Below are 57,671 nucleotides of genomic sequence, written 5' to 3'. Positions count from 1 at the left end.
TGGTGGTCGGCCGCTTGGTGGTGGTCGTCTCGTCGTCGGTGGTGGTCTTGGGCGCCTTCTTCGTCGTGGTGGTGCTGGAGGTCGTCTCACCACCACCGCCCCCCGGCGACGCCGAGTTGCCGCTGTCCTTGTTGAGCAGGAAGTACAGGCCGACGCCACCGCCGCCGAGCACGAGCACGGCGATCACCACGATGGCGATGATCTTGCCGCTGCCCTTCTTCGGCGGGCCGCCCGCGGGCTGGCCGTAGCCGCCGTAGGGCTGCTGCTGGCCGTACGGGTCCTGGCCGAACTGCTGCGGCTGCTGCTGCTGCTGCTGCCCGTAGTACGGCTGCTGCTGCTGGCCGTACGGGTCCTGCTGGGGCTGCTGGCCGTAGGGGTCCTGGCCGAACTGCTGGGGCTGCTGCGGCTGCTGCTGGGCGTACGGGTCGTGCTGGTAGGGCGGTTGCTGGCCGTAGGGGTCGGGCTGCTGCCCGTAGGGTCCCGGCTGCTGCGGTGGGTAGGTCATAAGTGGTCCCCGGCTCGTGCTGGCGAAATGGCGGTCTCAGGCTGTCTGCGGTCGGTCTGCGCGTTCTCGGTCGGTGCCCCGGTCAGGCCGCCTCCTCGCCGCAGAACCGCCACTCGCCGGTCTCCTTGACGATCTTGATCTTGATGCTGGCGTCCTTGCTCGTCCCGTCCTTGCTCAGCACCAGGTCGATGACCGCGGTCGCGGAGTTGCCCGACACCGTCGGCTCGCCCTTCGCGGTCGCGGTGATGTCGAACGGCGCCAGCTCCGACTCCAGCTTGGCCGTGTCGGTGCCGTACTTGTCCTTGTACGCGTCGCAGGCGCTCTCGGTGACCGACGAGAAGCTCTTCGACTCGTACGCCGCGAGGTAGTCGTCCACGACCTCCTGCGGACCGGAGGTGTCCGGCTCCGCCTTGGTCGTGGTGGTCGGCTCGTCGGTCGCCGACTTCTTGGTCGAGGTCTTGGGCGCGCTGGTGGTGGTGCCGCCACCGCCCCCTGCGTCGCTCTTGCCGCCCTTGGTCAGGAAGTACACCCCGACCCCGGCGCCGCCGAGCACCAGCACCGCGATGATGACGATCGCGACGATCTTGCCGGTGTTGTTCGGCTTGGGCGGCTGCCCGCCACCGCCGGGGAACCCGCCGAGCCCCTGGTAGCCGCCCTGCTGCGGGAACTGGCTGGTCTGCGGGTACTGCTGCCCCGGCTGCGGTGGCTGGTTCCCGTAGCCGCCGGGCTGCTGCGGCTGCTGGCCGTAGGGCCCTGGCTGCTGCGGAGGGTAGGTCATCGTCGTCCTGACTTCCGGGTGGACTGCGCTTGTCCGTTGGCTGCCGCGCCTCGCGGCCGACGCGGAGGTAGACGGTCGGGACCGCCGCCGCGTTCCACCGCCGACGGTATCCCGTGACGGCGCCACCATGGTATTGGCCACTCGGCGCCGGACCGGCCCGCCCCACCCCCGGCGCAGGCCACGATCGGGTGACGAACCGGGCACGGCTCAGCCGCGACCGATCCGGTCGACGCACCACGCGTCGGCGCGCTTGCGCAACTGCAACCGGATCTTGGTCTCCCGGCCGCCGATGGACGCGGTGAACTCGCCGACCGCGGTGTCGCCGTTCTCGGTGACGTTGGTGACCGAGGTGTCGGTGATCTGGACGTCGCGGTCCTCGTCGATCTCCTTCTGGGTGGTCTTGTCGTCCTCGTCGCACATGAGCTTGTTGAACGCCTCGGCGTCGCGGTCCTGCACCGCGGCGATGAACGCCTCGGTCGTGCCGCGCGGCGACCCGGTGCCGTCGCCGCTGAGCACCAGGATCAGCGTGACGACGACGCCGATCACCAGCAGGCCGCCACCGGCGAGCAGCAACGGCGTGGTGTTGCGCCGCCGCGGGCCGTAGGTCTGGCCGTACGGGTTCGGGTAGCCGCCCGGCTGCTGCGGGTAGCCACCCGCCGGGGGGACCTGGCCGTACGGCGCCTGCTGGTACTGCTCCTGCTGGAACTGGTGAGCCGGGTACTGCTGCCCGGGGTACGGCTGGCCCGGGTACGCCTGCCCGCCCGGGTACTGGGGGTGCCCCGCGGCGGGGTCCGCGCCGGGCTGACCGGGCGCGAACTGCCCGAATGGTGGGACGTTCGGCTGCTGCCCGGGAGGTTGCGCAGAGTGAGGACCCGGCTGCGGGTACTGGCCTGGCGCGGGCTGCGGCGGGTACGGGTCGTGCGCGGCGTACGGGGTCTCGCCCTGCGGCGGCTGCACCGGGTCGGGTTCCTGGCCGGGGAAGCTGCCCGAGGGCAGGAACTGGGTCTGCCCGGGGAACGCCGGTTGGTATCCGCCCTGGTCAGGCTGCTGGCCGGGCTCCTGCGGCTGTCCTTCGAACGGATCACGCGGCGGTTGGGTCATGGTCCCCGGGCTCTCGTGCGAGTGGAGTGTGCGGTTGGGAGTGATCGCCCCCGGGCGATCGTGCCGGTGATCGTGTCACGGCGCCGCACGCGGCCGGGCCGGACCCGCTGCCGAGGGCCCCGGGCGCCGGTCACCACCCGGGTCTGGTAACACCAGCCGTGCTGACGCGACACTCCGGTTCACACCCGCGCGGTCGGCCTAGCGCGTGGACGCACGGTGACGCCCGTCCGGTTCCCGCGAGTACCGGGATGGCGGACGGGGTGCGGCCAAGCGAGTGTCACGCGGGTGTGACACGCAAGTTCCGACATGTCGATGCTCTGTCCTTGTCGGTGATCGCCGGTACCGTAGGGGTACGAGTTCGGGAGGAGGTGCCGACATGCAGCACGATCGTCCCGGCAGTCGGCCAGAGAACGCCGACGGTGAGCACGGAGGCGTGGTGGACCCTGGGCGCGAGCGCCCCGAGGTGTCCGAAGCCGCGCAGATCCGCTTCCTCGAGGAGGAAGTCGCTCTGCTTCGCCGGAAACTGACGGAATCGCCACGGCATTCGCGGCTGCTCGAGCAGCGGCTCGCGGAGGCGACCGAGCGGGTGAACCAGCTCACCGAGCGGAACACCAAGCTGGTCGACACGTTGCGGGAGGCCAGGAGCCAGCTGCTAGCGCTGCGCGAAGAGGTCGACCGCCTCGCCCAACCGCCCAGCGGCTACGGCGTGTTCCTGGTAGGCCACGACGACGGCACTGTGGACGTGTTCACCGCGGGCCGCAGGATGCGGGTGTCGGTGTCGCCCGCGGTGGACGGTGCCGCTCTGCGGCGCGGGCAGTCGGTTCGGCTCAACGAGGCGCTCACGGTCGTCGAGGGCGGCGGCTTCGAGCGCACCGGTGAGGTGTCCACGTTGCGCGAGCTGCTCGTCGCCGACGGCGAGGAGGTGGCCACCAGGGCGCTGGTCGTCGGGCACGCCGACGAGGAGCGCGTGGTGTGGCTGGCCGACCCGCTGACCGAGGCGCCGCTCAAGCCGGGTGACTCGCTGCTGGTGGACGGCAAGTCCGGCTACGCCTACGAGCGGGTGCCCAAGGCCGAGGTGGAGGACCTGGTCCTGGAGGAGGTGCCCGACGTCGACTACACCGACATCGGTGGCCTGTTCCGGCAGATCGAGCAGATCCGCGACGCGGTGGAGCTGCCGTTCCTGCACAAGGACCTGTTCGCCGAGTACGAGCTGCGCCCGCCCAAGGGCGTGCTGCTCTACGGCCCGCCCGGCTGCGGCAAGACGCTGATCGCCAAGGCGGTGGCCAACTCCCTGGCCAAGAAGGTGGCCGCGGCGCGCGGGGACCACGCGCCCAAGGACGCCAAGTCGTACTTCCTCAACATCAAGGGTCCCGAGCTGCTCAACAAGTTCGTCGGCGAGACCGAGCGGCACATCCGGCTGATCTTCCAGCGGGCGCGCGAGAAGGCGTCCGAGGGCACCCCGGTGATCGTGTTCTTCGACGAGATGGACTCGATCTTCCGCACCCGCGGCAGCGGTGTCTCCTCCGATGTGGAGACCACCATCGTCCCGCAGTTGCTCAGCGAGATCGACGGTGTGGAGGGCCTGGAGAACGTCATCGTCATCGGGGCGTCCAACCGGGAGGACATGATCGACCCGGCCATCCTGCGACCGGGCAGGCTGGACGTGAAGATCAAGATCGAGCGGCCGGACGCGGAGGCGGCGCGCGACATCTTCTCCAAGTACCTCACCACCAACCTGCCCATCCACGCCGACGACCTCGCCGAGTTCGGCGGCGACAAGCGGGTGTGCATCGACGCGATGATCCAGCACACCGTGGAGCGGATGTACGAGGAGACCGAGGACAACCGCTTCCTGGAGGTCACCTACGCCAACGGGGACAAGGAAGTCCTGTACTTCCGCGACTTCAACTCCGGCGCGATGATCCAGAACATCGTGGACCGGGCGAAGAAGGCCGCCATCAAGTCCGTGTTGGAGACCCGCCAGGCCGGACTGCGGGTGCAGCACCTGCTCGACGCCATTGTGGACGAGTTCGCCGAGAACGAGGACCTGCCCAACACGACCAACCCCGACGACTGGGCGCGGATCTCGGGCAAGAAGGGCGAGCGCATCGTCTACATAAGGACACTGGTCACCGGCAAGAACCAGGAGTCCGGGCGGGCGATAGACACCGCGACGAACACGGGCCAGTACCTCTAGGCACTGGCGGTAGTCAGATCGGTCCCCGGTGGGCCCCGACCACGCGGTCGGGGCCCACCGCCGTGTACGGACCACCCCAGCCAAGACCATCGCACCCAGCGGTGACCGCGGCCCGACCACGGGGTGAACCGACGGCCACGGAGCCTCGACGAAGTCGGGGGCGGGGACCGGGGGAGGATCGGCACCGCGGCGGGGGAAGGGGCCCGACCACCCGATACGGTCGTGGTGATCACTCCCGTATCCCCCGGAAGGACGACCGTTGCCCCGGGTCCGCGCCCTGGCGCTCGTCGCCGCGCTCCCCATCGCCGCGCTCGCGGCCTGTTCGGACCGCCCGAACGACCTGTACACCTACTACGACGACCCCACCTCGGCCTCGGCGGTGACCGGCGAGGTCGCCGCGCCGCCACCGGTGTCCACCTCGGCCGCGCTCACCGAGACCAGCCGCGTGCGGGCGCCCGCCGAACTCGCCACCGGGGCGTTGATGCGCCAGTCCGACCTGGTCGCCGAGGAGGTCGTGGCCGATCAGGCGGGGGCGGCGCCGGTGACGACGCTCCCGGATTGCGGCATCGACCTGGGCGCGGGTACCGCCAAGCAGGCGACGTGGGCCTACCCGAGCGGCGCGAGGTTGCGCCAGGTCGTGGTGTTCAGCACCGGCACCGCTGACGCCGCCGACGTCGTCGCGGCCGCCCGCTCGGAGCTGACCTGCAAGACGTTCAAGGTCGCCGGGACCACCTTCCAGCTCGACAAGACCCTCACCCTCCCCGAGTTACCCGACACCGACGACCAGGTCGCCTGGTGCGCCACCACCCAGACCAAGTCGTCCTGCACCGTCGTGGTGGCCGCCGACCGCCTCCTCACCGCCATCACCGTCGAGGCGGGCACCCCCGCCCGCGCGAAAACCGCCATCGCCCGAGTAGCCCCCACCGCCGCCAAAGCCCTCACCCGCGGCGCCTGAACCACTCCTCGACCGCCAGTCGACCGTCGGGGATGAACGGCCACGACGGGTCCGCCAGCCGGGCGCGCAGGTCGTCGAGCGGCAGCCACCAGCCCTCGGCGACCTCCGACTCCTGCGGCACCACCTGGCCGTCCCAGCGGGCCTCGTAGGCCCACAGGTGTTCTCGCACCGGCGCCCGGCCAGGCAGGTCGAACTCGGCGGTCAGGCGGAAGAGCGGTGTCAGCGGCACCCCGGCGACGCCGAGTTCCTCGGCCAGTTCCCGCTCCGCGCACTCGTCCGGTGACTCCCCGGCGGCCACCACGCCGCCTGCCCAGCAGTCGTGCGTGCCGGGGAAGACGTCCTTGGTGTCGGTGCGGCGGTGCACGTACACGCGCTCACCGTCCCCGGAGCGCACCAGCACCGACGAACACGCGTGCCACAGCCCCTCGGCCCGCACCGCGGCCCTGGAGACCTCGCTGATGACCGACCCCGCCGCGTCGTAGTGCGCCACCATCTCCACGGGATTCACCGTAGCGGCGGTGTGGGGGCGGGCGGCGGGAGAAAGTGCTACCGCCCCCGTAGGCTGGACTCATGCGGCGGATCATGGGAACCGAGGTCGAGTACGGCATCGCGGTGCCGGGCGACGCGACGGCGAACCCGGTGTTGACATCGACCCAGGTCGTGCTGGCCTACGCCGCGGCGGCGGACATCCCGCGCGCGCGGCGGGCCAGGTGGGACTACGAGGTGGAGTCGCCGCTGCGCGATGCGCGGGGGTTCGACCTGGGGGTGCCCGGGATGGGGCCCGCCGATCCCGACGTGGAGGACCTGGGCGCGGCGAACGTCATCCTCACCAACGGGGCCCGCCTCTACGTCGACCACGCGCACCCGGAGTACTCCGCGCCCGAGGTCACCAACGCCAGGGACGCGGTCATCTGGGACAAGGCGGGGGAGCGGGTGATGGAGGAGGCCGCGCTGCGCGCCGCCACCGTGCCCGGCCAGCCCCGGTTGCAGCTCTACAAGAACAACATCGACAACAAGGGCGCCAGCTACGGCACCCACGAGAACTACCTGATGGCCCGCGGCACCCCGTTCGTGTCGGTCATCGGCGGTCTCACCCCGTTCTTCGCCTCCCGGCAGGTCGTCTGCGGGTCCGGTCGGGTCGGTGTCGGTGCCTCCGGCGACGGCGCGGGCTTCCAGCTCTCGCAGCGCGCCGACTACATCGAGGTCGAGGTCGGCCTGGAGACCACCCTCAAGCGCGGCATCATCAACACCCGCGACGAGCCGCACGCCGACGCCGACAAGTACCGGCGGCTGCACGTGATCATCGGCGACGCGAACCTGGCCGAGACGTCGACCTACCTCAAGGTCGGCACCACCGCGCTGGTGCTCGACCTGATCGAGGCGGGCATCCGGTTCGACCACCTCAAGCTCGCCGACCCGGTCCGCGCGGTGCACGTGCTCAGCCACGACCCGACGCTGAAGGCGACCGTCGAGCTGGCCAACGGCCGCAAGTTCACCGGCATCGACATCCAGCAGGCGTACCACGAGCTGGTCTCCGAGCACCTGGACCGGGTCGACCCGGACCGGGTCGGGCTCGACGTGCTGCGCACCTGGGGCGACATCCTCGACGCGCTGCGCCGCGACCCGATGGAGACCGCGGACCGGCTCGACTGGACCGCGAAGCTGCGGCTGCTGGAGGGCTTCCGGGCCCGCGACGGCCTGGCCTGGTCCTCGCCCCGGCTGCAACTGGTCGACCTGCAGTACTCCGACGTGCGGCTGGACAAGGGCCTCTACAACCGGCTGGTCGCCCGCGGCTCGATGAAGCGGCTGGTCACCGAGGAGGAGGTCCGCTCGGCCATCACCAGCCCGCCGCAGGACACCCGCGCCTACTTCCGCGGCCGCTGCCTGGAGCGCTACCCCAGCGCCATCGCGGCCGCCTCGTGGGATTCGGTGATCTTCGACCTCGGCCGCGAGTCGCTGGTGCGCATCCCCACCCTCGAACCGCTGCGCGGGACGAAAGCCCACGTGGGAGCGCTCCTGGACGCCGCGAACACCGCCGAGGAGCTGGTCGACGCGCTGACCGGGGCGGCCAAGCGCTGAGCCGGTCGATCATGCCTGCGGCGCGGCCCGCGACGAAAGCCGCTCCGGATCGGTAGTGTTCTCAGGTAGGGCCCCAGTTCCACACCGGGAGGCGACATGTCCCAGGAGCAGACGCAGCGCCAGGGCGGCGGAGACGGCGACGACGGCGTCGACGACACCACCGCGGCCGGGCAGGAGCGCCGGGAGAAGCTCGGCGACGACACCGACGCCATCCTCGACGAGATCGACGACGTCCTCGAGGAGAACGCCGAGGACTTCGTTCGCGCGTACGTGCAGAAGGGCGGCGAGTAGGGGCCCGGCAGGCCCCCGCCCGCTTCGAGTCCCGACCCGCGACAGGATTGAAAGAAGGCATGGAACACACCTCGTCCCGAGGGCAGCTGGGTGCCTCGCTCCCGGCCGCCTACCTGTCGGCAGGAACCTCGTCGTTCACCGATTTCCTGCGCTCGCAGGCCCCCGACCTGCTGCCGGGTGGCCGCGGCGGGCGCGACCAGCGGGGTGCCCCTGCCGCGGTGCCGGTGGACGCCGCCCCGCACGGCACCACGATCGTGGCGCTCACCTTCGCCGGTGGCGTGCTCATCGCGGGTGACCGGCGGGCGACGGCGGGCAACCTGATCGCGCAGCGGGACATCGAGAAGGTGTTCATCACCGACGACTACTCCTCGGTGGGCATCGCGGGCACCGCGGGCCTGGCCGTGGAGATGGTCCGGCTCTACACGGTGGAGCTGCGCCACTACGAGAAGATCGAGGGCGTCCAGCTCTCCCTCGACGGCAAGACCAACAAGCTGGCCAGCATGGTGCGCGGCAACCTCGACGTCGCGCTGGCGGGCCTGGCGGTGCTGCCGCTGTTCGTCGGCTACGACATCGACGCCGCCGACCCCGCGCGGGCAGGCCGGATCGTGTCCTACGACATCACCGGCGGCCGCTACGAGGAGCGCGCGGGCTTCCACGCCATCGGCTCCGGGTCGATGTTCGCCCGTTCCGCGCTCAAGAAGCTCTACCAGCCCGACGGCGACCGCGACGCGGCGCTGCGCGCGGCCGTGGAGGCGCTCTACGACGCCGCGGACGACGACTCGGCGACCGGTGGGCCCGACATGGCCCGCGGCATCTACCCGAGCATCGCCACCATCACCGCCGACGAGGGCGCGGTGCGGGTGACCGAGCAGGAGGCGGCGTCCGTCGCCGCCGCCGTGGTCGCCGAGCGCGCCGACCGGCCGCGCGGCTAGTCCCGTTGTCCCCTCGCCGACCAGCACCGAAGGAGCCCGCCCCGTGACGATGCCGTTGTACGCCTCGCCCGAGCAGCTGATGCGCGATCGCTCGGAGTACGCCCGCAAGGGCATCGCCCGGGGTCGCAGCGTCGTCGCGCTCAAGTACGCCGACGGGGTGCTGTTCGTCGCCGAGAACCCGTCGGCGACGCTGCACAAGGTCTCCGAGATCCACGACCGGATCGGCTTCGCCGCCGCCGGTCGCTACAGCGAGTACGAGAGCCTGCGCCGCGGCGGGATCCGGCACGTCGACCTGTGGGGCTACTCCTACGACCGCAGGGACGTCTCGGCCAGGCAGTTGGCCAACGTCTACGCGCAGACCCTCGGCACGATCTTCACCGAGCAGGTCAAGCCGATGGAGGTCGAGGTCTGCGTCGCCGAGGTCGGCGCGACCGCCGCGCAGGACCAGCTCTACCGGCTCACCTACGACGGCTCGATCGTCGACGAGCCGCAGTTCCTGGTCATGGGTGGGCAGACCGAGCCGATCGTGGCGTCGCTGAAGGAGAACTACACCGACGCGCTGCCGATCGCCGACGCGGTCAAGCTGGCGCTGCGGGCCTTCGGCGCCGGGTCGACCGCGGCCCCCAACGGCGCGGGTACCGAGGCAGGCCCCGGCATCGAGAAGCTGGAGGTCGCGGTGCTGGAGCGGCACCGCCCGCTGCGCGCGTTCCGCCGCGTCCAGGGCGCCGCGCTGACCGCGCTGCTGCCCGTGCCCGCCGCCCAGGCCGAGACCGAGTCCCCGGCCCAGCCCGTCGAGGACGTCGAGCTGCCGCCGGACGAGGGCACCGACGCCCAGTAGTCACCCCCGAGGTCCCCGTTCGGCCACCGGCCGGGCGGGGATCACCGGTGTGGCCGCTGGGAGCGCTCACCACCGGTGACCGGTGCCGCGCCCGCCGTCACCACCGGCGTCCGATATGCGCACGGATGCAGTACCGGGTGGTTCCACACGCCGCGTGATGAAAATGTGCCGTTATTCCCAGATGGCCGCAGGAAGTTTGCATAACGTCGGCGCAGCGGGCATAACTTTCGTGTGAGCGAGTTGGAACTCCGTCATCTGCGCGTCATCCGCGCGGTCGCCGACGCGGGCAGCCTGTCCAAGGCGGCGGTCCAGCTCGGGGTGTCCCAGCCCGCCCTCACCGCCCAGCTGCAACGGCTGGAGCGCCGGGTCGGCGGCCTGCTGTTCGCCCGCACCGGCACCGGCGTCGTCCCCACCGACCTGGGCAGCTACGTGCTGTCCTCGGCGCGGGCGCTGCTCAACGACGTCGACGAGCTGATGACCGGCATCCGGCAGCGCACCCAGGCCGCCACCCACACCGGCCAGGTCCGCGTCGGCGGCCCGCCCGGGCTGATCGTGCCGCTGTTCGCCACCGCCATCGCCAAGCGGCTCGGTGGCGCCGAGGCCACCATCGACATCGACATGCACCCGGCCGAGCTGGTCCGCAAGGTGCTCGACCACAAGGTCGACTTCGCCGTGCTGGAGGAGAACCCCGGGTTCCGCACCAGCCTGCCGCCCCGGCTGCTGAGCCGGATCATGTTCCGCGCCCCGCTGTTCCTGGCCATCGCCGCCGACCACCCGCTCGCCGACCACGACGAGATCCACCTGGCCGAGCTGGCCGGGGAGAGCTGGGTGATGCCGCCGGTCGCCGAGGGCACCGAGCAGCTCGCCTTCGCCAGGGTCTGCGCGCAGAGCGGCTTCACGCCCAACATCAAGCACCAGATGTCGGACTCGACCACCACCAGGGCACTGGTCCAGGCGGGCGCGGTCACCCTGGCCAAGCCGGTGGCCAGGGAGGGCAGCGGCATCGTCATCCGCCCCATCGTCGGCACCCCCATGCGCCAGGAGATCGTCCTGGTGTGGCACGAGGAGAGCGCCCTGGCCGGGGCCGCCGAGCAGGCCCCCAAGGCGCTGCTGGAGGCGTACTCGCGGCTCACCGACACCAACCCGCTGTTCGCGGCGTGGTGGGCCAGGTTCCGACCGGAGGACTGAGTCACTCCTTCCCGCGACCCACCCCCTCGTCCCCGCCCGGCATCGTTGCCGACATGGCGCGATCGCTCCCGCCGGGCACCGTGTCCGACCTGGTGAGCCGACTGCCGCCGAGACGCGGTCTACCGGTCAGGTGTCGTGGTGGGCGCGGTAGATGGCGAGGGCGTCGGGCTTGGCGCTGAACGCGAAGTCCTGGCCGAGCGGCCCCACCTCGCCGTCGGTGGCGATCCGCCGGTAGCCGTCGAGCAGCCGCACCCGCAGCGCGCGCAGGTCGTGCTGCCGGTAGACGTGGCTGGTGCCCAGCGTCCTGGTCAGCGTGCCGATCACGAACCTGGCCCGCGAGTACGGCAGGTCGGCCCGCAGGTAGCGCATGTCGAGCAGCCCGGTGTCCAGCTCGGGCCTGCTGGTCGGCGCGAACCCCTTCGGCGCGTAGCTGCCGTTGCCGACGAACAGCATCCACACCAGGTGCGGCTTGCCGTTGAGCTCCAACCGGATCGGCTGGGCCCGGCGCAGCGTCCTGATCAGCGCGATCGCCCCGGCGGGCCACTTGGGCCACTTGCGGGCCTCCAGCCGCTCCCGCAGCCGCACCATCTCCGGGTAGCCGCCCAGGCTGGCGGTGTTGACGAACCAGCGGTGCGCCTCGCCCTCGGTGCCGGAGATCTCCACGTAGCCCAGGTCGATCTCCACGCCGGTGCCGGTCGCCACCGACTCGACCGACTCCGCCGTCGACTCGACGCCCACGTCCCTGGCGAAGTGGTTGAGCGTCCCGGCCGGGATCAGCACCAGCGGCAGTTGGTACTCGGCGGCCACGGTCGCCACCGCCGCCACCGTGCCGTCACCGCCCGCCACGCCGACCGCCTTGATGTCGCCCGGTGAGCTGGTGAGCTCCTCGGAGAGCTGTTCGACCAGGTCGCGGCCCGGCTCCGGGTAGACGATCGTCGCCCGCGGCCAGGACACCTTGATCTCGTCGGTGGGGTCGGCCCCCGACACGCCCGAGTGCGGGTTGACCAACACCAACAACCCGTCGCCGTCCTCCAGCGCGGCCAGCCGGACGGACTCCGTCACGTGCGCGGGGCCCTCGTGCGTCTTGGGCCACCAGTGCCGGGTCGCGTACGCCGCGCCCACCCCGATGGCCGCCCCCGCGGCGATGTCGGTCGGCCAGTGCACGCCGGTGTGCATCCGCGAGTACGCGACCGCGGCGGCGACCGGCGCCAGAGCGATGGCCGCACCCGGGTGCTCCATGGCGACCGCGGCGGTGAACGCGACCGCCGACGCCGAGTGCCCCGACGGGAACGACGAACTGGTCGGGCGCTTGGTCAGCCGCCGGTGCTCCGGCAGCAACTCGGCCGCGGGCCGCCTGCGGGGGAACAGGTTCTTGCCGACCAGGTTCGCCGTCGCGCTGGCGATCCCGATCGCGGCGACCCCGCGCATCGCGCCGCGCCTGGTCGCCCCCTTGCGGGCGGCGAGCAGGGCGGCGACGGCGAACCACAGCCTGCCCTTGTTCGCCGACCGCGACAGCGCCTTGAGCGCGTCGTCGGCGCGGGTACGGGGCAGGTCACCGCTGCGCGTCATCAGCCGCAGGTCGACCCGGCCCACCTGTCGTCCGGTCCGCCGGACATGTCCGAACATGATCGTAGATTCAACCCGACCCCGGGGTCGGGCGCCGACTGGGACCACCGTCGTGGGCCCCCTGTGCACAACCGGTCACCGTGCGCTCGATAACAGAATGTGGACCACCCCGAACGGCGCACGGTCCGCGGCCGCGCGAGCGCCTAGGCTTAGGGGATGCAGCGGCGGATCTTCGGCATCGAGACCGAGTTCGGCGTGACCTGTACGTTCCACGGGCAGCGCAGGCTGTCGCCGGACGAGGTCGCGCGGTACCTGTTCCGGCGGGTGGTGTCGTGGGGGCGTTCCTCGAACGTGTTCCTGCGCAACGGTTCACGCCTCTACCTCGACGTCGGCTCACACCCGGAGTACGCGACCGCGGAGTGCGACGACCTCGTCCAGCTGGTCACCCACGACAAGGCCGGTGAGCGGATCCTGGAGGACCTGCTCGTCGACGCCGAGCGGCGGCTGGCCGACGAGGGCATCGGCGGCGACATCTTCCTGTTCAAGAACAACACCGACTCGGCGGGCAACTCCTACGGCTGCCACGAGAACTTCCTGGTCACCAGGGCCGGGGAGTTCTCCCGCATCGCCGACGTGCTGCTGCCGTTCCTGGTCACCCGGCAGCTGATCTGCGGGGCGGGCAAGGTGCTGCAGACCCCGCGCGGGGCGGTGTTCTGCCTCTCGCAGCGCGCCGAGCACATCTGGGAGGGCGTCTCCAGCGCCACCACCCGGTCCCGGCCGATCATCAACACCCGCGACGAGCCGCACGCCGACGCCGAGCGCTACCGGCGCCTGCACGTCATCGTCGGCGACTCGAACATGTCCGAGAGCACCACGCTGCTCAAGGTCGGCACCGCGAACCTGGTGCTGGAGATGATCGAGGACGGCGTCCAGTTCCGGGACTTCTCGCTGGACAACCCGATCAGGGCGATCCGCGAGATCAGCCACGACCTGACCGGCCGCAAGCCGGTGCGGCTCGCCGGTGGCCGCGAGGCGTCCGCGCTCGACATCCAGCGCGAGTACTACGCCAAGGCCGTCGAGCACGTCGCCCGCCGCTCGCCCGACCCGCTGGGCCAGCGCGTGGTGGACATGTGGGGCAAGGTCCTCGACGCGGTCGAGGCGCAGGACCTGACCAGGATCGACCGCGAGGTCGACTGGGCCATCAAGCACCGGCTGCTGGAGCGCTACCAGGCCAAGCACAACCTGGAGCTGTCCAGCCCGCGCATCGCCCAACTCGACCTCGCCTACCACGACATCCGCCGCGGCCGGGGCATCTTCGACCTGCTCCAGCGCAAGGACCTCGTCGCCAGGGTCACCGACGACGGCGAGATCGAGGCCGCCAAGGACACCCCGCCGCAGACCACCAGGGCCAAGCTGCGCGGCGACTTCATCGCCGCCGCCCAGGCCGCGGGCCGCGACTTCACCGTCGACTGGGTCCACCTCAAGCTCAACGACCAGGCCCAGCGCACCGTCCTGTGCAAGGACCCCTTCCGCGCCGTCGACGAGCGGGTGGAACGCCTGATCGCCTCGCTGTAACCCGCTTGCCGAGGGCGGGCCGCACCGGGAACATCCCCCGGCGTGGCCCGCCCTCGCGCTGTGCTGGGCAACCCGCCCGTCCTGCTGCGCAGGCTCACCCAGGCCGACGCGCCGGAGATGCCGCGGGTGGTCGCCGAGTCGGTCGAGCACCTGCGGCCGTGGATGGCCTGGGCGGCGGCGACTGGGGCGCCGCGAGGTGGCGCGGGTGTCGCTACCACGGGAACCGATCACCTCCGCCGAGCACGGCGTTGACATCCGCCTGCGGATGACCAGGGCCGAGTACCTGTCCCGCTGACCCGCACCCGCCTCTTCCCCTCCTGACCTGTGGCGATGGCTCTTGTCGAGAGCGGAGTCATCTATCCGATATCAACTATCAAGATATCCGATTATTGCGCCGCAAGGCCAGTGGTGGGTCGAGTAGCGGGTCCAGCAGGGGGTCGAGTGTGGGTCGAGAGGGGAAACAAGCGCCAGGACCCGGAGATGATCACGGAGGGTGAGGGGGTGTCTGCTCGGTGGGGTGGTCGGCGACTAGAACGGGTGTTCGGGTGTGGCGGGTGCCGCGGCGGGGAACTGGGGCGTTAAGGTGCGCGGGTGTCTGTCGCACGCGCCGAACGGCTGGTGAACCTGGTGCTGTGCCTGCTGTCCACCCGCCAGTACCTCAGTGCCGAGAAGATCCGGGGGATCGTGCCCGGGTACTCCGACGCGCCGAGCGACGAGGCGTTCTTCCGGACGTTCGAGCGGGACAAGACCGAGCTGCGGGAGCTGGGGATCCCGCTGGAGGTCGGGCGCAACCGGGTCGTCGACACCGTCGACGGGTACCGGATCGCCCGGCGGGACTACGAGCTCGGCGAGATCGACCTGGAGCCGGACGAGGCCGCCGCGGTCGCGCTCGCGGTGCGGCTGTGGGACTCGCCGGAGCTGACCGGTGCCGCGCACGGTGCCCTGTTGAAGCTGCGGGCGGCCGGGGTCGACGTGGACCAGGCGGCGCCGACGGTCGTCGAGTCCAAGGTCCGCACCACCGAGCCCGCCTTCGGTCCGCTGCTCGCCGCCGTCCAGGCCGGTCAGGCGGTGGCCTTCGACTACCGCCGCCCGTCGCCGGTCGAGCTGCGCGAGCGGGTCCTCGAACCGTGGGGCGTCGTGTCCTGGCGGGGCCGCTGGTACGTGGTCGGCCACGACCGCGACCGCAAGGCGCCGCGGTGCTTCCGGTTGTCGCGGATCGTCGGCGAGGTGCGCAAGCTCGGGAAGCCGGGCACGGTGCGCAGGCCGGACGACGTGAACCTGATGGCGTTCGTCGCCAACACCAGCGGTGAGCCCGCCCGCTCGTCCACCGCCTCGCTGTGGGTCGCCGATGGCCGGGCCGCCGGTCTGCGCCGCAGCGCCAGGGTCGTCGGGCAGCGCGAGGTCGACGGCATCGCCGGGGACGTCATCGAGATCGACCTGAACTACCCGGACACCGCCGCGGGCTGGATCGCGGGCTACGGGGCGGACGTGCTGGTGCTCGACCCCGAGGTGCTGGCCAAGTCGGTGCGGGAGCGGCTGCTGGCCGCGGCGGGGGGTGCGCTGTGAGCGCCGCGCAGGACCGCTTGCCCAGGCTGCTCGCGCTGGTGCCGTACCTGCTGGCCAGGCCGGGCATCCCGATCGACGAGGCGGCCGCCGACTTCGGGGTGTCGGCGAGGCAGCTGCGCAAGGACCTGGAACTGCTGTGGATGTGCGGGTTGCCCGGCTACGGCCCCGGTGACCTGATCGACATCTCGTTCGACGAGGACACCGTCACCGTCGCCTTCGACGCGGGCATGCGCAGGCCGCTGCGGCTGACCGGTGCCGAGGCCACCGCGCTGCTGGTGGCGCTGCGGGCACTGCTGGAGACCCCGGGGGTCGCCGACGCGGACGCCATCCGGCGCGCGGTCGCCAAGATCGAGTCGGCCGCGGGCCAGGCCCGCCCCGGCGGGGTCGCGGTCGGGCTGGGGGTGCGCGAGGCCGAGGGCACCGCCCGGGTGCGCGAGGTCGTGCAGTCGGCCCTGGTGGCCGGGCTGGCGCTGCGGATCAGCTACTACACCGCGTCCAAGGACGAGGTCACCGAGCGGACCGTCGACCCGATGCGGGTGTTGATCGTCGACGGGCGTGGATACCTGGAGGCGTGGTGCCGCCGCGCCGACGGGGTCCGGCTGTTCCGGTTGGACCGCGTCGACGAGGTGGTCGTGCTCGACGAGCGCGCCGCCCCGCCGCCCTACGCCGAGCCGACCGACACCTCCGAGGGCCTGTTCCGGGCCGCCCCAGACCAGCGCTCGGCCCGGCTGCTGCTGCGCCCGGACGCGCGCTGGGTGGCCGAGTACTACCCGGTGGAGGACGTCGAGGAGCTCGACGGCGGCCAGTTGCGGGTGCGGATGCGCTACGCCGACACGTCGTGGATCGTGCGGCTGCTGCTCGGCCAGGGCGGCGAGGTCGTGGTGGAGGAACCGGCCGAGTTGGCCCGTGCCGTGCGCGAGCAGGCCGCCGCGGCGGTGGCGCGGGTGGACCGTCATCTCGCGGCCACCTGAGCTCCGCCTCCCGCACGCCGAAAGGGTGTTCGATCCCCGACCGGGTGCGGGGTAGAGTTCGGCCGTGCCTTATCTGCCGAGTGCGGCGCTGCTCCTCATCGGGCTGGCGCTGCTGGGTCTGTACGTCCTGCGGGTGAGCCGCGGGATCGGCAGGACCAGAACCGTCCTCGCGGCAGCGAAGGCGACATTCGGAGACGAAACCGGACTGCTGCGCGCGCGGGTCGCCGGTCTGCGGGTCGCGGTAGCTGAACGGAAGCGCTCGCCTCGCGTAGCATGGGCGGGGCGAGGCGAGACTGGAGGACGGTCGTGAACCTGGGACCCTGGGAAATTCTGATCATCGCGGTGGTGGTCGTGCTGCTCTTCGGGGCGCGCAAGATGCCCGCGATGGCGCGGTCCCTCGGGCAGTCGATGCGCATCCTGAAGGCCGAGACCAAGGGCATGCGCGCCGACGACGAGGACGACAAGGCGGACAGGCCCGCTGCCCCCGCGCAGCAGGCCGCCGCGTTGCCCGCGGCCAAGCCCGAGCAGTCGCCTGAGCAGTTGCGCTCCGAGATCGATGAGCTGCAGCGCAAGCTGAACCAGCAGCAAGCGCAGAAGAACGCGGGCTGAGGGTACCGGTCCCCACGGTGGTGAGCGACGAGTCGCTCCGCCCGGATCCGAGCCGTCGCGAGAAGCGCAAGCAGCGCAGTCGCAGGCACAATCCCGACGGAACGATGTCCCTGAAGGATCACCTCTACGAGCTGCGCACCAGACTCGGTTGGGCTGTCCTGTTCATCCTGCTCGGTGGAGTCTTCGGCTTCATCTGGTTCGAGGTCGACTTCGGCGTGGTGCCGTCACTGAGCCGCGTCCTGATCGACCCGTACTGCGCGCTGCCCGAGACGGTGCGCCTGTCCCCGAACGGCACCTGCCAGCTGTTGCAGACCCAGCCGTTCGAGGCTTTCATGATCCAGTTCAAGGTCGGCATCGCCGCGGGCATGGTGCTGACCGCTCCGCTGTGGCTCTACCAGTTGTGGGCGTTCATCACCCCGGGGCTCTACGCGAAGGAGCGCCGGTTCGCCACGGTGTTCGTCTTCCTCGCGTCGATCCTGTTCGCCGCGGGTGGCGTGCTGGCGTTCCTGGTCATCCCGCAGGGTCTCAGCGTGCTGGTGTCCTTCGGTGGCGACGCGTTCATCACCGCGCTCAACGGCTCGGCCTACATCTCGTTCGTGCTGGTGATGCTGCTGATCTTCGGGGTGAGCTTCGAGGTCCCGCTGCTGATCATCATGCTGAACCGGGTCGGCGTGCTGCGCTACGAGAACCTGAGCAAGTGGCGGCGCGGCATCATCTTCGGTGTCTTCGTCTTCGCCGCGTTCGCCACCCCGGGCACCGACCCGATCTCGATGGTGGTGCTCGCGGCCGCGATGGCCGTGCTGGTCGAGTTGGCGATCCAGGTCTCCCGGATCCACGACCGCCGCAAGGCCCGCCGCGAGGCGTTGGAGGACCCGAACGCCGGCCTGTCCGACGACGAGGCGACGCCGCTGTCGTTCGACACCGGCCCGGTGCCGCCGTCGCCGCCGCCCGCGGAGCCGGTGGTCCAGTCCGGTCCGACGCCGCCTGCCGAACCGCGCAAGAGCGGTGGCTTCGACGACGTCACCTGATCGCTCGCCTACCATGCCCGGCACGCCCTCTGGGGATGCCGGGCATGGTCTTTTCGGGAGGTAGCACGGTGGTCAGGGCGGCGTTGGCGGTGCACCCCGGCTCGGGGCACGGTGCGGCGGCACGGGCGGTGGACGCGGTGGTGGCGCGGATCCGGCCCGTGGTCGACGACCTCGCGGTGGTCTGCGCGGACACCGTGGCGCAGTCGCGGGCGCTGATGGAGCGCGCCAAGGACTCGGGCCTGGACGTGGTGGTCGTCCTCGGCGGCGACGGCTCGGCGCACCAAGGCGTCCAGTTCTGCGCCGACAACGACGTGGCACTGGCGGTTGTCCCGGCAGGTACCGGCAACGACTTCGCGCGGGCGTTGGGCCTACCGGGCGAGCCGGTGCCCGCGGCCGAGGTGGTCGCGCAGGCGCTGGCCGAGGGGAGGCGGCGACGCATCGACCTCGGGCGGCTCGACGGCGGCCCGTGGTTCGCCAGCGTGCTGTGCGCCGGGTTCGACTCGGCGGTCAACGAACGGGTGAACCGGATGCGCTGGCCACCCGGCCGCCGCCGCTACGACCTGGCGATCGTCGCGGAACTGGCCGCGCTGCGGCACCGCCCGCTGGTGGTCGACACCGGCGACGAGCGGCTGGAACTGGTGGCCACCATGGTCGCGGTCGGCAACACCCCGTACTACGGCGGCGGCATCCCGGTCTGCCCCGCCGCCGCCCCGGCCGACGGCCTGCTGGAGATCACGGTCGTCGGCGAGGCGAGCCGGATCGATCTGCTGCGGATCCTGCCCACTCTGCGCACCGGCGACCACGTGCGCCACCCGTTCGTGCACACCCTCCGCGCCCGGCGAGTGGAACTGGGCCCACCCAACGATTGGATCGCCTACGCCGACGGCGAGCGCCTCGGCCCACTGCCCATCACCATCGACTGCGTACCCGGCGCCCTCACCGTCGTTTGCTGAGTCTCGTTCGTTCAGCCCGCCTCGCCGGATCTCGTCGCGGTCGAGCACGGCCCCGGGTGATCGCCAGGGAAGCCGCTCCGGCGGCAGGACCGGCCGGGAAGTTCGCGCGACGAGTGTCGGTCTGATGTGGCTGCGAAGCGGTTCAGCAACTGGGAAGTGCCACGGCGAGGCGAGCTGTGTTCGCCCACCCGAGGGGCGGGGTCACTGCGATGCCCGACGGGGTGTCGACGCCGCCGGATCGGAGACGTCCGACGATGACCTGCAATGCGAGGGGCGTTGCCCGGGTGACTGGTGTAGTCACTGTCGACGAGCCCGAGGGCTGCGCGAGTTGGGCCAGGCCGTAACGGGCGCAAACGGACCACGTGCTGGTCGAACTGCCCGCCCTGGTCGACCAGGTCATCTCGGACTCGGATCCGTCGGACGCGGGTCGCCGGACCGGACGAGGTCCGGTGCCGCGCGGGCCGGGAAGTTCGCGCGACGAGTGTCGGTCTGATGTGGAAGTCTTGGTGGTGTGTCCGCCAGTGCATCTCGCAGTCCGGCCGAGGCGTATGCCGCTTCCCGGCAGCGTTCGAGCAGTCCCAAGCTGGCGGGGTTCGCCGCCGAGCTGTCGTTCGACCTCGACCCGTTCCAGCAACGGGCGTGCGCGGCCTTGGAGGAGGGTCACGGCGTGCTGGTGTGCGCGCCGACCGGGGCGGGCAAGACGGTGGTCGGGGAGTTCGCCGTCCACCTCGCGCTCGGTGAGGGGCGCAAGTGCTTCTACACCACGCCGATCAAGGCGTTGTCCAACCAGAAGTTCGCCGACCTGACCGCCAGGTACGGGGCCAAGTCGGTCGGTCTGCTGACCGGCGACACCGCGGTCAACGGCGGCGCGCCGATCGTGGTGATGACGACCGAGGTGCTGCGCAACATGCTCTACGCGCGCTCGCCCGCCCTCGACGGCCTCGGGTACGTGGTGATGGACGAGGTGCACTACCTCGCCGACCGGTTCCGGGGCGCGGTGTGGGAAGAGGTGATCCTGCACCTGCCGGAGTGGGTGAACCTGGTGAGCCTGTCCGCCACGGTCAGCAACGCCGAGGAGTTCGGCGAGTGGCTGGTCGCGGTGCGCGGTGACACCTCCGTGGTGGTCGACGAGCACCGGCCGGTGCCGCTGTGGCAGCACATGCTGGTCGGCGGCAGGCTGCTGGACCTGTTCGTGGGGGAGGACCAGGACGGCGAGGCGCGGATCAACCCGCACCTGGTGCGCCGCACCGAGGAGGTCGGGCGGGTCCACGCGCCGTGGCACAACCCGAGGGCCAAGGGCGGTCGGGCGGCGGGGGCGCGCGGGCCGCGGTTCAAGCCGCCGTCGCGGGTCGAGGTGATCGAGCGGTTGGCCGCGGCGAGCCTGCTGCCCGCGATCGTGTTCGTGTTCAGCCGCGCCGGGTGCGAGGCGGCGGTGACCCAGTGCGTGCGGTCCGGCCTGCGGCTCAACACCGAGGACGAGGTCGCCGAGGTGCGCAGGATCGTCGACGCGAAGACCAAGGACCTGCCCGACGCCGACCTGGCGGTGCTGGGGTTCTGGGAGTGGAAGGAGGCGCTGGAGCGCGGTTTCGCCGGGCACCACGCCGGTCTGCTGCCCGCGTTCAAGGAGACCGTGGAGGAGCTGTTCGTCCGCGGCCTGGTCAAGGCGGTGTTCGCGACCGAGACGCTGGCGCTGGGCATCAACATGCCCGCCCGCACCGTGGTGCTGGAGCGGCTGGTCAAGTACAACGGCGAGGCGCACGTCGACCTGACCCCGGGGGAGTACACGCAGCTGACCGGCCGGGCCGGGCGGCGCGGCATCGACGTCGAGGGCCACGCGGTGGTGCTGTGGCAGCCGGGTGTCGACCCCAAGCAGGTCGCCGGGCTGGCCTCGACCAGGACCTACCCGCTGCGCTCGTCGTTCCGCCCCGGCTACAACATGGCGGTGAACCTGGTCGAGCGGCTGGGGGCGCGGCAGGCGCGGGAGATCCTGGAGCAGTCGTTCGCGCAGTTCCAGGCCGACCGGTCGGTGGTCGGGCTCTCCCGCAAGCTCGACCGCAACACCGAGGCGCTCGACGGGTACGCCGACTCGATGACCTGCCACCTGGGCGACTTCGCCGAGTACGCCGGGCTGCGGCGCGCGATCTCCGACCGGGAGAAGGCGCTGGCGCGGCAGAACACCGCCGCCCGCCGCGCCGAGGTGGCGCACTCGCTCGAACAGCTGCACCGCGGTGATGTGATCGCGGTCCCCGCCGGTCGGCGCTCCGGGCTGGCCGTGGTGATCGACCCCGGCCTGGACTCGATGGGCGAGCCGAGGCCGCTGGTGGTCACCGAGGACCGCTGGGCCGGTCGGCTCTCGGTGTCGGACTTCCCGGCGCCGGTGGCGGCGCTGGGTCGGGTTCGGCTGCCCAAGCAGGTCGACATCCGGTCGCCGAAGTCGCGCCGGGACCTGGCCACGACGGTGCGCTCGACCGGCATCGAGGCGCCGGACCGCGCGCGCAAGCGGTCCGGGGTGGACGACGACGCGGAACTGGCGGCGCTGCGGCGGGCGTTGCGCGCGCACCCGTGCCACGGCTGCCAGGACCGGGAGGCGCACGCGCGGTGGGCCGAGCGGTACCACCGGCTGCTGTCGGAGACCGAGCAGTTGCAGCGCAAGGTCGCCGCGACGACGCACTCGCTGGCGCGCGCGTTCGACCGCATCCGCGGGCTGCTGGCCGACCGCGGCTACCTCGCCCCGGGCGAGGACGGCGAGCAGGTGGTGACCGAGCACGGGCGTCGCCTCGCGCGGCTCTACAGCGAGTCGGACCTGCTGGCCGCCGAGTGCCTGCGCAACGGGGTGTGGACCGGGCTCGGGCCCGCCGAGTTGGCGGCGGTCGTGTCGTCGCTGGTCTACGAGGCGCGCCGGGACGGGCAGGTCGAGGCGCGGGTGCCCGGCGGCGCGGTGGCCGACGCGATGACGGCGACCGCGCGGCTGTGGGCGGAGCTGGAGGCCGACGAGCGCCACCACCGGCTGGACCGGACCAGGCAGCCGGACGCCGGGTTCGCCTGGACGGTGTACCGGTGGGTGCGCGGCGAGTCGCTGGAGAAGGTGATCACCGCGGCGGACTCGGCCGGGCAGGAGCTCTCCGCGGGTGACTTCGTGCGCTGGTGCAGGCAGGTGATCGACCTGCTCGACCAGATCAAGGAAGTGGTCGGCCGCGACGACCCGGTCGGCAAGGCCGCGGCGGAGGCGGTGCGGGGGATCCGGCGCGGGGTCATCGCCCTGGCGACGGCGTGAACCCGGGGTGGCGTTGTTGCCGGTTCACCACGTGGCCTGGGTGTGGCGGTGGCGGGTCACTGTGGTTTGATCGCGCGCAAGCGGCAAATCCAGCAGCGGCGCGGGCAGCGCCGACGGCCACACGATCTGGCGGAGGCGAGTGATGAGCAGCCCCTACGGGCCGTCCGGTGGGCAGGACCCGCAGCAGCAGTGGGGTCAGCAGCCTTACGGACAGCCCTCCGGTACCCCCTCGGGCGGGTTCCCCGCGCAGGGCTACCCGCAGCAGCAGCAACCGGGCTACCCCGGGTACGGCCAGCCGCAGCAGCAACCCCAGTACGACCCGAACCAGCAGCAGCCGCAGTACGGGGACCCGACCCAGCAGTACGGGTACGGCCAGCAGCAGCCGGGCTACCCCGGCGGCTACGGGCAGCCCGGGCAGCAGGGCCAGCAGTTCGGGCAGCAGCAGTACCAGCAGTACCCCGGTTCGCCGCCGCCTGCGAAGAAGGGCGGCGCCTGGATCTGGGTGCTGGTCGCGACGGTCGTGGTCATCGCGGGCGCGGTGGCGGTGCTCGGGTTCATCACCCCCGGGTGGTTCAACAAGCGGGTGTTCGACGTCAACGCGGTGCAGGACGGCGTGAAGTCGATCCTCACCGACAAGTACAGCATCGAGGGCGTCGAGTCGGTGAGCTGCCCGGCGCAGCAGGAAGTCAAGAAGGACAACCGCTTCACCTGCGAGGTCACCATCAGCGGGGAGAAGAAGACGGTCAACATCACCGTCCGCAACAGCACCAACGGCGAGTACGAGGTCGCCCCGCCCAGCGGCAACTAACCGGTCGCGTCCTGCCCCCGTCCCGGGGCAGGATCAGCGGGTGTCCGACATCGAGATCCGCACCCTGGCCGACACCGAGTGGCGCGCGTCGCTCGGGCTGTTCCGGGCCGCGCTGCACGCCGTCCCGCCCACCGACGAGCAGTGGGCGGTGGGCAGCCGCTCCTACGAACCCGGCCGCACCCTGGGCGCCTTCTGCGGCGACACCCTGGCGGGCACCGCGTTCGCCTGGTCGTCGGACCTGCTGGTCCCCGGCGGCGCGGTGGTGCCGATGGCCGCGGTCACCAGGGTCGGTGTGCGGTCGGACTTCCGCCGCCGTGGGGTGCTGAGTGAGCTGATGCGCAGGCAGTTGGCCGACATCGCCGACCGCGGTGAGGTCCTCGCGGCCCTGCGCCCGACCGAGCCGTTGATCTACGGGCGGTTCGGCTATGGGCAAGCCACCCGAGGTGCCAAGACGGTCGCGGTACCCGGGAATGCCTTGCTGCGCCCCGAAGTACCCTCCGGCGGCCGGGTCCGCCTGGTCACCCCCGCCGAGGCGCTCGCCGTCATGCCGGGGATCTACGAGCGGGTCGGCCGAAGTCGACCGGGCACGATGGCGCGGCCGTCGTACTGGTGGACCGTGGCCTACGAACGGGCTTTCGCCGCCGACGAGCACATCATCATCGCCGTCCACAGTGGACCTGATGGCGACGACGGCTACCTCATGTACCGCCCGACCCCCGGCGCGCTCCCCGGCACGAACGCCACCCTCGCCGTCGACGACTTCGTCGCCGCCACCCCGGACGCCGTGTACGGCCTGTGGCGCTTCCTGCTCTCGGTGGACCTGGTCGACGAGGTGACGGTGTGGACCCGTCCGACCGACGAGCCGATCGCCGAAGCCCTGACCGACCCGAGGGCGATCACCTCGGCCGAGCACCGCTCAGACCTGTGGCTGCGCCTGGTGGACGTGCCGAAAGCCTTGGCGGCCCGCGAGTACGGCCCCGCCACGGTCGTGCTGGAGGTCGAGGATTCCCTGCTCCCGGGCAACTCCGGCGCCTACCGCCTCACCCCGGACGGCGTGACCCGAACAACGGCCACGCCCGACCTGTCCCTGAGCGTCGACGTCCTGGCGATGCTCTACCTGGGCACCTGGCGGGCCAGCGCCCTCACCGCCATCGGCCGCATCCAAGAACTGACCCCCGGCGCGACAACCAAGGCGGACGCCCTGTTCGCCGTCCCCGAGGCATCGTGGTGCGGAACCTTCTTCTAGGCGGCCAGAACCTCAGACGCCGAGGGCCTTGAGCAGTCTGTCCACAGCGGACCCCAGGGCCCAGCGCTCCTGGAGCTCGCGGACCCGGTCCACGTCGACCGCGTGCGGTAGCTCAGGCGTGCCGGTGGCCTCGATGGTGACGTCGGTGGCGACGCGGACGACGAGGGGGGCTTTGGCGAGGTAGTCGGCGTCGTGGGTGAAGGCTTCGCGGACCTTGAGGGGGACGTCCTTGGAGCCCGCCGCGGCGGCGTCGACGAGTGCGGCAAGGGAGCCGAACTTGGTGATCAGCTTGGCCGCGGTCTTCTCGCCGATGCCGGTGATGCCGGGCAGCCCGTCGGAGGGGTCGCCGCGCAGGACGGCCATGTCGGCGTAGGCGAGGCCCTCGGCGGGCAGGCCGTAGCGGGCGGCGAGCTCCTGCGGTCCGACCTCCTCGGCCTTGGACCAGCCGCGGCCCACGTACACCACGCGCACCGGGGTGGGTTCGTCGCGGACGCACTGGAACAGGTCGCGGTCGCCGGTGATGATCTCCACCGGTGCCGCGGCCTCGCGGTGCGCCAGGGTGCCGATGACGTCGTCGGCCTCGTACCCGGCGGCCTGGGCGGTGGCGATGCCCAGCGCGTCGAGCAGGTCGATGATGATCGGCACCTGCGGGGTGAGCGTGTCCGGCACCTCCTCGGCGTTGACCGAGGGGTCCGCCACCCGCTGCGCCTTGTAGCTGGGGATGGCCTCGACCCGGAACGCGGGCCGCCAGTCGGCGTCCAGGCAGGCCACCAGCCGCGCCGGGTGCCGCTCGGTGACGATCTGGGCGATCATCCCGGCGAACCCGCGCACGGCGTTGACCGGGACACCGTCCGGCGAGGTCATCGACTCCGGCAGCGCGAAGAACGACCGGAAGTACAGGCTCGCCGAGTCCAGCAGCACGAGGGGTCCGCTCACGGGGCCAGCCTGCCACACCGGACCGCAGAGAGTCCTTTGCAAATTCTTCTCTGCGGTTGTAGCGTCGCGATCATGACTCCGAGACCGAGGTTCAACCGGGTCGGCGCGGACACGCTCAAGGTCATCGCCCACCCGCTGCGGATGCGGATGCTGGGCGTCCTGCGCGCGCACGGCCCCAACACCGCCACCGGGCTGGCCGCCTGGCTGGGGGAGAGCTCCGGCACCACCAGCTGGCACCTGCGCCAGCTCGCCGACGCCGGGTTCATCGAGCAGGACACCGAGCGAGGCAACCGCAGGGAGCGCTGGTGGCGCGCGTCGCAGGACGTCACCCAGGTCCAGTCGCACACCATGCCCGACGACCCGGAGACCCAGGACGCCTACAGCACCTTCCTCAGCGCCCTGATCGACCTGGGCCACGAACGCGCCGCCCGCTACATCCGCACCCGCCACCAGCTGCCGCAGGAGTGGCTGCACGTCTCCGAGCTGTCGGACTGGCGGCTGTCGATGACCCCGGACGAGCTGCGCGAGCTGGCGGTCGAGCTGAACGAGGTCGTCGAGCGCTACCGCAGGCCCCCGGCCGAGGGCGACGAGACCGTCACCGTCCAGATGCAGCTCTTCCCGACCAGCGAGTCCCCATGAGACGGCTGCCGCTGCTCGCCCTGCTGGCCGCCACCGCGTTCTCGGCCTGCGGTTCGATCATGACGGTGCTCGCGGTGCCCTGGTTCGTGCTGGCCACCACCGGCAGCGCCGCCAGGACCGGGCTCACCGCGGGCGCCGAGGTCGTCGGCGTCGTGATCGCGTCGCTGCTGGCCGGACCGGTGGTGGACCGCCTCGGTCGGCGCGTGGTGAGCGTGACCTCCGACGTGGTCGCCGCGGTGGTCGTGTCGACCATCCCGCTGCTGCACGCCACGGTCGGGCTGCCGTTCCCGGCGCTGCTCGCCCTCGCCGTGGCACTGGGGTTGGCGGCGGCACCGGGGCAGACGGCGCGCCAGTCCATGATGCCCGGGCTGATCGCGCTGACCGGCGTCGACACCGAACGCGCCGCGGGCGCCTACGACGGGGTGGCCAGGGGCGCGCGGATGCTCGGGGCGCCGCTGGCCGGGGTGCTCATCGCGGTGCTGGGGTCGCAGCCGGTGCTGCTGGTCGACGCGGGCACGTTCCTGGTCTCGGCCCTGCTGGTCCGCCTGTTCGTGCCCCACGTCAGCGCCGCGCCCGAGGAGGTGCCGGGGTCCTACCTGACGAGGATGCGCCGCGGCCTGGCCTACCTGCGCCACGACCGGCTGATGCTGGGCATCGTCGTGATGGTCTCGGCCACCAACCTCCTCGACGCCGCGTTCTTCTCGGTCCTGATGCCGGTCTACGCCAAGGACGTCCTGCACAGCAGCATCGCACTCGGCCTGATGACCGGAACCTTCAACGCCGCCGCCCTCACCGGCTCCCTCCTGTACGCCTGGGCAGGCCCCCACCTACCCCGGCGCCTGACCTACACCCTGGCCTTCCTGCTCAGCGGCGCCCCCCGGTTCGTGGTGCTCGCCCTCGGCGCCCCGCTGCCGGTGGTGCTCGCCCTGTGGGCAGTACTGGGACTGGGGGTCGGCGCCATCAACCCGATCCTCGGGGCGGTCGAGTACGAGCGGGTACCGGAGGCGGTCCTGCCGATGGTGTTCGGGGTGATGCACGCGGCCGCGTTCTGCGGAATGCCCCTGGGAGCCGCCCTGGCGGGCATCTCGGTCGAGGGCATCGGCTTGATCCCCACCCTGGCAGGCTGCGCGGCCCTGTACCTGGTGGCCACCACAACCCCAGCCCTGTTCCGCGTATGGCGCCAACTGGACCGACGCCCGGAGCAACCGGTCCCGGTAGCGGCCTGAGTCGGTCGAGGGGTGCTGTGACGCGTTGTCCGCGTCCGCGCGGTGCCCTGATCTGGCAGTCGTCACGGACTTGGCGGTGGTTCGTGTGGGCTGCCCGGGGCCAGTCCTGGTAGTTGCCTGGGTGGGGGCGGGGAGCCGACTAAGCTGCGGGGTATGTCGACCATCACCGCTTCCGCCGACCCCGATCTGCTGCGTGCCCGGCTCCAGCGCGCGCGCCACGCCGCCGCGGCGCAGGGTGCCGACGCGTTGGTCATCGCTCCGGGGTCGGATCTGCGGTACCTGATCGGGGGATCGGGATCCTCGTTCGAGCGGCTCACCGCGCTGGCCGTGCCCGCCGGTGACGGCGAGGCCGTGCTGGTGGTCCCGAAGCTGGAGGCTCCCGGGTACTCGGGTATCCCGCTCGACGCCCTGGGGGTGCGGCTGGCGACGTGGGTGGACGGGGAGGACCCGTACGCGCTGGTCGCGGGGGCGCTGGGGGCGCCGTCGGTGGTCGCGGTCGGGGACATGCTGCCCGCGCTGCACGCGTTGCCGTTGCGGGACGCGCTGCCGGGGGCCGCGCAGGTCCTGGCCGGTCCGGTGCTGCGCGAGCTGCGGATGCGCAAGGACGCCGCCGAGGTCGAGGCGCTGCGGGTGGCGGGCGCGGCGATCGACCGGGTGCACGCCAGGATCGGCGAGTGGTTGCGCGCGGGCCGCACCGAGGCCGAGGTCGGCGCCGACATCGCCGCCGCGATCGTCGCCGAGGGGCACGCCAAGGTCGAGTTCGTCATCGTCGGCTCCGGCCCCAACGGCGCCAGCCCGCACCACGGCCTGTCCGACCGGGTGATCACCACCGGCGACGTCGTCGTGATCGACATCGGCGGCTCGACGGCCGAGGGCTACAACTCCGACAGCACCCGCGTCTACGCCGTCGGCACCCCCCGCGACGCCGACGTCGCCGACACCTACGCGGTGCTCCTGGCCGCCCAGCGCGCCTCCGTCGAGGCCGTCCGCCCCGGCGTGACAGCGGAGTCCATCGACGCCGTCGGCCGCCAGGTCATCGCCGACGCCGGGTTCGGCGAGTACTTCATCCACCGCACCGGCCACGGCATCGGCCTGGACGTGCACGAACACCCGTACATCGTGGCCGGGAACGACCTGGTCCTGGAGCCGGGCATGGCCTTCAGCGTGGAGCCGGGCATCTACCTGCCCGACCGCTGGGGCGCCCGCATCGAGGACATCGTCGTGGTCACCGAGGACGGCGTGGAATCGGTCAACAACCAGCCGCACGAGCTCGTGGTGCTCCCCGGATGAGCGAACTGGAACCCATCGACAAGGCGATAGTCCGCGAACTGGCCCTCGACGGCCGCCGCAGCTTCACCGACCTCGCCGAACGCGTCGGCCTGAGCGTCTCCGCCGTCCACCAACGCGTCCGCCGCCTGGAACAACGCGAAGTGATCCGCGGCTACTCGGCCCGCCTGGATGCCCAAGCCATCGGGTTGCCGTTGACCGCCCTGATCTCCCTGACCCCCATCGACCCCGCGGCGCCCGACGACTACCCGCAGCGGCTGCAACACATCAGCGAGATCGAGTCGTGCTACTCGGTGGCGGGGGATGAGTCGTACGTCCTTTTGGTCCGGGTGGCCACGCCTATCGACCTGGAAGACCTACTCCGCAAGATCCGCGAATCCGCCAAGGTCTCCACCCGCACAACGGTGGTCCTGTCCACTCCCTACGAAGGCCGCTCACCCGCGCTTTGATGCCTCTTCCAGGGCGATGGCGTAGTTCCTGGTGACAGCTACTGTGGTCGGATGGTTAGGCCCGAGAACCCGCTCGCAGTCGACGGCCGCCTGTTTGTAGAGCGGGATGGCGTCGTCGAGTCGTCCGGCGGCGTTATACGCGTAGGCGAGGTTGTTGGCTGAGTTCAGGGTGTCGGGGTGGTCGTTGCCGAGGATTTGGCGGCGGTCGTTCAGTGTCTGTTCGTAGAGTGGGATGGCGTCGTCGAGTCGTCCGGCGTTATCGTATGCGCCAGCGAGGTTGTTGGCTGAGTTGAGGGTGTTGGGGTGGTCGTTGCCGAGGGTTCGGCGGCGGTCGTTCAGTGTCTGTTCGTAGAGTGGGATGGCTTCGTCGAGTCGTCCGGCGTTGTTGTATGCCGTGGCGAGGTTGTTGGCTGAGGTCAGGGTGTTGGGGTGGTCGTTGCCGAGGGTTCGGCGGCGGTCGGCGAGTGTTTGTTGGTGGAGAGTGATGGCTTCGTCGAGTCGTCCGGCGGTGTTGTACGCGTAGGCGAGGTTGTTGGCTGAGTTCAGGGTGTCGGGGTGGTCGTTGCCGAGGATTCGACGGCTGTCGGCCAGTGTCTGTTCGTAGAGTGGGATGGCGTCGTCGAGTCGTCCGGCGTTGTCGTATGCCGTGGCGAGGTTGTTGGCTGAGGTCAGGGTGCTGGGGTGGTCGTTGCCGAGGGTTCGGCGGTGGTCGGCGAGTGTCTGTTCGTGGAGCGGAATGGCTTCGTCCAACCGTCCGAATGCGTCCAGGGATATGGCCAGGTTGTCGGCCGAGATCAGGGTCTTGGGGTGATCCCCGCCCAGGTGAATCTTGTGGTGTCGATGGGTGGTGGCCGCGTGGGGGATCGTTGCTGGATTGGCTGTGGCGTGGAGAAAGTGGGTTGTCTGGTTAGCGAGTCCGAGAGCGGCCGCGCTGTGGCGGGTGAGGGCTGCGAGGTGGCGGGCGAGATCGGCGCCGATGGCGCGGAGTTCCCAGGATCGGTTCCTCGCGGGTAGGTGGGTTTCCAGAGCAGCGGTGACCTTGGTGGCGGTCTCGTCAAGCGAGGAAGACGCCTCGCGCAGGACGCGCTGGGATAGGCGGTGCATGAGGTAGGTGTTGCCGTCCTCGCCCGCGTAGTCGATAAGCGAGGCTCGGCGGAGTGCGGCCGCGGTGGTGAGGAAGTCGTCCCGGGTGGGGAGCAGGGTCTCCAGCAGTGTGCGGTGGACACCATCAGGGGCCAGCAGAGCGATGGCCTCCAGCAGGAGACGGGCATGAGGGTGATCGGCTTCCACACGCCCCACGCTGAGCAGGATGGTCTTGGTCAGCGCAGCGGGGTAGCCGTGGCCCTTGGCTGGAACCAGGTGGTCCAGCGTCGTCTCATCGAGGTGGCGCAAGTAGTCCGCATAGGAGCGCTCGTGGTCGCGGATTCGAGCGCCCGCCAAGGCAAGAGACAGGGGTAAGTAGCCAAGTTCCTCGGCGACAGCAGCGGCACCAGGCTCGTCGTCAAGCTGCGTCAGATCAGATAAGAAAGCGATCGCCGTGGTGGGGGAGAAGACGTCGACTGCCACGGGGGTGCCGATGTTGTGGGTGTCGGTGCTCGTGCTGGTGACGATCACCTGGAGCGACCCCGCCACCGGCAAGTGTTCGACAACGTCATCGGGATCGGTGACGTTGTCGAACACCAGCAGACCCGAGCCGGTGTAAGCGTTCAGGTGGGCGCGCAGCCGCCCCAGGACGCGGTCCGAGGGTTCGTCATCGGCGCCGCGCAAACCGAGCGCGTCTGCCAGGTCGAGCAGATCGCTGGCCATCGTGGCCGCGTTCTCCGCCGCGATCCACCCCACCAGCCACCCCTGCCCAGCCCGCTCCCGCGCGTACGCCGCAGCCAACTGGGTCTTCCCCACCCCGCGCTGCCCCGTCACCGCCACGACAACGGCCACCCCGGCCGCCGCGACTTCCCGCAGCGAGTCCAGCTTCACCGGCACCCGGAACCCCTGCGGCGACCGCGGCACCTTCCCGATGACGACCTGCCCGGCGACCTTCCCCAACGGCCCCGGCGCCGCATGCTGCACCACCGTGACCCGTCCCGAGTTGTCCCGGAACTGCAAGCTCTGCCCGCCGACGTCCCCAGCCCGGTTCACCAGAACCCCCTCCCCGGAGTCCGCACATCGTACGACGCGCGGCCGGGGAGGGATCAGTCCTTGTCCTTCTTCCGCAGCGTCGTGGTCACGTAGATGAGGCTCCCGGTCAGGACCGCGATGTCGTCGAGGTAGATCGGGTCGGGCAGCGCGTCGACCGGGAACACCGTGTACGCCAAGGAGAGCCAGTAGGCGACCTTGGTGGGCAGAGGAGTGTCGGGTTGGTTGACCTGCCGGTGCTTGCGGATCAGGCGATAAGCCAAGAACAGCGCCACCAACACCAGCACCACGACCACGACGATCGCGACCACGCCGAGTCCGGTCCACAAGGAGTCCACGTCCGGGAGGTACCCCCGACCCACCCCAAGATCACGGCCCGATCGTCGTCGCCGGGTGCAGGTCGCCGTCCGCCCCCGGCAGGCAGGCCGCCGCGCGCGAGTCGGTCACCAGGAACTCGCCGAAGCAGCGGCCCAGTTGGGCGTGTCCGGCGGCGTTGGGGTGGAACGACTCCTGCAACGCGTGCGAGGCGCGGTCGTCGTCGCCAAGGTCGTTCCAGCGGACCGACAGCCTGCTGAACCACTCCTGCGTGGCGTCGTCGCGGGAGCACGCTTCGCGGCCGACCCCCGCGCGGGACACGTCCAGCAGCCGGGCGCCGGACTCGCGGGCGGCCTGGCGGACCCCGTCGGTGATCTTGGGGACGGCCTCGGCGCGGACCCAGCGCAGGTCGGCCTCGCGGAACGGGCAGCCGTTGAGGTTGCGCAGGCCCTGGCGGACGTCCGGGCTGATCGGGGCGGCGTAGGACTGCAGGACCAGGTGGTAGTCGGTCGGCTGGTACCCGGCGTCGGTCATCACCGAGCGGATGTCGGCCAGCGCGCGGACCACCTTCGGCACCATCCGGTCCACCCGCTGCTGCCACTCGCCGCCCACCGAGTCCGAGCACGACTGCTTCGACTGGTCCAGCCACGCCTGCACGCAGCTGTCGAGCACGTGCGAGAACGACGGGTCGTCGTTGGCGCCGACCGCGACCTGGATCGCCACGACCCGCTTCTGCCTGGCCAGCGACCCGAGCCGAGCCGCCTGCGAGCCCTCGGTGTACTGCTCGGTGCTGCCGAGCCCGACCTGGGCGGACGGGGCGCCCGAACACGCCAGGTTGATCGTCTCGTCGATGCCGCGCAGTCCGGTGTGGTGGATCGAGGCGGCGCGGGAGCGGTGGCACCAGTCACCGTCGGTGCCGTCGGTGCCCGGTTCGTAGTCGCCCGCGGCCTCACCCGAGATGGTGGAGTCGCCCATCGCCACCAGCACCCGGGGCACCCCGGTCGGCGGCGACGGGGCAGGGGCCGGTCCGGGCAGGACGATCACCACCGCGCTCGCCAGCACGAGCACCAGCAGCAGGACAGCGGCATGCCATCGGTACCGTCGCATCATCTCGGCCCAGTCTAGGCGATGCCCCGGGAGTCTTGCTCGCGCTGCCAACCTCGACCGGCCGTCACGCACCCTCGGCGGTGATCACCAACCTCGCCGCCGAGGGCGGTAGGGCTCGCTGAGCGTCTGCGGACGTGAATGGCCGCTCCGCCAGCGATCACAGCGCGCGCAGCAACGCCTGCTTGGCCGTGGTGAACTCGTCCTCGGTGAGCACCCCGTCGCGGCGCAGGTCACCCAGTTCGCGCAGGCGCCGCAGCACCGTGTCCTGGTCGACCGGACTGTCGCGTGTGGACTCCACCGCGCGTGGGGACGCTGTCGCGCTTGTGGCCGTCGTCGGGTGCGGGAGCCTGGCCACAACCGCGGCGGCGAGCAGGGCCGACGCGGCGATGTCCTTTTTGAAACCCCACAGCCGGAAGCAGTTCGGGTCGTGCGACGCGGGTTGCGTGCTCGGTGGGCCCACCGGCCGCAGCCGCACCAGCTTGGGTGTCCACTCGATACCGAGCAGTTCGCCGACCGCCACCTCCCGCGCCCCGCCGGAACGCTTGGACGACTCGGCCGCCCAGCCCCATTCGAACCGGACGCGGTCCCCGTCGAACGAGGCGTCCCCGTCTTCCCCGGTGGTCGACAACGGCGCGCTCGGGGCCGCCAGCAGCCACTGCTCGGCCGGACCGTCGGGCACCCGGGCGACCAGCCGCGCGTCGCGGACCCCGTCGGCGAAGTACTCGGCGGACGCCGCCGCCCTCGGCTCGATGGTGAGCCGGAACGGGTCGGCCGCCTCGGGCAGCGCGCCACCGGTCACGTGGGTCAGCGGGTCGGCGCCCGCGCGGGGCCGCAGCCGCAGGTGCCCGCCCTTGCGGTCGGTCTCGAACCCGACCCCGGCGATCGCGGCCAGCGGCACCACCAGTTCGCCGACCGCCAGCCGCAGCGGGTGCGCCGACTTGGCCGGGACCACCCGCACCGAGTCGTAGTCGAACACCCAGGTGCCCTCCCGCCCGGTCACCTCGGTCATGCCCAGCACGTCGCGCTCCCCCCGGTCACCACGACACCGTACCGGGTTCAGGCGACCGCGATCCGCCCGTCCACCAAGGCCAACCCGCGATCGGCGATGTCGTGCACCGCGTCGTGGTGGGTGGCGACCAGCACCGCCGTGCCCTCCCCGGCGGTCCGGCGCAGCAGCCCGAGCACGGCGGCGACGCTGTCGTGGTCGAGGTGCGCGGTGGGCTCGTCGGCCAGCAAGACCCTGGGCCGCGCCGACACGGCCCTGGCCAGGGCGGCCCGCTGCTGCTGCCCGTAGGACACCTCGTGCGGGTACCGGTCGGCCAACCCGTCGATCCCCAGCTCCGCCAGCAGTTCCGCGACCCGGTCGCGCACCTCGGCGCGACGCCCGGACAACCGCAGCGGCAGCCCCACGTTCTCCGCCAACGTCAACTCCTGCGCCAACCCCAACGCCTGCGGCAGCACCCCGCAGTCCGCCCACGCCGGAACCGCCGCCAACGGCTGCCCGCACACCGCCACCGTGCCCGCGTCCGGCTTGTCGAACCCGCACAACACCGCGAACAACGCGCTCTTGCCCGACCCGGACCGCCCCGACACCGTGACGACCTCGGCCGAGGCGACGCTCAGGTCGACCCCGCGCAGCACCTCGATCCGACCGTCCGGGTGGTCGAACCCCCTCGTGAGCCCCCGCCCGACCAGCGCGCTCACGCGGCCACCCCGTCGACGCGGCCCTCGCGCAGGTGCACGACGCGGTCCCCGAGCGCCACGAGCTCGGGGTCGTGGGAGGCGGCGACCACGGCCACGCCGCGCTCGGTGAGACGGCGCAGGACGTCGAGCACCAGGGCGGCCGACGCGGCGTCGAGCTGGGACGTCGGCTCGTCGGCCAGGATGACGGCGGGGGAGCGGGCCAGCGCGCACCCGAAGGCGAGGCGTTGCTGCTGGCCACCGGACAGGGCGCTGACCCGCCAGTCGCCGGTGCCGGGGATGCCGAGCCAGTCGAGGATCTCGGGGTCCGCGTCCGCCAGACCGGCGGACTGCGCGGCGGCGGTCAGGTTCCCCGCCACGCTCAGGTGCCCGATCAGGTTGTCCGGCGGCGCCTGGAACACCACCGCGATCCGCTCCCGCCGCACCGCCCGCCGCGCCCGGTGCGACAACCGCCCGATGTCCCGCCCCTGCCAGGCCACCGACCCCGCCGTGTGCCGATCGATCAACCCCAACACCCGCAACACCGTCGACTTCCCCGACCCGGACGGCCCGGCCAACACGGTCATCCCCCGCGCCGCCACGTCGAACGTCACACCCCCGACCGCGCTGACCTGGCCCGCGGGGGTGCGGTAGCGGACGTGGGTGTCCCGCAGTTCGTAGAGCGGCACCTGGTCGTCGAAGATCGGTTCAGCCACGGGTCGACTCCCCACTCGGACGGTGACAGGCCGCGCTGGTCGGTTCAGCCACGGATCAGCTCCCCGACCCGGGCGGTGGTGACCGAGCGCACCGCCGACCAGCACACGAGCGCCACCACCACCGCGGCCACCAGCGTCGTCGTCGACACCAGTGGCACCAGGTTCGGGGCCGCCGCCACCGGGCGCAGCCACGGCGACGGGTCCAGCATCGGCGCCGACACGGCCGCGCAGACCGCACCGGCCGCGCTGCCCGCCGCGACCGAGATGCCCGCCAGTGACCCCAGTTCGGTGAGGTGGCTGGCGACCAGGGTGCGTTGCCGCAGGCCCATCCGGGTGGCCAGGGCCCCGGCCAGCGCGTTCTGCCTGCGCCGCACCTCCACCGCCAGGACCAGCGCGGCCGCGGCGACGATCGCCAGGACCATGCCCAGGGCGGTGACGAAGTCGAAGGTCCAGGTGACGGTCAGGAACGGCAGCCCGTCGAGCGCGAGGGCCTTGGACCGGGAGTGCAGGTGGTGGATCCCGGCCGCGTCGAGGTCGGCGACCAGGTCGGCGCTCGACCTGGCCGACCAGACCTGCCACACGTCGATCCGCGCCGGGTCCGGCAGCGACGCCAGCGACACCACGTACCCGCGGCCGGTGCCGATCAGCGGGAACGACGCGACCTGCCCGACCGGGCGCACCGTGCCCACCCTGGGCAGCTCGGCCGGGGCGTCCGGTGTGGACCCGACCCGCAGCGCGCGGACCCCGGAACCGGACAGTGTGGACAGCTGCGCGGCGACGTCGTCCGGGTCGCGGTCGCCGAGCCACGCCGAGCGGGTGAACGTCGCCGGGTCGACCGCCAGCACGATGCTCTGCCCGGTCTTGACCACGCCGACGACGGTGGCGTGCTGGGCCAGCGCGGGCGGCAGTCCGGCGATGGCGACCCGGCCGGGGATCTGCGCGGTCGACTCGGCGCCGACGAACAGCCCCGACTTGGTGTCCAGCGCCTCGCTCTGCGCGTCCGCCACCCCGACTCCCACGGTCAGCGTGCCGACCGCGAGCGTCCCCACGAGCAGGATCCCCACCGCGGAACCGGCGGCGGCCGACAGCCTGCGCAGTGCTAGGTGCACCGCTGGAGTCCGCCAGAGGTCAGCGCGGTGTGCGGCAGTTAGTGCCCACCGAGCCAGGCGGACGGTGACTAGAGCGACGGTCAGGACTACCAGCAACGGGAACGCCAACCCGACCGCGTCAGCGTTCTGCGGCAGCGGTTGTCCGAACTGGAGCTTCGTGGGCATGCTGTCCAGACGTGCCCACGCGAGGTAGGCCAACGCGGCAGTGATGAGCTCCCACGGCACGAACCGCCACACTCGTGACGCGCCGCGCGTACTACCTGACTGGAACTCCCGGTGCGTCCGCGTCGCAGTCACCGCGCCTACGACCAACAATGCGGCCACAAGGACCCCGGCCGCGACCAGAGCGGCGACACCGACTGTGCCGTCAGTCAGGGCTGTCGAGGGCGCGTACCAAGGTAGGGCCAACCGTGCCGCGAGCAGACCGGCGGCCGCGCCCAGAAGCAACGGCGCGGCCAACTCCAGCACCGCGCGCCAGCCGAGCACTACCGGTCCCGCGCCGCGTGCCCACAGCAGCCGCAGTTCGGCGTGCCTGCGCTGCACCCACTGCACGGTCACCGCGCCGACCCCGGCCAACCCGACCAGCAGGCTGATGACCGTCAACGGCAGCACCGCGCCCAGCACCGTCGACTCGGCAGAACGCGCGACCTCCACCGGCTTCGCGAAGTAGTTCGACGCGATCACCAGCCGCGCCTTGTCCCGCGCACGCAACTGCGTAGTCACACCGTCGACCACGGTCTTACCGCGTGCGACCAAGGCGGCGGCCTCGTCTGTGGTGGCGGGCGTCGGGGCAGGAAAGCGGACACTGACAGCGGCGGCGTTACCGCTCACGGGGCTCATAGAGGCGGTGAACGAGTCCAGAGTGGGGAACCAGACGACCGCGGCTGTGGCGCCCTCGGTGGCTAGAGGGTTCGGCATGATCCGCTGCTGCTCGGAGCACCAGTACGCGGGCACCGGGTCGCTGACGTCGGCGTAGATCGCGGTCACCGGCGGGAGCGTGCCGTCCAGCCCGCGGTCGCCGATCTTGATCCCGGCGTCCTGGGCGATGCTGCGCGGCACCCACAGCCCGTCCCGGCTCCCGCCCTCGACCACCCGCAGGTTGTCCATCGCGCCGTCGCGGTACCCGAACTGCGACCACGGGTGCGGCCCGTTGAAGTCCCACTGCCGCACCGGTGAGTACACCGCCCCGATGATGGTGTCGAACCCGGCCACCCGCCCCTGCTCCGCCGAGATCCGCAGGACGTCCCCGGCGTCGGCCACCGACACCCGGTTCCCATCCACCACCGGCGGCACCGTCTGCCCGCACAACCGCCCCGCCTGGTACGCGACCGCCGCCGACCCCGCCGAATCCGCGTGCAACACCGCCGCCGCCCCCACGAAGCTGAGCAACAACGCCGCCACGAAGGCAACCAACACCGTCAGCGGACTCGACACCGCCGCCCGCGGAGCCGCCCTCCAAGGCAACTGCATGGACCGGCACGCTACCGCCGCCCCCACCGCATCCCACCCACCGCGACCCATTCGAGATCCACCCCGGACGGTCCGTCTCCGCCCGGTCACGGAAACCACCACCGCGCCCCGCACGTGGTCGGGACCGACGATGGTCACCGGTCTTCGGCAAGACCTGGACCACGGTCCGCTAGCGCCGGAAGGGGAAAGCAGAAGGGGGCGGGTAGCCGCGTGGTCACCCGCCCCTACCTCGTCGCTCGACCGAGGAGCGGGCGGCTCACCCGGGCGAGTCGGTCATGCCTGCTGGCCCAGTCGGCAGAGGCGACACGACGGCGCGCCCGTGGCCCACGAGTCCTCGCCGTGATCGCCTGCCGTCGCCCCACGCATCGCGCGAGCCGATTGCCGTGCTCAGCAGACAACCTGGCGCAGGCACGGCAGTCGCGGCCGACCTGCGTGGGCCGAGGCGACGGTGGCCACGCGCAGGAGACGCGCTCGGCGAATCGGACGCGGTGACGCCCAGTCGTGCTGCCGCACCGAAGGTGGAACGCGAAAGGGGCGGGTAGCCGGGTGGCCACCCGCCCCCTTGCGTTGTCGTTCGGTCTAGAAGGGGCGCCTGCGGGGCGGCTCGGCGCGGTCGGTGATGCCGTCGGATGCCTTCTCGGGCGAGGGTGTAGGTGGGCGCCTGCGGTCCGGGCTGTGGCGTCTACGGGTGGTCACTTTCCCCGGCGGGCACCGGCCGCGGTCGCAGTGCGGTGAATGTGTTGCGCCGACCGGGCTATCAGGTCGGGGTCGGTTTCCATCCCAGTCAGGATTGGGTCACACCCGTCCGCCGACCTGCTGCCCCGCGCTCACGGTGGCGGGCGGCATCCCGAGACCGGCGGGCGGCACCGCTCACCTGCGCGAGTAGCCCCGACGCGGGGCCCGGCCAGTGGGTGTCGGGTGTTCCCGAATGGACCCCTACAACCGTCGTGGGGCGATTGTCGGCGGCTTTCGGACAGCGGGGCGGGTGCGCAAGACTCTGCCATCCCTGCGGGCAGGGAACTGCCGCAGCAGAACACCGACCCCAAGGAGAATGGGCGTGCTCATCCGCACCAGACGGGCGCTCGCGGCGGGACTGGCGGTCGCCGCCGTGGTGGGGGTGGCCGTGGCGGCCTCCCCCGCGCAGGCGTCGCCCGCCACCGCCGTCAGCCAGAACGCCACCAACGCCGACATCCTCGACCAGCTCAAGGCCGTGCCCGGTCTGACGGTCGTGTCGGAGTCGGCCACCCCGCCCGCGGGGTACCGGTTCTTCCTGTTGACGTTCAAGCAGCCGGTCGACCACCACAACCCGCGCGGGGCGACCTTCGAGCAGCGGTTCCAGTTGCTGCACAAGGACACCGCGCGGCCGGTCGTGCTGCACACCACCGGCTACAACATGCCGGTCACCGCGTTCCGCTCGGAGCCGACCCGGCTCGTCGACGGCAACCAGATCTCGGTGGAGCAGCGGTTCTTCACCCCGTCGCGGCCCGCGAACGCGGACTGGGACGACCTCAACATCTGGCAGGCCGCGACCGACCACCACCGCATCGTCAGCGCGCTCAAGCGCGTCTACGCAGCCAAGTGGATCTCCACCGGGGCCAGCAAGGGCGGTATGACCTCGATCTACCACCGCCGCTTCTACCCCGACGACGTCGACGGTGTCGTCGCCTACGTCGCCCCCAACGACGCGGTCAACGACTCCGACCGCGCCTACGACCGGTTCTTCCAGACCGTGGGCAACGACCCGGCCTGCCGCACGAAGCTCGAGGACGTGCAGAAGGAGGCCCTGAAGCGGCGCACCGCGCTGGTGGCGAAGTACCAGGGCGCCGCGACCGCCGCCGGGTGGACCTTCACCGGGGTGCTCGGGTCGATCGACAAGGCTTACGAGATGACCGTCCTGGACACCGTGTGGGCGTTCTGGCAGTACTCGACCCAGGCCGACTGCGCGACCGTCCCGGCCAAGACCGCGACCGATGACCAGCTCTACGCGTTCATCGACGCCACCGCCGGGTTCGCCTTCTACGCCGACCAGGGCATCACCCCGTACGCGCCGTACTTCTACCAGGCCGCCACCCAGCTCGGCTGGCCGCAGCCGAAGTTCGAGCACCTGCGCGGCCTGACCAAGTACCCGAACCTGTACCAGGCGAACTCCAGCCTCCCGCCGGACCTGCGCCGCCGCCACGACTCCCGGCCGATGCTCGACGTCGACCGCTGGGTCCGCACCCGCGGCTCGGAACTGCTGTTCGTCTACGGCGCCAACGACCCGTGGGGCGCCGAGCAGTTCGTCCCCAGCCGCCGCGACTCGCACCTCTACGTCGCCCCGGGCGCCAACCACGGCGCCAACATCGCCGCCCTGTCCCCGGCCGACCAGACCGCGGCCACCGCGACCCTGCGCCGCTGGGCCAACGTCACCGCCCCGGCCTTCGCCGAGAAGGCTTCCGACGGCATCACCGACCTCGACCGCGCCGAGCCGCCCCGCAGGCGCCCCTTCTAAACCGAACGACAACGAAGGGGCGGGTAGCCACACGGCTACCCGCCCCTTTTGCTTTCCCCAGCCCCCAGCCCCCAGCCCCCAGCGGCGGCTGACGACCAGGTGTCGCCGCGTCGGGGTCGCCGAGCGTCAGCTGTGCCCGGTCAAGGTCGCCGCGTCTGCACGCTGGTCGGGTGAGACGGCCTCTGTGGGCGCTCGATGTACCTCTGCGCGGCGCGTGGTCGGCAGTCGCGAGCCTGCCCGTCTCGGGTCGAGTGACCGCGAAAGGGGCGGGTGGCCACTTGGCTGCCCGCCCCTTCTGCATTCCCCGAACGGTGATCGTGCGAGCGGGATCCACCAGTGGGTCGTCAGTAGCCGCTGTGCGGGGGATCGGCGGTCGCCCAGGTGGCCCTCGCTCACTTGGGCGACCGCCGGGGGTTCAGCCCTCGTAGGTCGGGTGGTCCCGCCAGTGCTGTTGGCCGGTGGCGGGGAGGCTGCTGATCGGGTCGTAGTACGGGTAGCGGCGGCTGAGGATGGCGGCGGCGTCCTCGGTCTCGGAGCGTTCGGTGCCCGCGCGGTAGTTCTTGGTCCAGTAGGAGACACCCAGTTCGCGGTCGTACTCGGCGAGTTGGTGGACCCAGCGCTTGCCGACGTACGGGACGTCGCAGATGATGCGCGGGGTCGCGTAGCCGGGGAGGTAGCCCATGATCGCGTGCTGCAGTTCCTGCGCCTCCCACACCGAGACCCGCCAGTGCTCGGCGTTGGGGATCATGTCGCACATGTAGAAGTAGTACGGCAGCACGTTCGCCTCGCCCTGCAGCGCGAAGCACAGGTCCAGCAGCGCCTCCGGGGTCGCGTTGACGCCGCGCATCAGCACGCCCTGGTTGCGCACGTCGCGCACCCCGACCTCCAGCGCCGTCCGCGCCGCCTCGGCCACCAGCGGGGTCACCGACTGGGCGTGGTTGACGTGGGTGTGGATGGCCAGGTTCACCCCGCGCCGCGCGGCCGTGCGGGCGACCCGCTCCAGGCCCTCGACCACCGACGGCTGCAACCAGTGCTGCGGCAGCCCGGCCAGCGCCTTGGTCGCCAGCCGGATGTCGCGCACCGTCTCGATGTCGAGCAGCCGCATCAGGAACGACTCCAGCTGCTTCCACGGCACGTTCGCCACGTCGCCGCCGGAGACCACCACGTCGCGCACACCGGGGGTGCGGCGCAGGTAGTCGATCATCTGGTCCTGCCGGTCGACCGGCTTGAGGACCAGCTTGTGCTTGTCGACCTGCGGGGTGGAGTTGCCGACCAGGTCCATCCTGGTGCAGTGCCCGCAGTACTGGGGGCAGGTGGACAGCAGCTCGGCGAGCACCTTGGTCGGGTACCGGTGGGTCAGTCCCTCGACGACCCACATCTCCGCCTCGTGCAGCGAGTCGCGGGCCGAGTGCGGGTGGCTGGGCCACTCCGGGTCGCGGTCGGAGCGCACGGGCAGCATGTAGCGGCGGATCGGGTCGGCGAAGAACGCCTCGGTGAACTCGCCCGCCTCCGCCGTCGGCGCCATCGTGTTGAGCATCTGCGGCGGCAGCAGCATCGACATGGTCGCCAGCTGCTCCTGGTCGGCCAGCAGTTCGGCGTAGAACGACTCGGCGAGCAGGTCGCCGACGACCTTGCGCAGCTGCCGCTCGTTCTTGACGCAGTTCACCCGCTGCCACTGCGCGTCCCGCCACTGCGCCTCGGTGACCCCCGACCAGCCGGGGAAGCGCCGCCAGTCCGGTTCCACCAGCTCACGGCGGACGTACTCGTAGGGCTGGTGGGCGCCCTCCAGCACCGCGGCGGACACGGTCGTGTCCGCCTGCCGCAAGTCCCGCAACGCAGTCATATGTACTCCTAGCCGCTAGGGTGGCGTGAAGATATGCTGCCAGAGCGCTAGTGCTCCGTAAAATCTACAGCACTTTCGCCGCCATGACGTCACACGGAGGGCTCGGGGATGAACGCACAGGTCGCACGGGTCGGCTCGCCGTTCGGGCTGCACCGGGTGGTCGAGCCCGCCGGGGTGCTGCCCCAGCAGGCGCACCGGCTCGACGCCGACCCCGAGCCGTACGCCGACGAGGTGGTCATCGACGTCGACCGGCTCAACCTCGACGCGGCCTCCTACCGTCAGCTCCGCGAGCAGCACGGCACCGGTGACGCCGTCCGCGCCGCCGTACTGGGGATCGTCGCCGAGCGCGGCAAGATGCAGAACCCGGTCACCGGGTCCGGCGGCATGCTCCTAGGCACCGTCGCCGCTGTCGGCCCTGACTCACCGTTGGCGCTAGAGGTCGGCGACCGGGTCGCGACCCTCGTCTCGCTTACCCTGACCCCGCTGCGGATCACTGATGGCCTCGCCGACTGGGACGGGCTAAGCGAGCAGGTCCCGTGCCGGGGGACCGCGGTGCTGTTCGGCCGCTCTATCGCCGCCGTGCTGCCCAACGACCTGCCGGACGGGATAGCCCTGTCCGTGATGGACGTCTGCGGCGCCCCCGCGCTCACCGACCGCGTCGTCCGCGAGGCGGGCGTGGGCGCTTCCGTGCTGGTACTCGGCGGTGGCGGCAAGTCCGGGTCGCTGTCACTGGCCGCCGCCCGCCGCGCCGGGGCCACCCGCGTGGTCGCGCTCGTCCCGACGGTCGCCGAGGCGGACGCCGTGCGCGCGGCCGGGCTGGCCGACGAGGTCGTCATCGCCGACGCCCGCGACCCGCTCGCCGTGCACGCCGCGATCGGCACCCCGGTCGAGGTCACCGTGGTCTGCGTCGACGTGCCCGGCTGCGAGCACGGCGCGATCATGGCCACCGCCGACGGCGGCACGGTCGTGTTCTTCTCCATGGCCACCTCGTTCCCCGCGGCCGCGCTCGGCGCCGAGGGGCTCGCCGCGGACGTCCGGATGCTCGTCGGCAACGGGTACGTGCCCGGTCACGCCGCCTTCGCGCTCGACCTGCTGCGCGCCGAGCCCGGGGTGCGCGCGCTGTTCGCCGCCCGCGAGACTCAGTGACCGTGACGACTTCCAGCACCCTGTACACCGGGGGCCGCGTGCACTCCCCGGCCGACCCGTCCGCCACCGCGATCGCCGTGCGCGACGGCCTCGTCGTGTGGCTCGGCCAGGACTCGGTGGGTCGCGCGCTGCACGGTGACGGCGAAGTGGTCGACCTCGACGGTGCCTTCGTCGCGCCCGCGTTCGTCGACGCCCACGTGCACGCCACCTCCGCAGGGCTGCTGCGCGTCGGCCTCGACCTGACCGGCGCCAAGACCCTCGCCGAGTGCCTGGCCATGGTCGCCGCGCACGTCCGGGCGAGCGGGCACCCGCTGGTGTGGGGGCACGGCTGGGACGAGACCACCTGGCCGGAGAACCGCCCGCCGACCCGCGCCGAGGTCGACGAGGCCGCCGGGGCCGCCGCTGTCTACCTGTCCCGGGTGGACGTCCACTCCGCCTTGGTGTCGACCGCCCTGCTCGACCGCGCCCCCGGTGCCCGCGCCGCCGACGGCTACCACCCCGACGGCCCGCTGACCCGCGACGCCCACCACCGCGCCCGCCGCGCCGCCCAGGACGCGATCACCCCCGCGCAGCGCGACGAGGCCCAGTTGGAGTTCCTCCGGCACGCCGCCGCCCAGGGCATCGCCTGCGTCCACGAGTGCGCCGGACCCGACATCTCCGGGGCCGACGACCTAACCGCGTTGCTGGCCCGCGCGGGCGGTGACCTGCCGGAGGTCGTCGGTTACTGGGGCGAGATCGGGCCCGCGGACCTGGCCGTCCGGCACCGTGTCCGGGGCCTGGCGGGCGACCTGTTCGTCGATGGCGCGCTCGGGTCCCGTACGGCTGCGTTGTGTGCCTCTTACGCTGACGCTGACACCAGCGGCGCGCTCTACCTCGACGCCGCGGCCATCGCCGAGCACCTGGTGGTGTGCACCGAGGCCGGGATCCAGGCCGGGTTCCACGTCATCGGCGACGCCGCGACCGCCGAGGTGGTCGCCGGGTTCGCGCTGGCGGAGAAGCGGGTCGGCCTGCTCGAGCTGGCCGGGGCACGGCACCGGCTCGAACACCTGGAGATGGTCACCCCGGACCAGGCCAGGCAGTTGGGGCAGTGGGGTGTCGTCGCCTCCGTCCAACCCCAGTTCGACGCCGCGTGGGGCGGGCCGGACGGCATGTACGCCACGCGCCTCGGGGTGGAACGCGGCACGTCGCTCAACCCGTACTCGCTGCTCGCCGCCGCCGGTGTCGTCCTCGCCCTCGGCTCCGACGCCCCAGTCACCAGGGTCGACCCCTGGTCCACGGTTCGCGCCGCCGTCAACCACCGCACCGACGGCTCCGGCCTCTCACCCCGCGCCGCCTTCACCGCCCACACCCGCGGCGGCTGGCGAGCAGCAGGCGTCGACGACGGCCTCACCGGCACCCTCGTCCCCGGAGCCCCCGCCACCTTCGCCGTCTGGGACGCCCCGGAACTCGTGGTCGCCGTCCCTGACGACCGCGTCCGCCGGTGGTCGACCGACCCGCGCTCCCGAGTCCCCGGCCTCCCCCCGATGGACCCCGAGACTCCCGCCCCAACCTGCCTGCGCACCGTCCTGCGCGGCCACACGATCCATGACCACGAGGTGACCCCACATGCCACCTCCTGAGGCGGATCTCCGCTGGTCTGCCAGCCATCGTGGGCAACTTCCTCACTTGCGCCGCGACCTTCGTGCGGCCGTCGAGTGTGGTCGACGAGAGCCGATTGCCATCTGCCCGCGCGGCCACACGATCCACGGCGATGAGGTGACTCCACGTGCCACCCGCCCGCGGGGCCACGCGATCTACGACCACAAGGTGACCTCACATGCCACCTCTTGACGTGGATCTCCGCTGGTCCGCTGGCTACCGCGGGCCACTTCCTCACTTGCGCGGCGGTCCTCGCGCGGCCGTCGAGTGCAGTCGACGCCCGCCGATTACCACCTGTCCGCGCGGCCACACGATCCACGACCACGAGGTGACCCCACATGCCACCTCCTGACGCGGTGACCGGCTCGCGCACCGACTCCGACAACGACAGCACGACCCGCGAGGGGAGCCCACGTGCCGCTTCTTGACCTGGACCCGGCTGTGGTCGCGACCGCGCGCCAGTTGGCGGCGACGGCGGCCGCCCCAGTCGTGGAGATCGCTCGTTCGCACACCACGGTGTCCGTCGAGCGCGCCACCCTGCGGCTCGCGGGGATCACCGGCGCCGACAGCACGCACCGTGCGGGCGACGTGCCGTGGGTCAACCGGGTCGTCGACACCGTCGCTGAGCATTGCGGGCTGCAAGACGGCGTGTGCGGGCCGGTGTTCCACGCGCTCGCCGAGCACAACCTGGGCAGCCTGACCGAGCTCGCCGAGGCCACTGCCGCAGGCCAGGTCAGCTACCGGGTGCCGACCGGCAAGGACGCCACCCGCGCCGACAAGGCCGCCCGGGCCGCCGTCGCCAAGGGGCTGCGGACCGTCGACCGCAACCGCGCCCAGCGCGACAAGCTGGTCGCCAAGCTCGGTGATCCGCCGCGGCGCCCGTGGATCTACCTCATCGTGGCGACCGGGGACATCGACGAGGACGTGGTGCAGGCCGCCAACGCCGCCCGCGCGGGTGCCGACATCATCGCGGTGATCCGGTCCACCGGGCAGTCCCTGCTGGACTACGTGCCCGAGGGCGCCACCCACCACGGGTTCGCGGGCACCTACGCCACCCAGGAGAACTTCCGGATCATGCGGGCCGCCATGGACGAGGTGTCCAAGGAGGTCGGCCGGTACGTGCGGGTCACCAACTACGCCTCCGGCCTGTGCATGCCCGAGATCGCCGTCCTCGCGGGACTGCAGCGGCTGGACATGATGCTCAACGACTCCATGTACGGCATCCTCTTCCGCGACATCAACCCCATCCGCACCTTCGTCGATCAGCGGTTCTCCCGCCAGGTGCACGCCCGCGCGGGCATCATCATCAACACCGGCGAGGACAACTACCTCACCACCGCCGACGCCGTCGACGCCGCGCACACCGTCACCGTCTCGCAGCTGCTCAACGAGCACTTCGCGCACGAGGCGGGGCTCCCGGACGAACTGCTCGGCCTCGGCCACGCGTTCGAGATCAACCCCAAGGTCCCCGAGTCGTTCCGGCTGGAACTGGCGCACGCGCTGCTGGCCCGCGAGCTGTTCCCGGACGCCCCGCTCAAGTGGATGCCGCCGACCAAGCACATGACCGGCGACGTGTTCAACGGCTACCTGCTCGACGGGTTCTTCAACCTCGCGGGCGCGCTCACCGGCCAGTCGATCCTGCTGGTCGGGATGATGACCGAGGCCGTGGTCACCCCGTTCCTGTCCGACCGCGACCTCGCCCTGGCCAACGTCCGCTACGTGCTCGACGCCGCCGGGGGACTGGCCGAGGACTTCCGCCCCGCCCCGGACGGGCTGATCGTCAAACGCGCCCACCAGGTGCTCGGCGAGGCCGTCGACCTGCTCGCCAGGATCGTCGACGACGGGCTGCTCACCGCCATCGCCAGCGGAACCTTCGGCCTGATGAAGCGCCCGCCGGACCAGGGCAGGGGCGTCGCTGGCGTGGTCGCCAAGGCCGACGGCTACCGCAACCCGGCCACCGACCTGCTCGACGAGGGGGCGACCAAGTGACCACCACCCGGCCCGCACCAGCCGACGCCAGTGCCTCTGCCCCCGCGGCCGCTGACCCGGTGACCGCAGGCGCCGTGACCACTGACCCGGCGGCCACGAACACCACGGCCACCAACACCACGGCCACTGACCCGGCAGCCACCAACACCGCGGCCACCGACACCAAGCGCTACGTCCGCCCCTACGGCGACACCAGCGGCGACGGCATGCTGCAGACCTCGTTCACCCTGCCCGTCCCGCACGGCCCCCGCGCCGAGGGCGCCGCACTGCTGCTCGCGGCCAAGATGGGCATGGAACCGGCCATGGTCGTGCACTCCCACGCCATCGGCCCCGACTTCACCTTCTTCGTCGTCTACGGCTCGGTCAAGCACATCATCGACCTGACCGAGGTCGAGGTCGTCGAGCGCGAGTACCCGCTGCTGCCGCCCAGCGAGGTCAACACCGTGATCAAGCGGGCGCTGCGGCGCAAGATGGTCGTGGTCGGCGCCTGCATCGGCACCGACGCGCACACCGTGGGCATCGACGCGATCCTCAACATCAAGGGCTTCGCGGGCGAGAAGGGGCTGGAGTACTACCGGGAGCTGCGGGTGGTCAACCTCGGCGCCCAGGTCAGCGTGCCCGACCTGGTGAAGCGGGCGCGCGCGGAGAAGGCCGACGCGGTGCTGGTGTCGCAGGTCGTCACCCAGCGCGACGCGCACATCCTCAACACCCAGGAGATGTCGGCCGCGTTCCGGGAGGCCATGGGCGGGCGCCGCCCGCTGCTCATCGCTGGTGGACCCAGGTTCGACCCGCGGATGGCCGGTGACCTGGGCGTCGACCGCGTGTTCAGCCGCGGCACCACCCCGGGCGAGGTCGCCAGCTACCTCGTCCACGCCATCAACCAGCGCAAGGAGCAGCCCGCATGAGCCCCGAGCCCGGCCTGAGCGTCACCCACCGGCGCTACGTGCCGCACGCCCACGCCCACTACGGCGGCAGCCTCGTCGACGGCGCCTACTCCCTCGGCCTCTTCGGCGACGTCGCCACCGAGCTGTGCGTGCGGACCGACGGCGACGAGGGCCTGTTCGCCGGGTACGAGCAGGTCGAGTTCCTGGCGCCGCTGCGCGCGGGTGACGTGGTCGAGGCGACCGCGACCCTCGTGCGGGTCGGCACCCGGTCGCGGGGTGTGGAGTTCGAGGCGCGCGTGGTGTGCCGGGCCGCCCCGGAGCGCGGGCCATCGGCGGCCGACGTGCTGCAACCCCCTGTGGTCATCACCCGCGCAAGGGGCACGGTGGTGGTCCCACCAGCGGGGAACGAGTAGTCGCCCCGCTGCGCCGAGTAGGTGATGTTGCCCGTTGTTACTCCGTTCGGCGGACACCTCGCTTGCGCCGGTCGGCCCTTCGCTGATAACAACCGGAACCAGGTGTGAACAATGCTGTCGCCGGTGTTGACCTGGTCCCGGCGGCCGTCGACGACGGAGGACCATGCCGGAGGAGCTCGTCGAGGTGCGGCAGGTCCTCGACCACACGCCGGACCAGGTCTGGGAGGTCCTCGGCGACCCCGCGCTCTACCCGCGGTTCGTCCGCGAGATCGCCTGCGCCGAGCGCGAGTCGGCCCAGTCCGGCAAACCCCGCTACCGGGTGCGGTTCAGCGTCGCGGGCGGCGAACCGGTGCACGACCGGGTCGAGGTCCTGGTGAACCGGCCCGGTGAGCACCTGGTGCTGGTCGGACCGGGCTGGGCGGGCGGGCACCTGTCCATCCGGCTCGAACCCGCGGCGGGCCGGACCGTGGTCGAGGTCGTGCTGTCGCTGCCGGAGGACCTCACCGCGGGCACCGCGATGACCAACGCCTGGCTGCGCAAGCGCGTCCGCAAGGGCCTCACCCGCGTCGACGACCACCTCTCCGGCCGGGCCGTGACCAGCTCGCCGACCCGCATCGACCAGACCTCCCGCGGCCTGTCCGCGCTCACCGTCGCCCGCACCCTCGCCAAGGCCGGGGTGCTCAACCCGGGCCGACCGGACCGGGTGCTGCGCCAGCTCGGCGCGCTCGCCCGCTGGGGCGCCACCCTGGTCGGCGGGTACCAGGCGGCGTCGGCGCGGGTGCCGGACGCGGTGGCGCTGGTCGACGAGCGCGGCAAGCTGACCTTCGACGAGATCGACCGCAGGACCACCCGCCTGGCCAACGGCCTGGCCAAGCACGGTGTCCGGGCCGGGCGCCGGGTCGCGCTGATGTGCCGCAACCACGCCGGTCTGGTCGAGATGACCATCGCCTGCGGCAAGCTCGGCGCGGACGTGCTGCTGCTCAACACCGGCCTGTCCGCCGACCAGGTCGCCGACCTCGTCGAGGCGCACCGGCCGGTCGCGCTGGCCGCCGACGACGAGTTCGCGCCGCTGTTCCACAACCTGCCCGCGTCGCTGCCGTGGATCTCCACCTGGTCGGCCGCGCCGGGCGAGCTGACCCTCGACGCCGTCATCGCCGCCGCGCCCGCGACCCCGATCCGCCCGCCGGAACAGGCAGGCAAGATCATCGTGCTGACCTCGGGCACCACCGGGACGCCCAAGGGCGCGCGCCGCCGCAACCCGCCGGGGCTCGGGTCGGCCGCCTCGGTGCTGTCGCGGATACCGCTGCGCGCGGGGGAGCGGATGCTCGTGGCCGCGCCGCTGTTCCACACCTGGGGCCTGGCCGCGGTCCAACTGGGGATGCCGCTGCACGCCTCGCTGGTGCTGCAACGCCGTTTCGACGCCGAGGCGACCCTCGCCGCCATCGCCGAGCTCAGGTGCACCGCGCTGATCGCCGTGCCGGTCATGCTGCAGCGGATCATGGCGCTGCCCGAGCGGACCCGCGCCCGCTACGACACGTCCAGCCTGCGCGTGGTCGCCTCCAGCGGGTCGGCGCTGTCGCGGCAACTGGTGACGTCCTTCATGGACTCCTACGGCGACGTCCTCTACAACCTGTACGGCTCGACCGAGGTGTCCTGGGCCAGCATCGCCGACCCGACCGACCTGCGCGCCGCCCCGACCACCGCGGGCCGATGCCCGGTCGGCACCAGGGTCGGGATACTCGACGCCGACGGGGTACCGGTCGCGCCGGGCGCGGTCGGGCGGATCTGCGTGGGCAACGAGATGCTGTTCGAGGGCTACACCAACGGCACCAGCACCGAGATGCACGACGACCTCATGGTCACCGGCGACCGCGGCTACCTCGACGCCGACGGCAGGCTCTTCGTCTCCGGCCGCGACGACGACATGATCGTCTCCGGCGGCGAGAACGTCTTCCCCCGCCCCGTGGAGGAACTCCTACTCGGCCTGGACGTGGTGGCCGACGCCGCCGTCATCGGCGTCCCCGACCCCGAGTACGGCCACCGCTTCGCCGCCTACATCGCCCTCAAACCCGGCACCCACCTCACCGCCACCACCATCCGCGACTACATCCACGACCACCTCGAACGCCCCTCAGTCCCCCGCGACGTCATCTTCGTCCCCCGCGTCCCCCGCAACGCCACCGGCAAAGTAGTCAAACGCCTCCTCGCCGACCACGACTGATACCCGCACAGGGCTTTAGTGGAGTCGTCGAGCCGCGAAATCGACAAAGCTGCACCACCCGGCCACGGGCACGGCGATAACACGGCCACGCCTATTGTGCGACGAACGTATGTGTACCACTTCTGGATCGCGAGCTGCTTCCATGCAGTCGGTATCTTCGCTGGTACTGGATGAGCCCTTTGCCCAGCGCCTGCCGTTCTCGTCTATCTCCACGACAGTGGGTTCGTTCCTCGACGCCATGCGCAGACTCCCTCCATGGCGGGGAGTCTGCGCATGGCATGGCGGTGCCCCGCAGGCCCCCGACTCGACCGTACGTGGTGAAGGCTAGGTCTTCTGGGCGCGGGTGAGCTAGGGCCGACAGGGCTAACCCGATCGCCGGTGTTGACAAATGCGCGACAACCGGTGATCTGCGGCAGGTCTTGCTGGCGCTACACCAGGGTGTTCTTACCTTCCCATTTGTCCAACCGAATCGCCATGTGCTCTAGTTGGGCGAACGCCTCGATGTACTCGCTGATCCGGTTGGCGTCCCGCCGGATTATCGAGTCCCGGAGCGGCCCCTGGATCAGGACGGCCGATTCCACGTCGTCATCGGCGTACCCCACGGGTGTCTCGAGCACCGTGTAGGACCCCTGCATCGCCTTGTGGGAGCCGCTGGTGAAGGGAATCACCGAGATCGAGACATTGGGCCGGTCGTTCAACTCGAACAGCCTGCGGTACTGCGCCGACATGAGCTCCGGGGGGCCGAGGACCCTGCGCAGGGTGGACTCGTCGAGAATGTAGACGAACTCCCGCTTCTCGTCGTCGAGGATGTGCTGCCTGCGCAACCGGATCTTGATGGTCTGCTCGATCCAGGTCGACTCGCCGGGATAACTCGAGATGACGGCGCGGACCACGTCCTCGGTCTGCAGCATGCCGGGGACGATATGGCCCTGGTACTGCCGGATCAGCGTCGCGACGTCCTCAAGTTCGATGAGTTGGATGAGGGCGGGCGAGAGGTCCTTGGTGTGCTGTTCCCACCAACGGCTCTCGGAGCGCTTGCGGGCGAGGTCGAGCAGGTCGTCGACGACCTCTCGATCCGAGATGCCGTAGTGGTGCAGCAGCGCGCGCAGGTCGGTGATCGACACCCCGACCGCGCCCTGTTCAATTCTGACCACTTTGGACAGTGACCATTCGAGTGCGTCCGCTACCTGCCGTTGGGAGAAACCCGCACTGGTGCGGGCATGGCGGAGCTCGAGACGGAGTTTGCGCTGTGGGGGTCCCGAACCCCGGATGTCGGACACGTGCGACCTCCCAAAACGTCGCTCGACATGTCATGCTGCTACATGTCGAACCTGAGCAAGCTTACCGATGCTAGTCGGCAGCTAGTCATCTATCGGCTGATGCCGCAAAGCTATCGTACTTCAGCTCAAGCGCTGTGCAGGGGGCGGTTTCTCAGCCTGTCGTGTGAAGGAGTGGCCGTATGTGTGCTGCTGCCGAGGACTCCGGGGAAACCTGGCCGCGCGATCGCCGGGTCTGTGTCGTGCTCCGGACCCGCACGGATCTCAGCCGGGTGCTCGACGTGCTGCGCGCCATTGACGGCGACGACCGGCTGGCCATTTTCTGGACCGTCAACGAGGGTTCCCAGTTCGGCGGAAAGTTGCGCGATCCGTTAGCGCTGTTGGATGTGCGGCTGATTGACTGGGAGATCGCCCGTACCATGGAGTTCAACCTGGTGATCGCCGCGCACACCGATGACGCCCTCGGCGAACTGCTCGGCCCGGTCGCCACCATGGCGCACGGAACGGGCTACAACCGTCGCGTTTTGTACCGGACGCTCGACCTTGACGCGCCGGTCGGACTGTCCACCGCGGAACTCGTGCGCGACGGTGTCATCGTCGCGGCGGCGATCGGGCTGTCCTGCGAGTCGCAGGTGGAGCAGCTCTCCCGGGCGAACCCGAGTGCGATGCCGTTCGCGTTCCAGATGGGGGACCCCACCTGGGACAGGATGTTGGCGAACCTCGGCTCACGGGACCTGATCCGCCACCGCCTCGGCGTGACGCCTGGGCAGAAGCTGGTGGGCATCAGCTCGACCTGGGGGCACGACTCGACCATCGGGTACGACCCCCGGCTGGTGAACCGAGTCCTGGCGGCGCTACCGCACGACGAGTACCGAGTCGTATTGATCTTGCATCCCAATGTGTGGACGCTGCACTCCGGCTTCTCGGTGCGGGGGCTGCTCAGCGCCGCGTCCGAGGCGGGGTTGATCACGGTCATGCCGACCTCCGACTGGCCTGCCGCGCTGATCGCCACGGACGCGTTCATCGGTGACCACGGCTCGGTGTCGGTGTACGCCGCCGCGCTCGGTCGACCATTTCTGTTCGCGGGTAGGGGAGATGACGAACTGGTGAAGGGTTCGACCACGCTGGACTTCGTCCGAGCCGCTCGCCCGCTCGATCCCGCTGTGGACCTGCGCGACCAGATCGTCGACGTCATGGCGACCTACGCGGCCTCCGGTGTCACCGAGGTCGCCCGGCAGGCGATGGGCAACTCCGGTGAATCCCTGCGGCTGCTCCAGGCGCGCTTCTACGAGCTCATGGCGCTCGACCCGCCCGCCCAGGTCCCGCACCCGCGGCGCTACGCCCCGTTGGAGGTCGAACGGGACGAGCGCGGGGTGACCTCCTTCCTCTCCCGGATGTCGCTCACCATCGGACCCGACTGCGCGGTCACGGTGTCGGTCGAGCGGCACCCCGCGGCACTGGCTGAGCACCACCGGCCCGTGGACGACGACAGGGCACCGGTGTTGGTCGTGGACGAGCACGAGTCCAACCGGGACCTCAGGAACACGGCGGAGGTCCGGGTGCGCAGCGACGACAACGACGCGGACACGGTGTGGGCGTGGATCGCCGGCACCGTGCGCGATTCGCAGTGCTTTCTCGCCGCCGGTGTCCACGGCTCGCGGCTGCTCGTGGGGACCCGCCTGGGCGGGCGGTGGGAGGTCCGGCGCACAGCGGGCGCGCCCGTCGACTCGGCGGCGGTCGCCGCGGCCGTCTACCACCTCGCGGTCGAGCCTGGCTGTGTGATGACCGCGCTGGAGGTCCAGGTCGGTGGAGCGTGCTCGACTCTCGCGATCACCCAGGTGTCGGCCGACGCGCACTCGCCTTGACCCAGTGCATTGGCCTGACCTGACGGCACTTGCCCTGAGCCTGCTCGACTACCGCCCGGGCTCGGTGGTCTCGGTGAGCGAGGCCAACCGCTCGGCGATCCTGGTCGACTCGGGTGCCTCCGCGCCCAGCACCGCCACCAGCCGCCGCAGCGCCTCGACCTCCTTGGCCCGCAGGCCGCGCTCGCGTGCCGTCGTCGCCGCGCGTTCGAGGAACGGTCGCGCGGACTCGGGCAGGTCCAGTTCTTGGTAGGCGGCGCCGAGCACGAGGTCGACGCGGGCGGCGGTGGTGTCGTCGCCCAACTCATCGGTGATGCGCGCGGCCCGGCCGAGCAGGTCGATCGCCCGCAGCGGCTCCCGTGCCCGGACCAGGACGTCCGCCAGGTGGTAGAGCTGCAACGCGGTCCCGCGTTCGTCGGCAACCTCCTCGTTGATCGAGAGCGACTCCTCGAACTCCGCCGCCGCGCCCGGGAAGTCGCCGCGCTCGCGGCGCACGACCCCGCGCGACTCCCGCACGACCGCCACCGCCCGCGGCTCGTCCGACCGCCGCGCCGCGACCAGCGCCAACTCCAATTGACCGTCCGCTTGGTCGAACTCGCGCAGCTCGACATAAGCGCGCGCCAGCTGGTTGCGCATCCGGGCCTCGGCGACGTCGTCGCGCAGGAGCAACGCCGCCCGCACGCCCGCGAGGTGGGCCTCGATCCAGTCCGTGTAGTACTTCAGGCCGTGGTAGAGCGGCCACAGCGCCTCGCAGAGCGCCAACACCGTGGTGGCGTCACCCCTGCCGTCCGCGGTGCGGACCGTCTCGAGCAGGTTCTGCCGCTCGCTCTCCCACCAGTCGACCGCGGTCGACGGGGTGAACTCCGGCCCGCCCCAGTCGACGGTGGCGTGGTCGCAGGACCGCCAGCGCGCGCCGCCCATCATGGCCAGGTCGGCCGCGCGCGCCCCGGCCAGGTACCAGGACGTGATCCGGTCGAGAATGGTGTCCCGTTCCGCCCTGGGCTCGTCCTGGTCGGCGACGGCTCGCGCGTGCAGCCGCACCAGGTCGTGGAAGCGGAACCGGTGCGGGCGGACGCCCTCGACGAGGTTGGCCTCGAAGAGGTGGTCGAGCGCGTCGGCGGTGTCGGTCTCCGAGAACCCGGCGACCGTCGCCGCGGCCGCGACGCTGAACTCGGCGCCCGGGTGCAGCCCCAGCCTGCGGTAGAGCGTGCGCGGCCGGGGCTGGAGGTTGTCGACGGTCGCGTCGAACACGTGTCGCACGGTGTGTCCTCCCACGGCTAGGCGGCGGAGCCGGTGCTTCTCATCGGACAGGTACTCGCGGAGCCTGCGCACGGGCCACCTGGTCGCCTCGGTCAACCGGGCGCCCGCGATGCGCAACGCCAGCGGGAGGCCGCCGCAGAGGTCGATCAGCGCGCCGACCTCCTCGCGGGGCAGTGCCACGCGGACCTCGGCGGGGACCTGGTCGACGAGCAGGCGGTAGCTGGCATCTGTGTCGAGCGGGCGCAGCGCCAGGGCGCTCGCACCCTCGACGAGCAGGCCGCTGAGCCGGTGCTGACTGGTCACCAGGACGACGCTGTCGGGTGAACCGGGCACGAACGGTCTGACCTGCGCGGCTTGATCGGCGTTGTCCAGCACCACCAGCACCGGTTCGGCCGCGGTCCTGGTGCGGAACAGCGCGGCGCGGCTCGCCAGGTCAGGCGGGATGAGCTGCTCGTGCACGCCGAGCGCTCGGAGGAACCCGCCCATCACCTCCACCGTCGCCACAGCGCCACGACCCCGGTGCAGTGAGAGGTCGCTGAACAGCTGCCCGCCGGTGAACCGCGACCGGTTCGACCACGCCCACTGCGTGGTGACCGCCGTCTTGCCGACTCCGCTGATGCCGCTCACCACCAGCACACTCGGCCGGTGCGCCCGCCCGGTCGGGCTGGCCCCCTTGTCCAGCACGGCCAGTTCGCGTTCGCGCGCCATGACCTCGCAGATCGGCGCGGGCACCTGCCGCGGCGGCAGCACCCGATCGGTCGCGTCCGACCTGCCGACCACCAGCAGGTCGACCCGGTCGGCTTGGACCAGGGTGCCGAACACGGCACCGGGGAGCTGGTTGGTCGAGTGGCCCAGCGCGCGGGCGTGTCGTGGGCGGCGCGCCCCGCCCGCGGGGTCGAGCGGCTCGATGGACATCGAAGTTCCCCCGGACGGGTCGGGTTCCTCCAGATGGAGAATCCAGTCTCTCAGCTGATCTCCGGAAATGCCAGGATACCGGCAGCGACACCCCGGGATGGCGGCAATGTCCGATGCCGGCGGGTATGCGGCAAGAGGCAAAAGGTTGACACAGTCGCGCTGTTGTCGGGTGCCAGAACCGACCTGCCATCGGACCTGGACCGATCCGGTCACCACCCGTGTCCTGGGTTGCTCCAACCAGGAGGTGTATCGCTCAAGCCCGACCCGGGCGAGTGTGCCTCCTCCGTCTGTTGTGGACATCGGGTGAGTGGTGCGGCGGTGCCGCGCGGGTGAGGTCGACCTGCATTGATTTCTTATTTATTGACTATTTTGATGGGAATTGGAACTCGGGTCGGATAAACGCGCCGGGGTGGGACGGCGAGCGGCAATCCGGGCGCCGAGGGCTTGGCGGTGGACGACGCGCCGAGGGTGTGGTATCTGTTAGATATATCTGGCAGAGAGGGTGGCTGTGGCGCGGAAGAGTCAGACGGAGGTGGCGGTGTTGGGGGCGTTGAGCGTGGCGCCGATGACGGGGTATGCGGTGCGGGAGGCGATCAGGGATGTGCTGGGGCACTTCTGGAGTGAGAGCTTCGGGCAGATCTACCCGACGCTGGCTGGGTTGGAGGGGCGGGGGCTGGTGCGGCGGGAGGACCGGGCGGCGCCGTTTGAGTTGACTGGGGCGGGGCGGGTGAGGTTGCGGGAGTTGTTGTCCGAGCCGGTGCAGCGGGTGCCGCCGCGCAACGGGTTGATGTTGCGGTTGTTCTTCGGTCGGCAGCTCGGGCCGGACGCGTGTCGGGAGCTGCTGCTGGGGGCCAGGGCCGATGCCGAGCAGCAACTGGCCGGGTTCGCCGCGCTGAAGGCCGCCGTCGCCGCGGAGGGCGGGCCGGACTCTCCGTACTCGCTGATCACCATCTCCGCGGGTGAGCACACCGCCCGAGCGGCGTTGGCCTGGGCCGAGGAATCTCTCGCCGCCCTGCCCGCGATCGCCCAGCCTGACACCGCCGTGGCCGAACCGGCCCAGCCCAAGACCGGTCTGCCTGAGACCGCCCAGTCCGTGACTACCGAAGCCGCGACCACCCAGCCCGAGACTGCCCAGTCCGAGACTGATCTGCCCGGAGGAGAGCAATGAGCCGCAAGAGGTCCACCGTCGTCGCTGCTGCTATGTGTGCGGTGGTGTCCGCGTTCCAGTTCGCCTTGGCCGCGGGTGCGCCGTTTGGTCGGGCTGCCTGGGGTGGCACGGCCGCCGAGTTGTCCACCGGGCTTCGGGTGGCCAGCGGTGTCGCCGTGGTTCTGTGGGCGTTTGCGGCGGTGGTGCTGCTGCGGCGCGGGGGCCTGATCGCCCAGTTGCCCGAGCAGGTGGCGCGAAGGGGCAGTTGGGTGGTCGTGGCCCTGCTCGCCGCGGGTGCGTTGATGAATGCCGCTTCCAGCAGCCCTTGGGAGCGCTACGGCTGGGCGCCGTTCATCCTGGTGCACTTGGTGCTGAGCATCCGGGTGGCGACCAGTCCGGTCGGTCAGAGGACGGCGTAGGCGCGGACCGGGAACGTGCCGAAGTCGACCACCGGCGGCGGGACCGCGTGGAAGCGGAAGCCTGCGGCGGGCAGTTGCTCCAACCCGCGCAGGTGTTCGACGACCGGGATGCCCGCGGCGAGCAGGGTGGTGTGCACCGGGCGGTGCGGGCCGTCGGTGGCGTCGATGTTGAGGCTGTCGATGCCGACCAGCGCGGCGCCCTGCGCGACCAGCCAGTCGGCGGCGTCGGCGGTCAGGTGCGGGTGGTCGTGGAAGTACCCGTCGGTGCCCCAGTTGGCGTCGAAGCCGGTGTGCACCAGCACGGCCCTGCCCGCCACGTCGAACGGCAGCAGCGCCGCCCGGTCGACCGCGCGCCGACCGTCCCCGGCGACCCGGACCACGACCGCGTCCAGGTCGGCCAACCGCTCCAGCGGCAGGCCCGCGAGGTCGGTGCCGTCGGCGTAGCGGTGGAACGGGCTGTCCACGTAGGTGCCCGTGTTCGCGACCAGGGTGATCCGGCCGATGGTGAACTCGGTGCCCGGCCCGTAGACCGACCGGGACGCCTCGCGGCTGAGGTGGTCGCTGATCTCCGGCCCGGGGACGCCGGGGTAGGTGACCATGCCTTCGCGGATCGGGTGGCTCAGGTCGACCAGCCGTGCC

The 57,671-nt window shown here is 71.4% G+C and carries 49 protein-coding genes (2 of these 49 cut by a window edge); 31 read left to right on the top strand and 18 right to left on the bottom strand.

Annotation, left to right across the window (positions count from 1 at the left end; translation table 11 throughout):
- The 3 genes from CLV68_RS34775 to CLV68_RS17895 form a co-directional block, all read right to left on the bottom strand.
- Positions 1–505: the 5' portion of a hypothetical protein gene (locus CLV68_RS34775; protein ID WP_211346610.1), read on the bottom strand. It extends 311 nt beyond the left edge of the window; 505 of the gene's 816 nt are visible here — the first part of the coding sequence; it begins with the start codon at positions 503–505; the stop codon falls past the left edge of the window.
- 82 nt (positions 506–587) lie between these two features.
- Complete coding sequence (locus CLV68_RS17900; protein WP_121391988.1) at positions 588–1,283, bottom strand: hypothetical protein; 696 nt, start codon at positions 1,281–1,283, stop codon at positions 588–590.
- Between the two features lie 207 nt (positions 1,284–1,490).
- A complete protein-coding gene (locus CLV68_RS17895; protein ID WP_121391987.1) occupies positions 1,491–2,384 on the bottom strand; it encodes an Rv0361 family membrane protein in 894 nt (297 codons plus the stop codon).
- A gap of 376 nt (positions 2,385–2,760) precedes the next feature.
- Between CLV68_RS17895 and arc the strand changes: the two genes are divergently transcribed.
- Together arc and CLV68_RS17885 are read left to right on the top strand one after the other, a co-directional pair.
- A complete protein-coding gene (arc, locus tag CLV68_RS17890; RefSeq protein ID WP_121391986.1) occupies positions 2,761–4,581 on the top strand; it encodes a proteasome ATPase in 1,821 nt (606 codons plus the stop codon).
- Positions 4,582–4,840: 259 nt separating this feature from the next.
- Positions 4,841–5,536 carry a hypothetical protein gene (locus CLV68_RS17885; RefSeq protein ID WP_121391985.1) on the top strand — a complete coding sequence of 232 codons (696 nt, stop codon included), beginning with the start codon at positions 4,841–4,843 and terminating at the stop codon, positions 5,534–5,536.
- On the opposite strand, the gene CLV68_RS17880 is transcribed toward CLV68_RS17885, so the two are convergent.
- Positions 5,520–6,029, bottom strand: coding sequence for an NUDIX hydrolase (locus CLV68_RS17880; RefSeq protein WP_121392366.1), 510 nt, complete (start codon positions 6,027–6,029; stop codon positions 5,520–5,522). The two genes, CLV68_RS17885 and CLV68_RS17880, sit on opposite strands and share 17 nt — an antisense overlap.
- Positions 6,030–6,106: 77 nt before the next feature.
- Between CLV68_RS17880 and dop the strand changes: the two genes are divergently transcribed.
- The 5 genes from dop to CLV68_RS17855 all read left to right on the top strand — a co-directional run bounded on the left by dop (position 6,107) and on the right by CLV68_RS17855 (position 10,864).
- Positions 6,107–7,615 carry a depupylase/deamidase Dop gene (dop, locus tag CLV68_RS17875; protein ID WP_121391984.1) on the top strand — a complete coding sequence of 503 codons (1,509 nt, stop codon included), beginning with the start codon at positions 6,107–6,109 and terminating at the stop codon, positions 7,613–7,615.
- A gap of 96 nt (positions 7,616–7,711) precedes the next feature.
- Complete coding sequence (locus CLV68_RS17870; protein WP_092775401.1) at positions 7,712–7,906, top strand: ubiquitin-like protein Pup; 195 nt, start codon at positions 7,712–7,714, stop codon at positions 7,904–7,906.
- A gap of 59 nt (positions 7,907–7,965) precedes the next feature.
- Positions 7,966–8,838, top strand: coding sequence for a proteasome subunit beta (gene prcB / locus CLV68_RS17865; RefSeq protein ID WP_121391983.1), 873 nt, complete (start codon positions 7,966–7,968; stop codon positions 8,836–8,838).
- Between the two features lie 43 nt (positions 8,839–8,881).
- Complete coding sequence (prcA, locus tag CLV68_RS17860) at positions 8,882–9,676, top strand: proteasome subunit alpha (RefSeq protein ID WP_121391982.1); 795 nt, start codon at positions 8,882–8,884, stop codon at positions 9,674–9,676.
- Between the two features lie 231 nt (positions 9,677–9,907).
- Positions 9,908–10,864 carry a LysR family transcriptional regulator gene (locus CLV68_RS17855; RefSeq protein ID WP_121391981.1) on the top strand — a complete coding sequence of 319 codons (957 nt, stop codon included), beginning with the start codon at positions 9,908–9,910 and terminating at the stop codon, positions 10,862–10,864.
- A gap of 126 nt (positions 10,865–10,990) precedes the next feature.
- On the opposite strand, the gene CLV68_RS17850 is transcribed toward CLV68_RS17855, so the two are convergent.
- Complete coding sequence (locus tag CLV68_RS17850; protein ID WP_121391980.1) at positions 10,991–12,490, bottom strand: bifunctional phosphatase PAP2/diacylglycerol kinase family protein; 1,500 nt, start codon at positions 12,488–12,490, stop codon at positions 10,991–10,993.
- A gap of 156 nt (positions 12,491–12,646) precedes the next feature.
- On the opposite strand from CLV68_RS17850, the gene pafA reads away from it, so the two are divergent.
- From pafA to CLV68_RS17805, 10 genes are all read left to right on the top strand, one after another.
- Positions 12,647–14,005: a Pup--protein ligase gene (gene pafA / locus CLV68_RS17845; RefSeq protein WP_121391979.1), complete on the top strand. Its 1,359-nt coding sequence runs from the start codon at positions 12,647–12,649 to the stop codon at positions 14,003–14,005.
- 591 nt (positions 14,006–14,596) lie between these two features.
- A complete protein-coding gene (locus tag CLV68_RS17840; protein WP_121391978.1) occupies positions 14,597–15,571 on the top strand; it encodes a helix-turn-helix transcriptional regulator in 975 nt (324 codons plus the stop codon).
- On the top strand, positions 15,568–16,542 hold the full coding sequence (locus CLV68_RS17835) for a helix-turn-helix transcriptional regulator (protein WP_121391977.1): 975 nt from the start codon (positions 15,568–15,570) through the stop codon (positions 16,540–16,542). Before CLV68_RS17840 ends, CLV68_RS17835 begins: the two co-directional genes overlap by 4 nt.
- Positions 16,543–16,606: 64 nt before the next feature.
- Entirely contained in the window at positions 16,607–16,852 is a 246-nt protein-coding gene (locus CLV68_RS34015) for a bacteriophage holin (protein WP_170224425.1), read from the top strand.
- Positions 16,849–17,151: a Sec-independent protein translocase subunit TatA gene (gene tatA, locus CLV68_RS17830; protein WP_246009942.1), complete on the top strand. Its 303-nt coding sequence runs from the start codon at positions 16,849–16,851 to the stop codon at positions 17,149–17,151. The genes CLV68_RS34015 and tatA overlap by 4 nt, the downstream gene beginning before the upstream one ends.
- Positions 17,152–17,255: 104 nt before the next feature.
- Positions 17,256–18,179, top strand: coding sequence for a twin-arginine translocase subunit TatC (gene tatC / locus CLV68_RS17825; protein ID WP_121391975.1), 924 nt, complete (start codon positions 17,256–17,258; stop codon positions 18,177–18,179).
- Positions 18,180–18,223: 44 nt separating this feature from the next.
- Positions 18,224–19,132 carry a diacylglycerol/lipid kinase family protein gene (locus CLV68_RS17820; protein ID WP_121391974.1) on the top strand — a complete coding sequence of 303 codons (909 nt, stop codon included), beginning with the start codon at positions 18,224–18,226 and terminating at the stop codon, positions 19,130–19,132.
- A gap of 511 nt (positions 19,133–19,643) precedes the next feature.
- The gene (locus CLV68_RS17815; protein ID WP_121391973.1) at positions 19,644–22,406 is read left to right on the top strand and encodes a DEAD/DEAH box helicase; all 2,763 of its coding nucleotides are present in this window, start codon (positions 19,644–19,646) and stop codon (positions 22,404–22,406) included.
- A 142-nt stretch (positions 22,407–22,548) separates the two neighbouring features.
- Positions 22,549–23,214 carry a DUF4333 domain-containing protein gene (locus CLV68_RS17810; protein ID WP_121391972.1) on the top strand — a complete coding sequence of 222 codons (666 nt, stop codon included), beginning with the start codon at positions 22,549–22,551 and terminating at the stop codon, positions 23,212–23,214.
- Between the two features lie 40 nt (positions 23,215–23,254).
- The gene (locus CLV68_RS17805; protein ID WP_121391971.1) at positions 23,255–24,460 is read left to right on the top strand and encodes a GNAT family N-acetyltransferase; all 1,206 of its coding nucleotides are present in this window, start codon (positions 23,255–23,257) and stop codon (positions 24,458–24,460) included.
- Positions 24,461–24,472: 12 nt separating this feature from the next.
- Here the strand turns inward: CLV68_RS17805 and CLV68_RS17800 are convergent, their stop codons facing one another.
- Positions 24,473–25,396 carry a 5'-3' exonuclease gene (locus CLV68_RS17800; protein ID WP_121391970.1) on the bottom strand — a complete coding sequence of 308 codons (924 nt, stop codon included), beginning with the start codon at positions 25,394–25,396 and terminating at the stop codon, positions 24,473–24,475.
- A gap of 72 nt (positions 25,397–25,468) precedes the next feature.
- Between CLV68_RS17800 and CLV68_RS17795 the strand changes: the two genes are divergently transcribed.
- The 4 genes from CLV68_RS17795 to CLV68_RS17780 all read left to right on the top strand — a co-directional run bounded on the left by CLV68_RS17795 (position 25,469) and on the right by CLV68_RS17780 (position 28,997).
- Positions 25,469–26,035, top strand: a complete 567-nt coding sequence (locus CLV68_RS17795) for an ArsR/SmtB family transcription factor (RefSeq protein WP_121391969.1) — start codon at positions 25,469–25,471, stop codon at positions 26,033–26,035.
- The gene (locus tag CLV68_RS17790; RefSeq protein WP_121391968.1) at positions 26,032–27,261 is read left to right on the top strand and encodes an MFS transporter; all 1,230 of its coding nucleotides are present in this window, start codon (positions 26,032–26,034) and stop codon (positions 27,259–27,261) included. Before CLV68_RS17795 ends, CLV68_RS17790 begins: the two co-directional genes overlap by 4 nt.
- 153 nt (positions 27,262–27,414) lie before the next feature.
- Entirely contained in the window at positions 27,415–28,551 is a 1,137-nt protein-coding gene (locus CLV68_RS17785) for a M24 family metallopeptidase (RefSeq protein WP_121391967.1), read from the top strand.
- The gene (locus CLV68_RS17780) at positions 28,548–28,997 is read left to right on the top strand and encodes an Lrp/AsnC family transcriptional regulator (RefSeq protein ID WP_092775382.1); all 450 of its coding nucleotides are present in this window, start codon (positions 28,548–28,550) and stop codon (positions 28,995–28,997) included. The genes CLV68_RS17785 and CLV68_RS17780 overlap by 4 nt, the downstream gene beginning before the upstream one ends.
- Here the strand turns inward: CLV68_RS17780 and fxsT are convergent.
- From fxsT to CLV68_RS17745, 7 genes are all read right to left on the bottom strand, one after another.
- Positions 28,983–30,977 (bottom strand): FxSxx-COOH system tetratricopeptide repeat protein, encoded by a 1,995-nt coding sequence (gene fxsT / locus CLV68_RS35235; protein WP_246009941.1) that lies wholly within the window; start codon positions 30,975–30,977, stop codon positions 28,983–28,985. The genes CLV68_RS17780 and fxsT overlap by 15 nt on opposite strands.
- A 209-nt stretch (positions 30,978–31,186) precedes the next feature.
- Positions 31,187–31,468 carry a DUF1232 domain-containing protein gene (locus CLV68_RS17770; RefSeq protein WP_121391966.1) on the bottom strand — a complete coding sequence of 94 codons (282 nt, stop codon included), beginning with the start codon at positions 31,466–31,468 and terminating at the stop codon, positions 31,187–31,189.
- A gap of 31 nt (positions 31,469–31,499) precedes the next feature.
- Positions 31,500–32,552 carry a GDSL-type esterase/lipase family protein gene (locus CLV68_RS17765; RefSeq protein ID WP_121392364.1) on the bottom strand — a complete coding sequence of 351 codons (1,053 nt, stop codon included), beginning with the start codon at positions 32,550–32,552 and terminating at the stop codon, positions 31,500–31,502.
- A gap of 157 nt (positions 32,553–32,709) precedes the next feature.
- A complete protein-coding gene (locus CLV68_RS17760; protein WP_121392363.1) occupies positions 32,710–33,561 on the bottom strand; it encodes a DUF4429 domain-containing protein in 852 nt (283 codons plus the stop codon).
- Between the two features lie 47 nt (positions 33,562–33,608).
- The gene (locus CLV68_RS17755) at positions 33,609–34,256 is read right to left on the bottom strand and encodes an ABC transporter ATP-binding protein (RefSeq protein ID WP_246009939.1); all 648 of its coding nucleotides are present in this window, start codon (positions 34,254–34,256) and stop codon (positions 33,609–33,611) included.
- The gene (locus tag CLV68_RS17750) at positions 34,253–34,948 is read right to left on the bottom strand and encodes an ABC transporter ATP-binding protein (RefSeq protein ID WP_211346607.1); all 696 of its coding nucleotides are present in this window, start codon (positions 34,946–34,948) and stop codon (positions 34,253–34,255) included. The genes CLV68_RS17755 and CLV68_RS17750 overlap by 4 nt, the downstream gene beginning before the upstream one ends.
- 44 nt (positions 34,949–34,992) lie before the next feature.
- Positions 34,993–37,527, bottom strand: a complete 2,535-nt coding sequence (locus CLV68_RS17745) for an ABC transporter permease (RefSeq protein WP_147460052.1) — start codon at positions 37,525–37,527, stop codon at positions 34,993–34,995.
- A 1,057-nt stretch (positions 37,528–38,584) separates the two neighbouring features.
- Between CLV68_RS17745 and CLV68_RS17740 the strand changes: the two genes are divergently transcribed.
- Positions 38,585–40,018: a S28 family serine protease gene (locus CLV68_RS17740; RefSeq protein WP_246009938.1), complete on the top strand. Its 1,434-nt coding sequence runs from the start codon at positions 38,585–38,587 to the stop codon at positions 40,016–40,018.
- Positions 40,019–40,433: 415 nt separating this feature from the next.
- Here the strand turns inward: CLV68_RS17740 and CLV68_RS17735 are convergent, their stop codons facing one another.
- Positions 40,434–41,861: a KamA family radical SAM protein gene (locus tag CLV68_RS17735; RefSeq protein ID WP_170224424.1), complete on the bottom strand. Its 1,428-nt coding sequence runs from the start codon at positions 41,859–41,861 to the stop codon at positions 40,434–40,436.
- Positions 41,862–41,969: 108 nt separating this feature from the next.
- On the opposite strand from CLV68_RS17735, the gene kdd reads away from it, so the two are divergent.
- The 6 genes from kdd to CLV68_RS17705 all read left to right on the top strand — a co-directional run bounded on the left by kdd (position 41,970) and on the right by CLV68_RS17705 (position 50,152).
- Positions 41,970–43,007, top strand: a complete 1,038-nt coding sequence (kdd, locus tag CLV68_RS17730; protein WP_121391962.1) for an L-erythro-3,5-diaminohexanoate dehydrogenase — start codon at positions 41,970–41,972, stop codon at positions 43,005–43,007.
- Between the two features lie 2 nt (positions 43,008–43,009).
- On the top strand, positions 43,010–44,626 hold the full coding sequence (locus CLV68_RS17725) for an amidohydrolase (RefSeq protein ID WP_121392360.1): 1,617 nt from the start codon (positions 43,010–43,012) through the stop codon (positions 44,624–44,626).
- 433 nt (positions 44,627–45,059) lie between these two features.
- Positions 45,060–46,634 carry a lysine 5,6-aminomutase subunit alpha gene (gene kamD, locus CLV68_RS17720; protein ID WP_121391961.1) on the top strand — a complete coding sequence of 525 codons (1,575 nt, stop codon included), beginning with the start codon at positions 45,060–45,062 and terminating at the stop codon, positions 46,632–46,634.
- Positions 46,631–47,539, top strand: coding sequence for a lysine 5,6-aminomutase subunit beta (gene kamE, locus CLV68_RS17715; protein WP_121391960.1), 909 nt, complete (start codon positions 46,631–46,633; stop codon positions 47,537–47,539). The genes kamD and kamE overlap by 4 nt, the downstream gene beginning before the upstream one ends.
- Positions 47,536–47,931, top strand: a complete 396-nt coding sequence (kal, locus tag CLV68_RS17710) for a 3-aminobutyryl-CoA ammonia lyase (RefSeq protein ID WP_121391959.1) — start codon at positions 47,536–47,538, stop codon at positions 47,929–47,931. The genes kamE and kal overlap by 4 nt, the downstream gene beginning before the upstream one ends.
- A 163-nt stretch (positions 47,932–48,094) precedes the next feature.
- Positions 48,095–50,152, top strand: a complete 2,058-nt coding sequence (locus CLV68_RS17705) for an AMP-binding protein (protein WP_121391958.1) — start codon at positions 48,095–48,097, stop codon at positions 50,150–50,152.
- A gap of 15 nt (positions 50,153–50,167) precedes the next feature.
- Here the strand turns inward: CLV68_RS17705 and CLV68_RS36025 are convergent, their stop codons facing one another.
- Entirely contained in the window at positions 50,168–50,392 is a 225-nt protein-coding gene (locus CLV68_RS36025) for a DUF397 domain-containing protein (protein WP_121391957.1), read from the bottom strand.
- A gap of 188 nt (positions 50,393–50,580) precedes the next feature.
- Positions 50,581–51,432 carry a helix-turn-helix domain-containing protein gene (locus tag CLV68_RS17695; RefSeq protein WP_121391956.1) on the bottom strand — a complete coding sequence of 284 codons (852 nt, stop codon included), beginning with the start codon at positions 51,430–51,432 and terminating at the stop codon, positions 50,581–50,583.
- Positions 51,433–51,671: 239 nt separating this feature from the next.
- Here CLV68_RS17695 and CLV68_RS17690 point away from each other — a divergent pair, with 239 nt between their 5' ends.
- Positions 51,672–53,294, top strand: a complete 1,623-nt coding sequence (locus tag CLV68_RS17690; RefSeq protein WP_147460051.1) for a hypothetical protein — start codon at positions 51,672–51,674, stop codon at positions 53,292–53,294.
- 48 nt (positions 53,295–53,342) lie between these two features.
- On the opposite strand, the gene CLV68_RS17685 is transcribed toward CLV68_RS17690, so the two are convergent.
- A complete protein-coding gene (locus CLV68_RS17685) occupies positions 53,343–55,466 on the bottom strand; it encodes a tetratricopeptide repeat protein (protein ID WP_121391954.1) in 2,124 nt (707 codons plus the stop codon).
- Positions 55,467–55,968: 502 nt separating this feature from the next.
- On the opposite strand from CLV68_RS17685, the gene CLV68_RS17680 reads away from it, so the two are divergent.
- Together CLV68_RS17680 and CLV68_RS17675 are read left to right on the top strand one after the other, a co-directional pair.
- Positions 55,969–56,634 (top strand): PadR family transcriptional regulator, encoded by a 666-nt coding sequence (locus tag CLV68_RS17680; protein WP_342772783.1) that lies wholly within the window; start codon positions 55,969–55,971, stop codon positions 56,632–56,634.
- The gene (locus CLV68_RS17675; protein ID WP_121391953.1) at positions 56,631–57,032 is read left to right on the top strand and encodes a hypothetical protein; all 402 of its coding nucleotides are present in this window, start codon (positions 56,631–56,633) and stop codon (positions 57,030–57,032) included. The genes CLV68_RS17680 and CLV68_RS17675 overlap by 4 nt, the downstream gene beginning before the upstream one ends.
- Here the strand turns inward: CLV68_RS17675 and CLV68_RS17670 are convergent.
- Positions 57,017–57,671, bottom strand: the 3' portion of a protein-coding gene (locus CLV68_RS17670) for a cyclase family protein (RefSeq protein WP_246009936.1). It continues 239 nt past the right edge of the window; the window shows 655 of its 894 coding nt (coding positions 240–894); its start codon lies beyond the right edge, outside the window; the stop codon is at positions 57,017–57,019. The genes CLV68_RS17675 and CLV68_RS17670 overlap by 16 nt on opposite strands.

Source organism: Actinokineospora cianjurensis (assembly GCF_003663795.1).
Lineage (GTDB): Bacteria > Actinomycetota > Actinomycetes > Mycobacteriales > Pseudonocardiaceae > Actinokineospora > Actinokineospora terrae.
This window is presented reverse-complemented; position numbering and strand designations above follow the sequence as displayed.

Coding starts and splice junctions, on each gene's coding strand:
- CLV68_RS17900 (WP_121391988.1), bottom strand. CDS start 1,283: ATGACCTACCCTCCGCAGCAGCCAGGGCCCTACGGCCAGCAGCCGCAG.
- CLV68_RS17895 (WP_121391987.1), bottom strand. CDS start 2,384: ATGACCCAACCGCCGCGTGATCCGTTCGAAGGACAGCCGCAGGAGCCC.
- arc (WP_121391986.1), top strand. CDS start 2,761: ATGCAGCACGATCGTCCCGGCAGTCGGCCAGAGAACGCCGACGGTGAG.
- CLV68_RS17880 (WP_121392366.1), bottom strand. CDS start 6,029: ATGGTGGCGCACTACGACGCGGCGGGGTCGGTCATCAGCGAGGTCTCC.
- dop (WP_121391984.1), top strand. CDS start 6,107: ATGCGGCGGATCATGGGAACCGAGGTCGAGTACGGCATCGCGGTGCCG.
- CLV68_RS17870 (WP_092775401.1), top strand. CDS start 7,712: ATGTCCCAGGAGCAGACGCAGCGCCAGGGCGGCGGAGACGGCGACGAC.
- prcB (WP_121391983.1), top strand. CDS start 7,966: ATGGAACACACCTCGTCCCGAGGGCAGCTGGGTGCCTCGCTCCCGGCC.
- CLV68_RS17850 (WP_121391980.1), bottom strand. CDS start 12,490: ATGTTCGGACATGTCCGGCGGACCGGACGACAGGTGGGCCGGGTCGAC.
- pafA (WP_121391979.1), top strand. CDS start 12,647: ATGCAGCGGCGGATCTTCGGCATCGAGACCGAGTTCGGCGTGACCTGT.
- tatC (WP_121391975.1), top strand. CDS start 17,256: ATGTCCCTGAAGGATCACCTCTACGAGCTGCGCACCAGACTCGGTTGG.
- CLV68_RS17820 (WP_121391974.1), top strand. CDS start 18,224: ATGGTCTTTTCGGGAGGTAGCACGGTGGTCAGGGCGGCGTTGGCGGTG.
- CLV68_RS17810 (WP_121391972.1), top strand. CDS start 22,549: ATGAGCAGCCCCTACGGGCCGTCCGGTGGGCAGGACCCGCAGCAGCAG.
- CLV68_RS17795 (WP_121391969.1), top strand. CDS start 25,469: ATGACTCCGAGACCGAGGTTCAACCGGGTCGGCGCGGACACGCTCAAG.
- CLV68_RS17790 (WP_121391968.1), top strand. CDS start 26,032: ATGAGACGGCTGCCGCTGCTCGCCCTGCTGGCCGCCACCGCGTTCTCG.
- CLV68_RS17785 (WP_121391967.1), top strand. CDS start 27,415: ATGTCGACCATCACCGCTTCCGCCGACCCCGATCTGCTGCGTGCCCGG.
- CLV68_RS17780 (WP_092775382.1), top strand. CDS start 28,548: ATGAGCGAACTGGAACCCATCGACAAGGCGATAGTCCGCGAACTGGCC.
- CLV68_RS17765 (WP_121392364.1), bottom strand. CDS start 32,552: ATGCGACGGTACCGATGGCATGCCGCTGTCCTGCTGCTGGTGCTCGTG.
- CLV68_RS17760 (WP_121392363.1), bottom strand. CDS start 33,561: ATGACCGAGGTGACCGGGCGGGAGGGCACCTGGGTGTTCGACTACGAC.
- CLV68_RS17745 (WP_147460052.1), bottom strand. CDS start 37,527: ATGCAGTTGCCTTGGAGGGCGGCTCCGCGGGCGGCGGTGTCGAGTCCG.
- CLV68_RS17735 (WP_170224424.1), bottom strand. CDS start 41,861: ATGACTGCGTTGCGGGACTTGCGGCAGGCGGACACGACCGTGTCCGCC.
- kdd (WP_121391962.1), top strand. CDS start 41,970: ATGAACGCACAGGTCGCACGGGTCGGCTCGCCGTTCGGGCTGCACCGG.
- kal (WP_121391959.1), top strand. CDS start 47,536: ATGAGCCCCGAGCCCGGCCTGAGCGTCACCCACCGGCGCTACGTGCCG.
- CLV68_RS17705 (WP_121391958.1), top strand. CDS start 48,095: ATGCCGGAGGAGCTCGTCGAGGTGCGGCAGGTCCTCGACCACACGCCG.
- CLV68_RS36025 (WP_121391957.1), bottom strand. CDS start 50,392: ATGGCGTCGAGGAACGAACCCACTGTCGTGGAGATAGACGAGAACGGC.
- CLV68_RS17685 (WP_121391954.1), bottom strand. CDS start 55,466: ATGTCCATCGAGCCGCTCGACCCCGCGGGCGGGGCGCGCCGCCCACGA.
- CLV68_RS17675 (WP_121391953.1), top strand. CDS start 56,631: ATGAGCCGCAAGAGGTCCACCGTCGTCGCTGCTGCTATGTGTGCGGTG.